Source organism: Vibrio sp. 10N (assembly GCF_036245475.1).
GTDB lineage: Bacteria > Pseudomonadota > Gammaproteobacteria > Enterobacterales > Vibrionaceae > Vibrio.
Genome location: NZ_BTPM01000002.1, coordinates 461,370 through 519,040, shown reverse-complemented (window position 1 = coordinate 519,040; position 57,671 = coordinate 461,370). Strand labels below are relative to the sequence as shown.

Below are 57,671 nucleotides of genomic sequence, written 5' to 3'. Positions count from 1 at the left end.
TGTTGGAGCTACCTGCAGGCACTATGGAGCTAGGAGAGGATCCGACACAATGCGCTCACCGAGAGTTGATTGAAGAAACGGGGTTCGCTGCTAATACTATGATTTCATTGGGACAAGTGACACCACTGGCAGGGTTTTGCGACGAAATCCAGCACTTATTCATCGCCAAACAGTTAACACCGAGCGATCAATACCAGTGTGACGACGATGAAATTATCGAGATTGTGACAATGTCACACAAACAATTACAACAACATATTATCGACGGTAAAATTACCGACGCAAAAACCATAGCCTGCTTAAGTAAAGCGGCGCTATGCGGACACATTTAGGAGATTTTCAATGGACTTTCGCTCAGACACTGTCACTAAACCCACCCAAGCCATGCGCGACGCAATGGCCAGCGCGCCTGTTGGCGATGATGTGTACGGCGATGACCCAACAGTCAATGAGCTTGAATCCTGGGCTGCCGAGCGCCACGGGTTTGAAGCGGCGCTATTTACAACATCGGGCACTCAAGCAAACCTACTGGGACTGATGGCACACTGTCAACGCGGTGATGAATACCTGTGTGGTCAGCAAGCACACAACTACAAGTACGAAGCGGGCGGTGCTGCAGTGCTTGGCTCAATTCAACCACAGCCGATTGAAAACAACCCAGACGGGACACTAGATTTTGATAAGCTTAAAGCTGCAATTAAGCCAGACGATAGCCATTTCGCACGCACGAAACTGCTCAGCCTAGAAAACACCATCAATGGTAAAGTTCTGCCTCTTTCCTACCTTGCTGACGCGAGAAAATTCGTTGATGAGCACGGTCTCAATCTGCACCTTGACGGCGCTCGTGTCTACAACGCTGCCGTAGCATTAGACGTTGATGTAATAAAAATTGCCAAGCATTTTGACTCTATGACTATCTGCTTATCGAAAGGACTTGGCGCACCGATTGGCTCTTTGCTACTTGGTTCTAAAGCATTCATCGAACGCGCACGACGACTGCGTAAAATGGTCGGTGGCGGCATGCGTCAAGCGGGTATTCTGGCGGCAGCGGGTAAGCTGGCACTGACCGAGCAAGTTGCTCAGCTCGCAACCGACCATGCCAATGCCAAAAAACTGGCTGAAGGCTTAAATGCCATCCCAGGATTTGGTGTGAATGCCGAATTTGTTCAAACCAACATCGTGTTTGCCAAGTTAGCTGAATCGGTAGATATTGAAGCTGTTGCCAAAGAACTTGCTCAGCAAGACATCACGATTTCACCAAGTAATCCGGTTCGATTTGTCACCCACAAAGACATCTCCAGCCAAGATATCGATGTGTTATTAGAGAAGTTGTCAGCATTGGTCTAACAAAGATTTGGTAAGTAATAACCTTGGTATACAGCAATAGGCCAGGGTAAAAACTTAGCCAACACACTGATCAACATCGCATTTCTATCTTTGATGCTTGAGCTTAACCTAGGGGTAAGGTTTATCTTATTGCCTAGGTTAAGTTTTTTGTGAGTCCTTATGAACACACTTGTCAAAATGGCCATTACTGGCCTTACTTTATCTCTATCACTGCTGACCGTTCAGGCACACGCTTCCCAAGCAAACACAAACTCATTTGGTGATGCCAAGCTCGGCGAGATGAAAGCACCTAGCTGCGTGTTTTGCCATAACCCAAATGGAGCGCCTAGCCAAGCTAGCTACCCTAATCTGAATGGGCAAGATCCTTTGTATTTGTTTAATGCGATGAATGCCTACTTAAACGATGAACGCTCTGGTGCAATGGCAGCCCTAATGAAGGCGCAGTTGCAGAACTTAACGGAACAAGATTTGCGTGACGTCGCGGCGTTCTACTCTTCAAAATAGCCCCGCAGAGCAGAGCAACGTGTGTCCTACATAAGCGATGAATAAGTTGTTAATTTTATTGGCGAGTAATAAGCTAGAGCGTCATTCAATCATCGATAAATAGCAATAAAAATTCAGATATGTCGCAATTAAAACAAGAAATTACGCTGCTTGGCGGCATAGGACAGATGTCCACTACCCTTTTAGGCACTGGCCTGTTTATGGTGCCCGCTATCGCTGCCAGCATAGCGGGTGAGCAAATACTCTGGGCGTGGTGTGCACTGCTTCTCACTATCTGCCCGATAGCCATTACCTTTGCCTCTCTGGGGAAACGCTACCCTAACGCCGGGGGCGCTTCGTTTTTCGTTCGACAAGCATTTGGATCTAGACTTGAAAAAGCAATCGCGCTGCTGTTTATCAGCGTGATCCCTGTTGGCGTTCCTGCTGCTATCGCGATTGCTGGCGGTTTTGCTCAGCAGTTTTTGCCTAGCTTCTTATCTCATCCTGTTGCTTCACAGCTGTTTGTGGTGGCACTGCTCATGGTGGTTAACTTTTCGGGCAGTAAGTCCTCCAGCCGTCTTCAGACCTTCATTGCCATCGGAATTATTCTATTGGTGGCCGGCTTCGTAACAAGCAGCGATATTGAAAGTTCAGCTTTTCTGCCCTCTACCGCTTTTGCCATCGAAACCCCAGCGATCACTCAAGCTATCGCTGTCATGTTCTGGTGTTTTGTCGGTATCGAAGCCTTTGCTCATATGGGAGAAGAATTTAAACGACCAGAGCGTGACTACCCGATCGCCATATTGGTCGGCAGCTTGTTAGCAGGTGCGGTTTACTACGCGTTCTCTGTTGTGGTTCTTGAGCATCATGCTTTTGGTACACAGGCGCTGAATACCGCCTCGGTGCCTTTTATTGCCGAGCAGCTTTATGGCGCACAGGCGAAATGGCTAATCAGTATGGTGGGCTTTCTCGCCTGTTTTGCGACCATCAATCTTTATACACAAAGCTTATCGCGCATGATCTGGTCATTGGCAAGAGAATATCGCCCTAAGAGCGCAGCCGCGCGTGTCTCGGTTAAGGGCGTGCCGACAGTTGCAACGCTTATCGTTGGTGCGACGCTCACCGTGTCATGTGTATTCGGTTATTGGTCAGGGATTGATATTGATGTCTTCCTTACCCTAGCCAACGGCATCTTTGTTGTTATTTATCTATTTGCGATGTGGAGTGCCGTTCGATTGCTGACAGGGTGGCGTAAAAATCTCGCCGTACTTTCATTGATTTTATGTGTCGTTGTGTTGTTTTCTATCGGGCTAGCAATGTTGTATGCCATTGTGATGCTGGGGTTATTGTGGATATTGGTAGGTAAAGTTAAGTACAGTGAGTAATGGACAAGATGGCGACAAGCTTTAACGCCACCTTTTGCTAATGCTAAACACATCATGCCTGTTAGATTTAGATGCTAGAAAGTACACCCGATGTTAAGAGTAGCTCTAATCATCACTGACTAAAATCATTCAGAGCTGTATTTGCTTTTAACTTCGTATACATCCACTCCGCTGTACGAACACTCTTCGCTAGTTGCTTCGTTAGAAGTAATTACAGTGATTACCTCCCCCGTATGCAATTTGAAGTCTACATGATGTATCTGACGATAAATATCTTCCCCAATTTTTTCCGATGCTAGGAGAGTTACTACAGTCGAATTCGGATTAATTTTTTCCTTCAGATTAATATCGCTATTAGTAAGTTGGACATAAGCCATAGTCGCCGCCCATGATTGTGGTGAGTCGCAATCAGGTAACGTACTAGATGCGTAGGCTAAAGACATAGTCACTAAAAAAGCGCCACTCATTCAAACTTTGCCTTTCTCGCATATCCAACAGCTGATATCTCAGTCAATCTCACGTACTTTTGTCGCTTTGACAATCTTTAGAATCTCCTGTGCTTCAGCTTTATATGGTAAATCACCACTACCAATATAGTTTTCCATTGATTGTTCTAGACTAAGGTGTAAATGGGTTAGCTCTTCATATTGCTCTCCCGAGTAGTCCGTGAACACAACCCCATCGAGATCATCTAACCATCGTGAAAAAGACTTTGGATGCTCTACTAGCATGGGTAGCATTACGTTTGGATGATAGATCAACGCGACAACAATTGGTTGTGAGACCTCCGCAGTTAACCCACCATCTCGCCGCAACCATATTTCCGTTAATGTACTTGCTACGGGAACCAGCTCAAAGCTACTTTTTTGAGAAAGTACATTTTCTATTTGATGATAATTCTCGTGAAACCATTCTAGGCTCATATTTAGTCGTTGTTCTTTGGCTTCGGACAACAGGGAAACCCAAATAAGTCCCAAAAAAGCAATTCGTCTAATCATCATCTACTCACTAAAATCATTTGTTATTACCACACGTATATTCTCCTGACGTTCTAATACCTTAAATACCTCGCCAGTCGCAGTTTTGCTATTTCCCACATAGTAATTATCACCTTTCATGCCCCAAGTTTTTCCGGGCATAAAGCACCCCTCAGTTTCCTCATGGTAATTACCCTTGTGGAATAATATGTAGCTTCTTCCTGGTACAGACATTACTTCGTATGAATTGGGGTACTTCGGTGATGAATAACGTTTTATGGAATACGTGGCTGCAACAATTCTCTTATCCGACCCCTCCTTTGTAGAGTCAGGACCACCAGGTTCTAGAACAAACCAACTTTTAGAAATACCATCAATCGTTAACTGTCCCAAAGTTGCTTCTTTAGATTGCTTTTTCCTTCGAACTCTCAGTGTCAACATGATTTCATTCCCTCAAAGAAATGGGCAAAAAAATAGATAAACACGAAGGATTCTTACAGCTTTTAACCGCTTGTAAATGACTACGTTGAATGGTTGTTAAAATAACTGTAGTGAATCGCACAGGCTATGAAAACTAAGTCTCTTTCGAGCTTAAAAAACATGAACCACTTCTCATCATTAAAGTGATGATGAGAAGTGAAACGTGGTAAATGACTACTGATTCATAAACCCTTGCTTCTCAAGATAACTCAACACGCTTTTTGAAAAGTCCACGTGTGACTCTCGGGTGTATTTAAGTTTTGTGTATATCTGAGCGAGGTTCTCAACGTCGGATTCTTCGATCATCTGCTTGAGGTCTGGATATGACATGTAGCGTGCCCACCCGTCTATTTCACGCTGTTGGTAGATAGCTTCTATCGTGGCATCGTCCTGATCTTGATATACCTCGTGATGCACTAAACCAGCCATTGGAAGTCGGTCGCGGATTTCTGGGTTTTCTGCAGGGTAACCTAATGAATAACCAACGACAGGAACCACGCCCTCTGGCAGGTCTAAAATCTCACCTATTTTGTCACAATTGGCCAGCGTTGAGCCCATATAGCAAAGCCCCAACCCTTTTGCCTCTGCAGCAATGGCGACATTTTGTGAAACTAGAGTGGCATCGATGGCTGCGATCATAAAGCTCATAAAATTATCGAAGTTGAGCGGTGCATCACTTTGCTTTAACCACTTACGCATTCTGCGAAAATCAGCGCAAAATGTGAGAAGCACAGGTGCGTCTACTACCATGTTTTGCTTCATGTGAGGCTCATACAAAGCTTCTCGTCGCGCTTTATCTTGAGTCACAATTATCGAATAAGACTGCATATTGCCGGATGATGAAGCGCGCACGCCGGCTTGGAGAATTTCATCTAGCAGCTCTGGGGCGATAGGATCATCGTGATATTGGCGAATAGAACGGTGCTGGTGAAGAACGTCAAAAACATCCATGCTTTTTCTCCTTTATTATAAGAAACAAAAGCATAAATGATTTTCCATCCTCTGGACATACCCTATAAACAACAAAGACAAACCCTAAGATTTGTCTTTGTTGTTCTCTTTAGCGCTTCTTACCGCGTCCTGCGTGGATTTTCAGCTTGGCTTTCATCTTGCGCTTATCTGCACCTCGGCCGCGTCGACGTGGCGCGCGATCCGGTTCGATTTCAGATTCAGGGCTTGGCTCAAATCCCGCTAGCCATTCTTGAGGCAAACGCGTGTCCAGCAAGCGCTCGATGGCTTCCAGTAGGTACTGCTCATCGTGGCTCATCAGAGATACCGCAAGACCCGCTTGTCCTGCGCGGCCAGTACGGCCAATACGGTGAATGTAGTCTTCTGCCTTATATGGCAACTCGTAGTTCACGACTTGCTCAAGCTGCTGGATATCTAAACCACGAGCAGCGACATCGGTTGCAATCAATGCGCGCACAGCGCCAGATTTAAAGTCGTCCAACGCTTTTTGGCGCGCACCTTGGCTTTTGTCGCCATTAATCGATACCGCTTTAATACCGTCAAGTTTCAGCTCTTTCGCCAGCGCATCACTTCCCTGCTTAGTTTTGGTAAAGACAAGAACTTGCTGCCAATTACGTGAACCTATTAAGTAGGCCAGTAGCTCGTGTTTGCGCTTTTTATCGACTGGGTAGACCATTTGCTTAACAGTATCGGCGGTAGAGTTTGCTGGCGTCACCTGCACTTCTACTGGCTGATCCATAATACGATGTGCGAGAGTTTTAATACGCTGCTCGAACGTTGCCGAGAACATCATGTTTTGACGCTCTTTTGGTAAGCGCTTCAGGATGCGGTTCAAATCCGGCATAAAGCCCATATCCAACATACGGTCTGCTTCATCCAGCACCAAGTACTCACACTCAGCAAGTGTTAGATTGCGTGTATGTTGGTGGTCAAGGAGACGACCAGGTGTTGCCACTAGGATATCCGCACCGCCACGCAGGTTTTTCGTTTGCACACCGATACTGGTTCCGCCATACGCGACAACGACTTTAAGCTCGGTCGATTGTGTGTATTGAACCAAGCTATCAAACACTTGCTGCGCGAGCTCACGCGTTGGAGTGAGAATAAGGGAGCGAATGACTTTGCTGTCCGCCTCTCTTGGCTTTGGATCATCCAGCAGTTTCTGAATCAGAGGCAAACCAAATGCTGCGGTTTTACCTGTACCTGTTTGCGCACCTGCAAGAATGTCTTTGCCGTCCAAGACAAATGGAATGGCTTTTTCCTGAATCGGTGTCGGCGATGTGTAATTAAGATCAGCAAGATTTTGCTTTAGCGTGTCGCTCAATGCAAAGTCATCAAAGGTGGACTGCTCATTAGCAGTATCGAGTAAAGTCTTGTCTGTCATAACGTCGCCAACAGGATGTATTCAAAAGGGTCGCGAGTGTACCAGAAACCGCGCGTTAGGTTAATGCTATTCTTATCGACTCTATTGATTAGCCTGCTGTTTTGCGTTTTCTAACACCTCTGGATACAACTGACTGAAAAACTCTGAAAATTGCTGATAGTTTTCCTGCAGTTGCCCTCCGCATTCTGCTAGCGGTGCCATTCGCATGCTTCGCAGAGACATTCTCTCAAGGGCAAACTTAATGTTATCGAAATCTTGATACGACTCGAGCCAGCGCCCTTGCCACATATGAGTGCTCATACGAACAAATCGCTCTGGTAATGGGGCTGAAGTCTGCTTAATGGTCAGCTCTGCATGATCAACAAACTGCGCAAGGGGTTGACGATGAAAACGAGTCCAATGTTTCGCAAGACAATGATCCCAAAACATATCCATCGCGATAGGCGAAAAGCGCTTTAGCTCGGCATCAAATAAGGTTTTGCACTGCTTCATAATGGGGTGATTGTCTGTATAGGAATCGACGAATCGATGCAACATGATGCCTTCCGCAATTTCCTGGTGATAGGTCTTCGTAGGGTCACCTTTGACAAAGTCCCCTAACAAGTTTCCCAGTAAACTGCTGTCACAATGCTCGGCAATGTGTAAATGAGCTAGAAAGTTCATAGCACTCTATATTTTATGGCTTTGCTTTATTGTGAGTGGCTAATTTAGAGACGTCAAACACAGGGGACAACCAAGCTATAGATTCAACCTTTATATCGAGCAAAAACCTCGAAAAAACTGAAGTCTTCCAAAACAACAAAAATTAAGAAATCACTTTATCTATTGTTTTATAAAGATTTTCCACCTCAACACAAAGCTATCAGCCAAACGAGCCAATCAACGAAAAATCATTTGTATGATGAAGTGTTTCAGCCGTTACATTTTTGAAGTACATCGTCCCAATAAATTCTTATAGGATCCCCGCCATAAATTTAGAGCTCGCTAATGTCGCTGCTTTCACTGACTTCTCTGGTGTAATTAATGGAACACTTTTCGTATCTGATTTCGTTTAATCATTTATTGTTTTCAATGGTGGCAGTGGTCATCATGGTTCTGCTTTCAAGAACCATCGTCGCAAATACTAAGTACTCGGCTGTTCTTGTCATTGTCGTGCTTGGTCTACTTATGGGCACCTTGTTTGTAAAAACTGGGCTTGCTCAACCGGGGCTTAAAGAATTCCCCGCTATCGTCCTATTAAGCCAAACTACGGTTATTGCACTCATCGCCACATTCTTTGTCGGGGGGCAAGAGATCCGTCGATTGCTCTCCAAGCAAACTGGCCACGTTGATGTACTAGCCGTTCCTGCGAAGAATGAAGTGTTTTTTGGCACGACAAGCACTCAGTTCGTGTACATCATTAGAGCATTTGTTTTGCTAATGGGCATTGAAATGATCTCGGCATTGCTAACAGGTCGAAGTGGCGCTAACCCTATGGGTGACTCATATTTGGCTATGGCTTACCTTTGTATCGGTGCTGCGATTATCTTCATCGATAGCAAAAAAGAAGTCGCTAAGATGCGTACATACTTGGCCAAAGGTACTGTAGAAATTCTAACCATTGTCATCATCATGATGCTATCACTAAGGCTTTCTCACCTTGTCGCCAGTGTGATTGGTTTGCCACAAATCTTCTTTGCCATGATCATTTCTTCAGGATTAGGCATGTTACTGCCAAAGTGGAAAGCAGGCCCAACACTGAACTCACTATTGTTCGCAGGCATCCCAGTGCTACTAACCGGTACCTTCTTGGTTGGTGGTTCTCACATGTTGGAAGCGTTCAGTATTCCAGGTCTGCAAAGCGTGATCGTTTATGGCTTTGCGGGACAAATGTTTTGGATGTTCGGAGGTCTGACTATCCTTATTTTCCTAGCCAAAGCGAACCACGTTCGTAACCTTGCTCCGGGGATGGCAGGCGGCTTGTCACACTCAGGCTTAACGGGCGCATGTACTGCAGGTGACTTTGGCTACACGGCGGCAGCGCGTGCGCCAATTATGATCAATATCCCATTCCTTGGTCATATCTTTGTATTTACGATTCTTGCAGCGAGTGCGGAGCGTGGCGCGTTACTTGTCGGTTGGACTCTGCCTCTAGTTCTGGTTGGTTTAGCCTGTGTGTACCTAGCAACCATAAACCTTCGTAAAGCAAATGGTGACCACGCCACCGAAGTGAAGGGGCTCATGCAGTTCTCGTTTGGCTGGCAGATTGTCGCGGTATTCGGCAGCTTCACAATTCTTCACTTCGCAGGCATGCCTATTGAGCACGCATCGATGGCAGCGGCTTCGGGTCTGTCTCACTTTGGCTTGTTCGCAGCAACGCAAGGTGGAATGTTCGGCGATAGTGCAGCAAGCATGATCACTTTCATCTTTGCTACGCCATTCTTGGTGCATCCATTAGTGTTTGGCCTGTTTGGTAAAGCGACAGAGAACAACGGTGAAATGTCTAGCAAGATCGTATTGCTTATCTTCACTCTCGGTACGCTAGGCGTGATCTACTCCGCGCTCTCGATTTAACATTTGATATTTAGAACCCAACTCCTTTAGTTGGGTTCTAAAATTGAGAGATTATGATGGTTTCTAGTTTGCATTTTGTCATTACAACTTTATTGGCCATTACCTGTGCCAAGGCAATTGGCGTGAGCGACGGTGATATCTCCGTTTTGGCGTTAGCCATTCCTGCTCTTTGGGTACTGCCGCGCAAAGGCGCCAGCGGACTTATACTGCTTGCGGGCATGCTGTGTTATGGGCTCACCCTTCCCCATCAATCTATCTCACTTTCTGTGACTCAGTGGATGCTGTTCCCTCTACTCTTTGTGGCATTCTCAAAGCGCAGCAATCGTAATGTCAGAATGATTACCGCGGGGATCGTCAGTGCGTTACAGGCGGGAATCATGGTGAGCCAACTGCTTGGTACATTGGATGGTTCGCCGTTGATCACCCTAGTTCAGATGGTCTCAATTTGTGTCATTTGGTGGGCTGCTAGGCACAAAACCACGTCTCGCAAACAAAACTGGTGGGTATTGGCACTCATTTTGCCACTGTGGTTTGCGGATCAGGCTTACACCATTGTCGTCGCGCTTTCCATTACGGGCATTATTGCTTCACTGGAAAGCTTATCTGAGCTTAAAGGGTTTCGCTGGAGCAAACTCATCTATTGGACAGTGCCAGCGGTAGGCTTTGCGACTCTTGTCGTATGGTCACGAGTCGAAGTCCCTCATCAAGTTGTTGTCGTATGGATGTGTCTGCTCGCCACCGCTTGGATGACGGATTACATTCTCCGAAGTATGGAACTGAAAGCGAGAAGGAGCTAATAGCTCCTTCAACACGGCCCCATTCACACGCATTGCGAGCCATGTGTAAATCTGACTAAACACTCAATAAAAAAGTGAAAACAGTGCCTATTGTCGACATCCCCCTTACTAGAAGGCTAACATCCCGGCAAATAATTCGTTACAACTCGCCATTTCTGGCACAAACTTTTGGATTTTCTTTATGGATAAAGATCATAGCCTACGCGAGAACTTGCTCGCCCTTATGCTTGGGAGCGCTTTGGTGTCTCTTGGCGTTATCTTCTTTAATCAAGTTGGCTTGCTAACTGGTGGTACAGCAGGTCTTGCACTGTTTATAACCAAAGTGACGACTCTGAGCTTTGGGCAAGTGTTTTTTGCACTAAACCTGCCTTTCTATATTCTGTCTGTAACCCGAATGGGCTGGCAGTTCACCATCAACACCTTTGTTGCCGTGAGTATCGTCTCATTCGCAGTGGACCATTTGCATCACGTCATTCAAATTTCGCACATTGAGCCAATCTATGCCGCACTTATTGGTGGTGGACTGATTGGCATGGGCATGTTGGTGATTTTTAGACATAAGATGAGCCTTGGTGGATTCAATATTCTGGCGCTGTTTCTTCAGGAACGATTCGGGATTCGTGCTGGCAAGGTGCAAATGGGCCTAGATTGTTCAATCGTAGTTCTGTCACTCTTTGTCGTCGATATCTACCTAATTGGACTCTCCATACTAGGCGCAATTGCCACCAACCTTATTTTGGCGATGAACCATAAACCTGGACGCTACCAGCCTGTAGTGGCCAATTAATTCGTCTATATTTGCAGTCGAGAGTCACAGCATGCCTGTCACTCTCGACTGTCAATGACTCCACTCACCTCGCTCTCTTATCCTGTTGCATACGCACATGTTTCATAAATGTCAAACCACGATCACACCTTAGCAACAAACCACCCACTACGTAACCCTATTTAGTAATGCGGTTGCACAGTTCTTGTGCAATGTTGTTTTCTCACTTTCTTTTTTAGTGACAAAACAGGACATTACAATGAAAACAACAAACCTTTTACGAGCCCTTAGTTTGGTCTCTCTTGCCGCCTTACCCTCTTTTTCAGCACTGGCCGATAGTAAGCAATTGCGTGTCGGCACATGGTTAAGCCCAAACCATACAATGAACGCTGATGTCATCCCTACTTGGGGTGAATGGATTGAACAAGCAACTGACGGACGAGTCACCGTTAAGATCGAATACAACATGGGACACCCTAAGAGCTTAGTCGACTTGGTCGAAGACGGGGCTGTCGATGCGGCATGGACATTCCATGGCTATATCCCAGGGCGCTTCCAACTTCCACAAATGGTGGAACTTCCAGGGGTTAAAGCAGGTGCGGAAGCCGTATCTGTCGCACACTGGCGCATCAATCAGGAGTATTTTGCCAAGTCGGGTGAAAACGATGGTGTTGAGCTTGCTGCGCTGTTTGTCCATGGCCCTGGGCACATCCATTTGCGTCAGCCTGTAGATTCATTGGAGTCTGTGAAAGGACTCAAAATTCGCATCGGCGGGGGTGTTTCCACTGAGATCGGTAAACGCCTAGGCGTCACGGGCGTCAATGCACCGGCGACTAAAGCATACGAGTTGCTCGCACAAGGTGTGGCAGACGGTATCTTCATGCAAATGGACTACATGCGTGTAGGCCGCTACAAAGAGGTCGCACCTTATACCATCAAGATGCCGCATGGCATGTACCTTGGTTCGTTTGGCATGTTCTTGAGTCCTGACTTCATGTCCAGCCTAAGTGAGGAAGACAGACAAGCGATCCGCCAAGTGTCGGGAGAAAAACTGTCTGCACTGGCAGGTCGCGCGTGGGCAACGGCTGACGACATAGGTGAAGCCGACATCCGCGCGACAGGTAGTACTGTCGTTGAAGCCAGTGACTCAGATATCGCCTACTTCGAAAAAATCACCGAAGGAATGGATGAAGAGTGGATTAAAAAAGCCAATCGTCGAGGTGTGGATGCCAAAACCGCATTACAAGCCTTTCGTCAAGAAGCTGAACAATACCAACCACTCGAATTACCATAGAGCGTAGCGATGATCACCATGCTTAAAACGTTATTTCGATACTGGGAGCACTCAGCCCAGTATCTTTATCATTTATTCGGACTCTTTGCTTGCCTACAGCTTCTCGCGCTTATGTCAGTCACATGTGTCGATGTGGTTGGGCGTTATGTCTTTGGCAGCCCACTTGTCGGAAGCGTAGAACTGACCGAACTATTGCTAGGAAGTCTCATATTTACCTCGTTGCCGTTGGTCACCTGGCGCAAAGAGCACATCAGTGTCGACCTTATGGAGGGTTTAATGAACCACCGGGTGCGTTCGCTTCGCGATGTCCTGTTCAATATCGCCATTGCCATTAGCTTGTTCGCTATCGGTGACAAAGTCTGGCAGCTAGCGACACGTTCCCATCGTTATGAAGAAGTGAGTGAGTATTTGGAGCTCCCCATCTATTACCTGATCTACTTTCTGGCGATCACCTGTTGGTTAACCGCTATTACTTGTGTAGTCCTCATTTTGACTCACCTTTTTGACAAACATTATCCGACGCAAGGACGCCCACAATGATTATTACTCTGTTAGGATTTGCTGCACTGCTGTGCTTGATCTTGCTTCGAATGCCTATCGCTTTTGCCATGGGGGTCGTAGGCTTTTTGGGCTATGCTGCGCTTGGAGACTGGAACTTTAACAGTGCTCTATCAATCAGTGCAAAACGCCTTATCGACACCGCGCAAGATTATGGGCTGTCCGTTATTCCAATGTTTATTTTGATGGGGAACCTCATCACTAAAGCGGGTCTATCACAAGAGCTTTACCGCGCTTGCTACGCATTTTTGGGACACCGAAAAGGTGGTCTTGCGATGGCAACGGTTGCTGCATGTGGTGGCTTTTCTGCGATTTCAGGCTCAAGTTTGGCAACGTCAGCCACTATGGCTCAAGTCGCGATGCCATCGATGCGCAAATACGGTTATTCCGATGGACTTGCGGCGGCATCCATTGCGGCAGGTGGCACACTTGGCATTTTGATCCCCCCTAGCGTAATACTGATCATCTATGCTGTGCTCACCGAGCAAAGCGTCCGTGATCTGTTTGCTGCAGGTTTTATTCCGGGCCTGATGGGCATTCTGCTCTACATCATGGCAACCCGCTTTGTGGTATGGCGAAACCCTAAAGCTGGGCCGTGTGGGGATAAACTGTCACGTCGTGAACGTTGGCAAGCACTGCGCTCCGTGTCCTCCATACTAGGCCTATTTGCCCTAGTCATGGGCGGGATATATGGCGGTGTATTTACCCCTACAGAAGCGGCAGGTGTAGGGGCATTTGGCGCGTTTGTGATTGCCCTTTCGCGCCGAGCACTGAGCTGGCGAATACTCCATGATGTACTTATAGATACCGCTCGAACGAGTACCATGCTATTTGGCGTTGTGATTGGCGCACTCATCTATTCCAACTTTGTTAACAGAGCTGGATTGCCGAGTGAGTTGGTTCATTTCGTCAGCTCTTGGGGAACTGAACCTATCATCATTATGTTGATGATCTTGTGTGTGTATATTTTGATGGGCACCGTTTTTGAAAGCTTATCAATGCTGCTACTCACCATTCCCGTTTTCTACCCACTTGTAGAGAGTCTAGGGTTTGATCTCGTTTGGTTTGGCATTATCGTCGTTGTTGTCACGGAAATTAGTCTGATCACCCCTCCCGTGGGGCTAAACATATTCGTTCTAAAAGGTGTGATCAAGGACATCAAGACCAGCACTATATTTAAAGGGGTGACACCGTTTTGGTGCGTCGATATCGTGCGTTTAGTGCTACTTCTGTTTATCCCAAGCCTATCACTTTGGCTACCTAGCTTGCTTTACTAAGCCAATAGGTAAGAAAGCTATTAACACATAAGGGGCTAGCCGCCCCTTATGTGTTACTTCCTAACCTTCTCTCCACCTCAACACTTCTCACTCCGCACAACCAAATGTGGGTTACACTACAAATAGTCATACTTTTCTGTCATGATGAAGGTTAAATCCAAGTAACCTCATTACACAGATTACTTGGTTATGCACCTGCGTAGTTTTAACAAGGTCTGTCTATTGTGGTATCGACTCTATCTTTATACCTAGACCTATCGCCCAATACATCCCAGTCGAAGGAGTAGATTCAGCGATGAATCAAGAAACAAAAACCATGGAAGTACCCGTTGCAATCGCAGACCGTGTACAGGCCCTAATCGACGGCCACATTGCCAAAGAAAAGTTTAATGCTGAGCGACGCGAGGTCGTGAATAACCTACTCGCTATGGATGGCCTTAGCTGTGAAATGGCTGTATACAGCCTGCCTCAAGATGAACTGATGAATACCTTGCGCTTCGTTTACGAACTATCAGGTACCAACAGTCGATTCGTCAAAAACATCCTGACTCAAACGCGTGAGAATCCGAGTAAGAAACTGTCTGACTCTCAACGCTCATCAGCGAAAAGCTTGCTGTTTAACCTGCTAAACGACCCTTCAGTCGTATCAGCGATGAAAGAGACGTCATAGTCAAAAAAACCGCCTCACCGAATAACACTATCGTGAGGCGGTCACCCTATAGCAATCGTTAGTTATGTGATTGATAAAACCTTATTGTTCAGGTTGCCAGTCCATCATGCTATCGAAGCCACTGCAATTGAGCATGACATCCGATGCTGATTCAATAAACACCTGCTGTGCCGCCGACACGGGATACTCTAAATACTCAGAGCACTTAGCACTTTGCCCATTACCCACCACCACCGTCGAACCAACCTGTAACGTGCATTTCACCAGTTTGTCGAGTGGTGACCACTGATAGCATATTTCATAGTCTTTCCGATAATCCGCCGTTTTACCTGCTGGTTGATTAAACGCCCACCAGTTACCAAATTGGCTACCGGGGTTGGTACTGTTCCAAGCTCGATAGATTGTTACCTCTTCCGTGCTTTGATAAACGGCGCCTTGACACAGCCCTCCAGCCAGAGGCTCACCCATCGCTGTGTCTAATAGTTTTGGGTCATCTACTGATTTGAACTTGCCCGCTAAGGCGCTTGGCAACATCACAGAGCCTTCACAGGCAGGTGCGTTGGCAGAGGTTGTCGCGGGCTGTGTAGCACACCCCTGTACCAACACCACCAGCGCGCTCGTAATTAGCCATTTCATTGATTGCTCCCTATTTATTGCTCCGAACATGGCGCCTCCCTACTTCACTTCTTTGCCAGTCGGTTTTTGGTGAGTAAAGTCATGGCGTGTCTCGGACTTAAATATCACACCTTCTTTGCGAAGCTTCGGATCGCTGGCTTCATCAAACAAGAACACGCCCTGGTCTACCCGTCTGCGTAACACGACTTCGATATATAACGTTTCGTTTGGTTGCAAGAAGGAATCGACCGCTGCATTATCGACTCGATATTCCACCGGATGATAGAAGCTCATCCCCTTGCTTGGTCTCGCAATCACACGGAAGCCACTAAGACGGGTTTTAGTGATGACGTCGTAGTTAACGTAGAACACCAAATGATTGGGGTTTGCAGCATTCTTTTGCCTATCCAAGAAAAACCCCTTTGCAAACCCTTTGGGATCCCGATTCTCACCCGCTAATAGAATGATGTCGCAGTCGGTGACCGCTTGCCCTTGATCGTCTTGCAGGACAAACACTAAATTGATAAAGCGCTTAGCACGCGCCTGTGTTGTTGCGGTCAGAGTCGCCAATGACTGGATTCTCGATTGATAATCTTGAGCGCTGTTAACCTGCAAACATTGTAAAATCTCGCCCACTTGCGGTTTGCTCGATGTCGGGCTGACCACACTGCGCATAATCCCTTTGTCTTTCCCCGAATGACTGGCTCTTGGAACCACACCAAGCGGCACAGGTTGTGGCCGCTGAACCCCTCCATCGAGTGAAAGTAAGTTAACCATTAGATCCTCTTCTCCATGTTTGACCTCATCTTGTTGGTCACTCTCAACAAATTTGACCATGGTGTAATTCATGTTTGCACCCGAGACTCGAACCACTCCATCGGAGCCTGGCTCGGTGAGGTAACTGTTTATGAAGTCATAAAAGGCTTTATCGATGCTTTCACCGGTCAATACAAATGGATAGAAGCCATTGTTTGCGGGTTGATAGTTTAAGTAGGCTTTGGAAAGATCAATTTGCGGTTGGCTACCGAGGGACAGCCAATCAAGAACTTGTTGTCCTGGTTCAATATCATCGAACCACGCTTTGATGCGCCCCACTCGCTGCTTACCCAATGCAGCCAGAGGAGAGCCATGGTTAGCTGGCGCTAACATAATTAGATGATTTAAGGGACTTTGAGCTAAGTGCTCGCTGCCATAGTAACGCTCTAGCCACTCGCGAACGACCGGGCCACCAGTTGAGTGAGTAATGCACGAGAATTCCGCAATCCCGCCGTCTAGCGGAATGGTGTCTCGCAATGCACTGTCGAACGCTCGAGTAATGTCCCCCATATTTACTGTGTCATCAAAGCTGATATATCGTCCCAACCAAACATGTTTGATATCGACGGATAATCCAAAATCAGCCGCTTGTTTGGCAATGGCCTCTGGAAGCAGCCCGTAGGTGTTGGTGTCTGTAACGCTCCATCCGTGTACAAAAATTACGATCATAACGACCTCCCATCATTAACAATGAGCCAGAGCTAAGACCGAATTTTGCTCTCTAATTCCCACCCAGTACCGCTGCAAACACCCTATACCCTGACGACTAGTATTAAAGCTAGACGAGTAAGCGTGATAACTTTTGAACTGAGATCACATAGTCAACTAATTACATAAATATCGATACTCACGAAATTGACACGAAATTTGTGGCAATTTGCTGTAGACTACGGCCTCATTTTTTCTAGGGGTATGGTCGTGACACGAGATCAGTTTGAATTGTTGGCACCGGGTGGTGATGTAGAGTCAATCAAAGCGGCCATCGCGGCAGGGGCAGATGCCGTGTATTGCGGACTGGATCGATTTAATGCCAGAAATCGCGCCGCCAACCTAACGCTAGACAACCTTACCGGGGTATTGGAACTCGCTCACGCGAATCAATGCCAAGTGTTTCTAACGCTCAACGTCCTGATCCTAGAGAGCGAAATAGCGGCGGTCATGCGCCTATTGGCGCAGCTGGTTAACACCGATATTGATGGCGTGATTGTCCAAGATCTTGGCTTGGCGTATCTGGTTAAACGTCATTTCCCTTCTCTCGATGTCCATGCGTCAACGCAGCTTAACACCCACAACACGGGGCAGATTGAGTTTCTCAAACAGATGACAGCCAGCCGCGTAAACCTGTCACGTGAGCTCAATATCAATGAAATCGGCCATCTCGCCAGCTTTGGACATCAGCACGACATGTTGATGGAAGTGTTTGTGCATGGGTCGTACTGCATCGGGTTCTCTGGGCTTTGCTATATCAGCTCTGCACGCAATGGAGCGTCTGGCAACCGTGGTCGTTGCAGCCAACCTTGTCGTGAACAATATCAAACCACCAAACAAGGCTACGACTATCCACTGAACCTCAAAGACAACTCAGCTTTTGGAGATCTGCAAGCGCTTGCCGATGCCGGTGTCTATTCATTGAAAGTCGAAGGGCGCATCAAAAAGCCTCACTATGTTTATACCGTGGTCGATAACTGGCGTAAGCAAATTGATCGTCTGTGTGATGGAAAGACGCTATCAGAAGATACCAGCGAACTTTACACTGTATTCAACCGCGATTTCTCAAACGGTTTTTTGCAGGGTGACTATGGTAAAAACATGTACATCGACAACCCGAGAGACAACGCGGTTACGCATTTCTCTAAGGTTTATCAATGTACCAGTACCGAGCAAGTTCAAGCGGTTAAGCAGCGCCTTTACGACAAGAAGACCGACATCATTCAACATGTCGACGCGCAAATTGCCGCTATGGATATTAACTCAGACCGCCCGTCAGCCAGTCTTAAAGGGGCAATTGACACGCCAGTACTGGAAACATTACCCCAGAACAATGAACTGAGCCGTCAAAAGCCATTGTCAGTGCTGATTTCTGAGCCGGAAGACACTGTGCTATGCAGCGAGCCAGAAGTTGAAGTGTACTTCCAGCTGCCTATGGGTTTGAGCGCTGAACTATCTACATTGATCGCGCTATTTGAACGTAACCCAAACTTAAAGCCCTGGTTCCCCGCTATTTTAATTGGCGATGACTTCGAGGCGGCAAAAACCTTCCTAGAAACCATTAAGCCTTCGCTGCTTATTACCAATAACTCCGGCGTCGGCTACCATGCGCAACAGCTAGGTCTGGCGTGGATCGCTGGGCCACAAATGAACAGCACCAACTCCTATACATTAAAATGCCTGCAGGAAGAATACGATGCTGCTGGCGCATTTTTGTCTAATGAGCTCAGCAAAAAGCAGCTACGCTATGTTCGCAGACCAAACGACATGCGTACCTTCTACAGCATCTATCATCCAAATACATTGCTCACTAGTCGCCAATGTTTGTTCCAGCAGACCGAAGGCTGTAAGAAAATCAAAATCAACAAAGGCTGTTTACGACGTTGCAGCAAGAGAACGTCAATCATCAACCTTAAAGACAACCCTTACGTGGTTCACAAGCAAAAAGGCTCGCACAACAGCCTTTACAGCGAGCACAATATTTTGAACCTGGAGGTTCTGGCTGACCATCGCGATCTCATTACCGATGCATTTATTGATCTAAGAGATATTCAAACGGAAACCAAAGTAGACGGTAGCAAACTTGAAGTAATCAACGCCTTCAAAGCGATACTTTTAGAGGACGACAACAGTATTGTAGACAGCCTGATTCAACACACCAGCAACCGACAATACCATAAAGGCATTTAGTTGGTGGCAGGCCCTCACCTTAGAGCATGATATTCAACAAGACCATTTGTTTGAAAAATGTTAACATTCTGATATGCCTCAACTTTCATTGAGGCTCTCTCGGACGTTCCACGAGCAAGGAGATTTCATGCTTAATTCTGTAACGGCGAAAGCAGTGATTGACCACGCCCTATTCCTAGGGGCAGATTTTGCTGAGCTTTTCGTCGAGCACCATCAGACTAATTCGGTCCAAATTGCTTCTGGCGAAGTGGACAAAGTTAACTCAGGTATCGATTTTGGTATCGGGATCCGCCTATTCTTCGGCCACAAAGTGCTGTACGGCTACACCAACAGCACGGACGAGAGCGAGCTAAAACGCGTCACGTCGCTTCTGACTGCAAAAGACAAGCGTGAGCAAATCGCTACAGCAGGTGCGATTAACCTTAACCGCTACCCTGTTCAGCACGGTTGCCGCCTGCCACTTAGCAAAGACGCCAACCTAGATTCTAAAATCGCCTTTCTACTTAAAACCGACGCAGCTGCACGTGCCGAAAGCGAATACATTACCCAATTCATTGGCAATGTTTTACAGCGCGAACAACAAGTTTCCATCTTCAACTCCGAAGGTCTACATGTTGATGACACGCGCCACTACATTCGTGTATCGGGCAATACCGTAGCGCAAAAAGGTAACGAGCAATCTTCTGGCTCAGAAGGTCCAGGCGCGCTCTCGGGTTGGGACTTTAGTGAGCAGCTTGATGCTCAAGAGCTTGGACAAACCATAGCTAAGCAAGCATTGATCAAACTCGGTGCAGATGCGTGCCCTTCTGGGGAAATGCCTGTGGTGATTGGCAACGGCTTTGGCGGCGTTATCTTCCATGAAGCGTGTGGTCACCTACTTGAAACTACATCAGTAGCCAAGAAGGCCTCTGTCTTCCATGACAAAATGGGCGAGATGATCGCTCATACCGCAGTGAGTGCTGTAGATGATGGCACCATGACCAACGAATGGGGCTCTATCCACGTTGATGACGAAGGCATGGCGACTCAGCGAACGCAACTCATTAAAGACGGCAAACTGACCAGCTTTATGGTCGACAAAATGGGCGGCATGAAGACAGGCTTTGAACCTACAGGCTCTGGTCGTCGCCAAAACTACAAGTTCGCTCCTACTTCACGTATGCGTAATACCTTCATTGAGGCAGGTGAACATTCTCTTGATGATATGTTGGCAGGCGTTGAACGTGGTATTTACGCGAAGAAAATGGGTGGCGGCTCAGTACAGCCAGGTACGGGGGAATTTAACTTTGCCGTTCGTGAAGCTTACTTGATTGAAAACGGCAAAATCACCAAACCTCTCAAAACCGCAACGCTGATTAGTACCGGACCAAAAGTGCTCAAAGAAATCAGCATGGTTGGTAAAGATATGGCACTTGCCCCTGGCATGTGTGGCTCTGTAAGCGGTGCCGTGCCGACAACGGTAGGTCAGCCTTCGCTGAAAGTCGATAACATTCTTGTGGGAGGTGGTAACTAATGAGCCAAGACAAACAACTTCTTGATGCCGTCGATTACGTCCTTTCCGAAGCCAAGCGCCAAGGTGCCGAAGCCGATGTCATCGTCAATCGCAACAACAGCTTTTCCCTGAAGGCAAACCAAGGCCAACTGGATGAGTACAAAGTGAGCTCAAGCCAAGTCCTTGGGGTTCGCGTTGTCAAAGATGCGCGCATTGCCACCAGCTACTCGGAATCGTTAGAGCCTACAAGTCTAGATTTGATGCTCACCAACGCTCTACAAAGCGCACGTTTCTCTAAGCAAGACGAGCATCAAACCATCAGCTGTATCGACAGTAAACTGACGACAGATGTCGCAGAGATTACTCAGCAAGATACCACTTCTGCCGATGAGAAGATTGAGCTATCACTTGCATTAGAGCAAGGGGTTGTTTCCCTTCCCCACGCATCAAGCGCACCCTACAACGGTTATGCCGATGGAGAGAGTCAGCTTATTCTCGCCAACACGCAAGGGACACTTTGTCAGCATTTTGAGCGCTCATTTAGCTGTTACGCGTACACGCTATTTGAGAAAGACGGCAAGCAATCCATGGCGGGTAAAGTCTCGGTGGGTCGCCGCTTTGATGAGCTGAATCCGAACTACTGTATCGAACAAGGCTACAACCTAGCGCGAGATTTGCTCGACGGTGCTCCGGTTGCTACTGGTGAGTACTCGGCGATTTTTGACATCGGTGCGCTTAGCAGCTTGTTCGGTGCATTTGGCTCAGCATTCTCTGGTGTTAGCGCCATGAAAGGCATCACGCCCCTCGGTGACAAAGTCGGCCAATCCATTGCGAGTGAGCTGATTACTCTGACCGATATTGCGTATATGCCAAACGGCATGGCAATCGCCAGCTTCGACAGCGAAGGCTTTGCGACCCAAGACAACGTGCTAATTTTGGGCGGAAAGCTCAATACACTCTTGCACAACAGCCACACCGCTAGCTATTTAGGCGCTGTATCAACCGCCAGTGCAGCACGCGGTGCGAAATCTAGCCTAGACGTTTCCGCCAACCACAAAGTCATTGCCACAGGCCAAAGCAGTGCTGCTGAAGTTAAAGCGGGTGAATATCTTGAGCTGATTGAACTTCAAGGCGTCCATTCCGGAGCGGATCCAGTCAGCGGCGACTTCTCATTTGGTGCCAGCGGCTTCTTGTGTCGTGATGGCGTGAGAGTCCAGCCAGTACGTGGTATTACAGTTGCGGGTAACTTCTACAAAATGCTGCAAGAAGTCGATGCGGTTGGTAACAGCCAACTGATTAACGACAGTCGAACTTTCTTTGCGCCGGATGTGAGGTTTGCTCGGTTGAGTATTGGTGGTAAGTAGGTAGTGATAAAGCCCAGCGAAAACGCTGGGCTTTTTAGTGATATGAAGTTCAAAAACAGCTTGCCGTCATCCCCTTGCAAAAGGGGATCTCATTCAGCGCGTCGCCAAGCTGATTTACGTGACTTAGTCTCAGATTTTTAGTTATCTACACGCGGTAGGAGGTCCTCACTTTCGTGAGGATGACGGCTACTGGGGCATGTTAAAAACGAACGGACGTAGACTATTTTTGTCCAGAGGTATTTTAGCGGGACTTGCGCTAACTCGCCTTTGCCCCATTCGGTGCTTCAAGCCATACCAAAAATCACCGTCATCCCCTTGAAAAAGGGGATCTCATTTAGCGCGTTGAAAAGTTGAATTACGTGACTTAATCGAATATTTTCAGTTGCCTACACGTGGTGGGAGATCCTCACTTTCGTGAGGATGACGGCTACGTGAGGCATGTTAAAAACGAGCGGACGTAGACTATTTATGTCCAGATGTGTGCTAGCGGCGCTGTAACACAAAAGTGCCCCATTTCGCGCTTCAACCCAACCCCCAAATCACTGTCATCCCCTTGAAAAAGGGGATCTCATTCAGCGCGTCGTGAAGCTGATTTACGTGACTTAATCGAATATTTTCAGTTACCTACACGCGGTAAGAGATCCTCACTTTCGTGAGGATGACGGCTACGTGGGGCATGTTAAAAACGAGTGGACGTAGACTACTTTTGTCGAGTAGACGACACTTGTTACCAAGTGCCGTCCCTCTAAGAACCGTACGTGCAACTTTCACTGCATACGGCTCAAGCCTCCGCTAAGGCATCGTTTGATACCCAGCAACTCATAAAGCAGTTGGAACAGGTTCAACCCAAGAGTTTCGTGCTTGTCTCTTTGATTTCCGCTTAGCCAAGTATTCTTGGTAATCGGGGTCATAAGGAGTCGCGGCGCTTCGGATTTTCACATGTCGCTCTATTGGCACTTTTGCGATTTGGAACAAGTTGAAGTGACAGTCCATGTTCATAATTTTCTGCCAACCATGAAATTGCCATTGGCCTTTTCGGTTGAGGAAATATTTGTGAACAACCCAGTCTTTAGACTTGGTTGGATGACGTCTAACTGCCCAGTGCCATAGCGCTTGGAATAGTTTGTGGCCTACATACCCAAATACTTGTTTAGCAACGCAATGGCGATAGTAATTCGCCCATCCTCTAAGTTTTGGATTTATCATCCTGATAAGATCATTAACGGGGATAGTGGCGTGCTTTTTGACAAGTTCACGTAGATTCCTCAAGAATAACAGCGTGTTGGACTTGCTCGGTTTAATGAGCAATTTCCCTTTATACTTCCTATGGTTGAAGCCCAGAAAGTCAAAGCCATCATCAATATGAGTGATCTTCGTTTTCTCTTCGGATAGGGTTAACCCTCTTTCAGCCAAAAAGTCAGCAATCAACGGTTTGATATCATTCACTAGCACTTCCTTTGAAGAGCAAGTGACCACGAAATCGTCAGCGTAACCAATGAAGTTAGCTCTAGCTCCTTTTCTGAGTGCTGTGGATTTTATGCGTTGCTCTAGCCCTGCGAGAGTCATTAGCATCAAGGTTGGGGATATTATCCCTCCTTATGGCGTACCCTCATCGGTGTCGTAGAATAGGCCTTTATCCACAAAACCAGACTTTAGCCATTGCTTTAACATTCGTTTATCTACAGTGATATTGTCCGTAAGCCATTGATGCCCGATTTTATCGAAGCAAGCTTTGATATCACCCTCAAGAACCCATTTTGCTGATTTCTTCAGAGCCAAGCATTTAAAGCATTGACTGATGGCGTCAGCGGTGCTTCGGTTTGGTCTGAATCCATAGCTGTTGAGGTCGGCAAGTGTTTCAGAAACAGGCTCTAGTGCAAGCAGGTGGAGCGCTTGTTGCGCTCTGTCTATCATGCACGGAATACCTAGAGGTCTGAGTTTGCCATTCTTTTTGGGGATGTAGATACGTTTGAGTGGTTGTGCTTTGTAAGTCTTGCGACTCAGTTGATTGACTGCTTTCATACGGCGTGCATCTGTGTTCCAGATGACACCATCTATTCCAGGCGTTTTACTGCCTTTATTTTGAGAGACTCGCTTAACAGCTAGAAGTTTTGCTGAGCGAGAATGAGTCAAGATCCACTGTAAGGACTTTACCTTACCGTAATTCTTTTCTCTTGTTGCTTTTGCGATACGCATTTGAAGCTTTAGTACGTGTGCTTCAGCGGATTTCCAGTCAATGGACTGCCACTGAGTACAGTCAGAAGATGCACTAATCTCTTTTGAGATCATCATTTGCTTTTCTCCTTAAATAAAGTTCTTCAAATTCTCTCGCAATGGGAGACCAGTCGGAAGTGGGCTCACTTTCGTGATCAGGCATTAGCCTGTATCTGCATCATTACAATGCAGTTTTCGCTTTTTCCGACCTCCTATACCTGCATCACTATCGGTCGCAGAGACTTTCCCATAGGGAGTGATACAGGCTTACCGTGTTCCGTATGTCACGCAATATCAGGTTAGATGCCCGCTATGGTGCGGAGAGCTCAATGATCACGAAAGAGTATTGGACAACCTCTTTCCTACTCTCGTTGCCTTTTGGCTACAGCGTATTAACCACTTCCGCTGCTTCATCACATAACGCACCTTAAACGGATTCACATATGTTCATCATACTGACTACCTAGCACTTACCCAATTCGTGGTTATTAGGAGGATCTTCTTCTCACGATTTCGATCCCGAGCAATTGTTGAACTGCTCTTCGTTACATTGTCAGAGCCGCTAATTTTTTTCAGGCTCGTAGGTTCATCTGGTGATACAGATGGTTCACTCTTAAAGCGGTGAACAGCGCTTCATACGACTTCACGTCGCACGCCCAAAAGAAAGTTACAAACCCTTCCGAGCACCAACAATCAAATATCGTGTTGAATGGCGTTCATTTTTAGTTGACTTAGAGCGGTGCCGTATAGCTCCGCTCTCTGTAGAAACTATGACCAACTCATTAAGACGAACAACTATAATGCGTCACTCCACCTACATCGAAAAGCTCCAATGGACGACGCTGGTCATACTTTGTTTCCACCTCTTTGCTTTGCTCACCATAGGGATCAGCAAACACCTGTTGCAGTTCATGAATAAGAGAATACTCTCCCTGCTCCGCTTGCTTATAAGCAGGCACCACTAGCCATTCACGCCAGGTGTACTTTGGGTTAACTTGTTTCATTTGTGACGCGATTTCTTCTGCGGTTGCAGACGGTAGCATTTCACGCCATTTTGTAAGCCACGCTTGCCACTCGGTCATGGTGTCTTCATTGGGTTCAGTGTAAAAACCTGGCGCAAGCTCAGAAGCGTTGTCAGGTAGTTTGGAGAGTTCGCGGAAGAATATTGTGTAGTCAACATGCGTCATCATCATGAGTTTGAATAGTTGCTGCAGTAAGTCACCATCAAATTCTTCTAGACCAAGCTTCTTCGACCACATATCGGTGAGTTTGGTTTGCATGACTGATGAGAACTCATCTTGAATGAGACCAAGTTGTTCTACCGCTGCTGAATCCGAAGCAATAAGCGGCATCAGCGCTGAGCAAAACGACTCAAAGTTTTTCTCGGCCGCTAAAGGCTGATTAAAAAACGAGAAGTGACGACCGCCACCAGTCCATGGCTGGAAATACGGTTCGAAGCGTTCGCAAAAACCAAATGGACCAAAATCGAGGGTAAATCCGCCAACGGCGCAGTTGTCACTGTTAAAGTTGCCTTGGCAGAAGCCGACTCGCATCCAGTGCGTCACTAACGTGGTTAAACGCTCTCTGAAGGCAGTCGCGAGAGTGAGAACTTTCTCTGCCATGGGCAAGTTTGCATCCACGTGCTGCGAATACTCGCGTTCTATAGCGTGTTCAACGATTTGTTCGAGCTCTTGCATTGCTGTTGGGTGAGCTTGACTGCGTGCTCGACGAGCAAACAACTCCAGTTGGCCGACACGCAAAAAAGATGAAGCGACTCGGGTGGATATGGCTACGGGGTTCGAGACCATAATGTCCGGGTTTTCCGCGTGCGATCCTTCCCTATACCAAGGACGATCAACGGTTTCTGATTGAGAGGCAAATAAGCACAGCGAACGTGTAGACGGGATGCCAAGTGCGTGCATAAACTCCTGAGCTAAGAACTCACGAACACTAGAGCGTAATACCGCGCGGCCGTCTGCGCCGCGGCAATATGGCGTCGTGCCGCCACCTTTAAGCTGCATTTCCCAACGCTTGCTGTTGAATACACCTTCAAACACCGATACTGCACGGCCGTCACCATAGCCGTTACCCGTTTTAAATGGGCATTGCTGTGTGTACTCAGTGCCATAGATGGAGAGCGCATAACCGGTTGCCCAGCCAAACGGCATCATAGGTGCTGGAACAGTGGACATATCCCCGGAGAACATAGCTGCAAAGTCCGGGTTGTGCACAAGCTCCGGAGCCAACCCTAATTCTTCAAACAGACTGACACTGTGACTGACATACACTGAGTCAGCAATTGGCGTTGGCTTAACTGGCACGTAATGCCCAGAGAACACTTGTCTTGGCCAAAAATCATCGCCGCTAGCGGTCGCCTCTGGGTCGGGATTAAGCACTTCTAACAAGGAGTAGCTTGCCGCGTTGGCAAGTTCATCCATGTTCGCTATCGATTTGAGATTCTGTGGTGCCGCTCGTTCGCTCATCGTCAATCATACTCCGTGCAATGATGCGTGTATCGTTGTTGTCATGATACGAAGATAAACCCATAAAGCCCAATAACCTTCTGATATAGTTTGATTCATTTAGTTTTACCCTGCCCCAGATAAGGACATTGAGTAACAGTAGCCAAACAGCTCGGTATTGGCGTACTATCGGAGGTTCTTCGCATTTGCCTCTCTCTTATTATGGATTATTAATGGCTCAAGGAATCCGCTACAAAGTCATTCTTCTCGCGTGTCTTATTATCAGCATTGGTCAACTTAGTATGGGGTTGGTGCTGCCATCACTCCCTTGGATAGCCAAAGATTTTGGTATCACACTCGATCAAGCTCAACTGCTGGTCGGTATCTATTTGCTGGGGTTTGGTCCATCACAATTCATTTACGGCCCTATTTCTGACGCGATAGGCAGAAAAAAAGTGCTTCTGGCTGGCCTCATTATTGCGCTACTTGGACTCATTCTCATCATTAGCATGAACCATTCCTTTGAAGGCATGGTACTAGGACGTTTTCTACAAGGTATTGGTACTGGTTGTTGCGCGGTTCTGGCACGAGCCTCGACTAGAGATCAATTTAGTGGGGCCGAGCTGCCTATCGCACTGTCGTATATTGCGATGGCGGCTTCCATTACTCCGGTGATCGCTCCGGTACTCGGTGGCTTTATCAACTTCCACTTTGGATGGAACATGGTGTTTGTGTCGCTATTTAGCTATGTCGCTCTCGCTTGGGTGATCATCACTATGCTGTTTAAGGAGACCATAGCTGAAAAATCGTCGATCCCATCCTTCAAGCACATCATAAAGCAGTATGGGCAATTGCTAAGTTCCAGCTACTTCATCAGTTTCGCGAGTATCAGTTGGCTCAACTTCAGTCTTATGATTACCGCAGTGTCGGTCATGCCATTTATCATGCAAAACCAAATTGGAATGAATTCGGATGAATATGCGCTATGGGTACTGATCCCAGCGCTAGGCATGATTGGCGGTACCACCATTTGCAATCGCATTCGACCAATCATTGGCAACAAGAGGATGCTGTTGTGCTCACCTGCTCTGCATATTGCTTCTGCCATTTGGCTGTTTGTTTGCCCTATGGAGCCTTTGTATATCATGCTTGGACAAATGCTGATGATTCTAGGAAATGGCATTGCCCTGCCCTGTGCTCAAGCTATGGTGATGTTGCCCTACAAGAAACAAGCTGGGGCTGCCGCCGCGCTCTCCGGCGGTGGACAAATGATTGTCTCGTCCCTAGTCAGTATGGGCTTGGTTAAACTTGGCCTAAGTCAGCCTTGGCATTTATCGGTGGTGATCGCGCTATTCGCGTTGGTAACGATAGGTAATATCGTTCGCGGCTTTCGTGTCACTCAGCCTCAATAGAGGCTGAGTTCTAACATCAGTTGAGCCTTTTCACACTATCGCGCACAACCAGTGATGGTTCCAGTTGCACTACATCGGCGGGAAGATTGGTCTTATCTATTTTCGCAAGTAAGGTCTCAACCGCCGCTTTACCCAGACGGTATTTCGGCTGGTGAACGGTAGTGAGTGAAGGCGTCATGTATTTGGCAATATGAATATCATCGTAGCCAATAATGGAAAGATCGTTCGGAACTTGAATGCCCTTTGAGTGCGCAGTGTTCATCGCCCCCATCGCCATCATATCGTTACAAATGAACAGTGAAGTAGGCAAAGTACCTCGGTTAATTAATGCCTCCAGTGATTTAGCACCACCATCACACTCAAAATCCGACTCAATGATCCACTCTGGATTAATCGCAATTTGATGCTCAGCGAGTGCCTTTTTGTATCCCTGATAACGCATTAGCGCCTGATGACGATTGAGTGGTCCCGTGATACAGCCGATCTCGGTATGCCCGCTTTCGATGAGATATTTGGTCGCTAGGTAGCCACCAAGAAACGAGTTATCCTGAATCTTGTCACTCTCAAAATGCATAGGTCCCCAATCCATGACCACCACAGGGATGGATGGGTACTGGTCAAAGATATCCAGCTTCTCACCTTCCAGCGTTGAGCACATTAAAATCAAGCCATCGACTCGCTTTTGTAGCAAGGTATCGATGGATGCCTTCATACGCTCGGTGTCGCCTTCGGTGTTACACAGAATCAAGTTATAGTTTTGATGGTAGCAACTGCGCTCGACCCCTTTTACCACCTCGCCAAAAAATGGGTTGGTAGAGGTGGTCACTAACATTCCAATTGTTCGTGTACGATTCATCTTTAAGCTACGAGCCAATGCTGAAGGCGCGTAATTGAGCTCCTTCGCCGCACTATTGACGCGCTCAGAAATCTCTTCACTGACGAATCGTGTTTTGTTGATGACATGGCTCACGGTCGAGGTAGACACTCCCGCGAGCCTTGCTATGTCCTTCATCGTTGCCATCGGGCAAGGCTCTCCACTGCTTCTTCTTATAATTACGCGAGCGCTTATAGTTCTAGGCTTGCTGCTCTAAAAACTGTTGTACTTCATCTAGCGTAGGAATGGAAGTCTGAGCGCCAAATCGAGTCACAGAAATTGCCGCCGCAGCATGAGCAAACACAATTGCGTCTTCGATAGATTTACCTTCCATTAAACCTGTCACCAAAGCGCCGTTAAACGTATCGCCTGCGGCCGTGGTATCGGTCGCCTCAACTTTAAAGCCAGGGATACGCTCACCACGACCGTTTTGGCTTAACCATACACCTTTAGATCCCAGAGTAATCATGACGATTTCTATGCCCTTGCGATGTAGAGCGTTCGCGGCTTCTTGTGCAGAGTCATCATCATTTATAGTAATTCCTGTTAGCACTTCTGCCTCGGTTTCATTCGGCGTAATCACGTCAACACAGCCCAATAGTGAGTCAGGGATTTCTCTGGCGGGCGCTGGGTTAAGCACTACATTGGTTTTCGCCGCCTTGGCAATTTTCGCTGCGTATTCGATACCTTCAATTGGTGTTTCAAGTTGAGTTAACAAGTAGTTCGCACCTTCAATTAAGCCTTTGTGCGGCTCTACACGTTCGGTCGTGAGCTTGGCGTTGGCTTCGGCTGAAATACAGATGCTGTTTTCACCAATATCTGCCACTTGAATCATAGCAATACCGGTTGGCGTACCTGGCTCTAATCGAACACCCGCAATGTTGATTCCATCCGCTTTGAATGCTTCGCGAATATTAATACCAAATGCATCGTCACCCACACAGGCGATAAAACCGGTATCACCACCTAGCCTCGCGGCTGCAACTGCTTGGTTCGCCCCTTTGCCACCAGGAATGACTTGATAATTACCACCATGCAGCGTTTCTCCAGGACGAGGGAAAGAAGGAACTTGCAGAACGTGGTCTGCATTCACACTACCCAGCACAATGAGTTTATTCATACTTTGTTCCTTTTAACTCTTTTGTTTGTTACTGATTTTTGAGTATCAGCTTGATAAATAACTTGGGATTGCCTTGGAGTGACAAGCCTAAGGTATCTAGTTGTAAGGTTGATGCTCAGCGAGCTTTTAGGTTCTCCCCCTTAACAAGGGGGAGAAATATAAGGCTGCTACTTTTGTCGCGACACCGATTACTCAGCGACAACTTTTAGCGGTACCGGAATGTACTCTTCAACTGTCTCGCCTTTCAGTACTTTATCCGCCGTTTCTACACCAAGCGCACCGATCATATCTGGTTGCTGTGCAATTGTTGCTGCTAGTTTGCCGCGTTTCACCGCTGCCATACCGTCTTCAGTGCCATCGAAGCCAACGATCATGACGTCTTTCCCCGCCGCTTGAACTGCGCGAAGTGCACCAAGTGCCATTTCGTCGTTCTGTGCGAATACGGCTTGTACATCTGGGTTAGCTGCTAGAAGGTTTTCCATAACATTCAGACCTTTAGTACGGTCGAAATCCGCTGGTTGGCTCGCAAGCAGTTCCATGTCAGAACCTTTAACTGAGTTCATGAAACCTTCACCACGCTCACGTGCTGCTGACGTACCCGCAATACCTTCTAGTTGAATCACTTTCGCTTTCTCGCCTACTTTCTCCATGATGTAGTGACCAGCCATTTCGCCACCTACTACGTTGTCCGATGCAATGTGGCTCACTACGTCACCACGGCTAGCACCACGGTCAAGCGTTAGTACAGGGATGTTCGAGCGGTTTGCCATGCGGATAGCGTTTGATACTGCATCTGAATCTGTTGGGTTGATAAGGATTGCTTTCACGCCACGTACTGTTAAATCTTCGATGTTTGATAGCTCTTTGCTTGGGTCATTTTGCGAGTCCAAAACGATTAGGTTGTAACCTAAGTCCTTGGCTTTCGCTTCCGCACCCTCTTTCATCGTTACGAAGAACGGGTTGTTAAGCGTAGAGACAACAATCGCCATCGTGTCTTGTGCTGATGCAGCTGTAGACATAGAAGCAGATAGCACGGCAGCAGAGATTAAAGTGGCTAGTTTTTTCATCGTTTTAGTCCTTTGTGTAGGGGGCGGCTCAACTCATTGTCGAGCCTGTTATTGTAAATAATCTAGTGTTAATCGAAGTTACTTGTTTTTATTGTCTACCAGTACCGCAAGCAAGATAACGACTGCTTTTGCGATCATTTGGTAGTAAGAGGAAACATCCAATAGGTTAAGTGCGTTGTTCAGGAAGCCGATGATCAGAGCACCAATGAGCGTCCCCATAATTCGACCTTTACCGCCCATCAAGCTGGTACCGCCGAGAACCACCGCAGCAATAGCATCTAGCTCATAACCCATACCCGCGGTTGGCTGAGCCGATGACAGACGAGAGGTAACGATAATGCCAGCAAGCGCTGCGAGTAAACCACAGATGGCGTAAACACCAATCTTCACTTTGTCGACGTTAATACCAGACAAACGGGTCGCTGATTCGTTACCGCCCAGCGCATAAACATAACGGCCAAAGCGTGTGTGGTTAAGTAGGTACCAAACCGATGCGAATACGACCACCATGATCCAAACAGGAACTGGGATGCCAAGTGCGTAGCCAGTACCAAACCATGCAAACGCGTCAGCAGTATCGGTAAAGCCAGTAGAAATTGGACGACCGTCGGTGTAAACCATAGTGACACCGCGCAAAAGCGTCATGGTTACCAAGGTAGCAATAAACGCCTGAACCTTGCCTTTAGCAATGATAATGCCGCTGATTGCACCAAGTGCAGCACCGGCCAAAAGTGCTGTTGGCACCGCTATAAGCACTGGCACTTCCATCGCAATCAAGCTGGCAGCGAACGCGCCACAAAGTGCTAAGACCGAACCGACACTTAAGTCGATACCCGCAGTTAAAATAACCAAGGTCATACCAACGGCGATGATCGCGTTCACCGAAGTTTGGCGAAGAATATTCAGAATATTATCGACGGTGAAAAAGTTTGGGTTTAGAAATGACACCACGATAATAAGGAAGATAAGCGCAATCAGTGATTTTTGCTCAATCAACCATTCTTTATTGAAAAGCGGTTTCTTGTTTTCCATCTCAACGCTCATCTCTTTGTTGATGGTTTTATTGTTCATGCTGCTTCCTCACTTACATTTTTACCGACAGCGCATGCGAGTAACTTCTCTTGGTCTGCGTCTTTAGCCATAAACTCACCGCTTATATGCCCTTCATGCATCACCAAAATTCGATCGCTCATGCCAAGTACTTCTGGCATTTCAGAGGACACCAAAATGATGCTCATGCCATCTGCTTTAAATTTATTAATTAGTTGATAGATTTCTTTCTTCGCCCCAACATCGACACCTCGTGTCGGCTCATCCAGAATGAGAACCTTGGGCTTGGTCATTAATCCTTTTGCAATCGCGACTTTTTGCTGGTTGCCGCCAGAAAGGTTGCCAATAATCTGGTCACGGGTAGGCGTTTTGATGTTGAACAACTTAATAAAGTCTTCAACCGCCATAACTTCTTCACCGTGCTGGATTTGCATGCCTTTCGATAACTGTTCGAGGGCGCAAATCGACATGTTTTCTTTCACAGATAAGCCCAGTACAAGCCCATCGCCTTTGCGGTCTTCTGAAATGTAAGCAATGCCATTCGCAAGCCCTTCTTGAGGGCTGTCCGGGTTAATAGTTTTACCATTAAGAATCACATCACCTGAGCCACGTTTAAGTGCGCCATAAATGATTTTCATCAGCTCTGTACGCCCTGCCCCCATTAAGCCCGAGATGCCAAGGATCTCACCTTGATCGAGACTGAAGGTCACGTCTTTCACGCCTGGGCCGGACAGGTTTTTCACTTCAAGGCTGGTTTTGCCATGAACCGCATCGATACGAGGGTATTGTTCATCAAGCTTACGTCCTACCATCATTTCGATAAGCGTATCTTCATCCGTTTCCGCAACAGTGCGTTGCCCGATAAACTTACCATCACGTAACACCGTGATGTCATCGCAGATCTCGAAAATCTCTTTCAAGCGGTGAGAGATGTAGACAATGCCGCAGCCCTGTTCACGCAGTTCTTTAATCACGCTAAACAGTGATTCGGTCTCGGTATCCGTTAGTGCATCAGTTGGCTCATCCATAATGATGACCTTGGATTCAAACGACAGCGCTTTGGCAATTTCGACCATTTGCTGTTCACCCAAACTGAGCTCTCCAAGCGGCGTTTTCGCGCTGTGTTTCACATTCAGTCTCGCCAATAGGCGATCCGCCTCGGCGTACATTTGTGACCAAAGAATGCGACCAAATGCGTTGGTTTTTTCACGGCCTAGGAAAATATTCTCTGCAATGGTTAGCTCAGGAATTAGGTTGAGCTCTTGGTGAATAATACTAATGCCCGCTTGCTGTGAGTCACGAGGGCCTTTAAACGAGACCTCTTGATCTTGATAGCGTAGCTCGCCGGCGTCTTTTGAATAAATGCCCGTCAGCACTTTCATAAGCGTGGATTTACCAGCACCGTTTTCACCAAGTAACGCCATTACTTTACCGGGATAAACATTTAAGCTGGCTTTATCCAAAGCTTTCACACCTGGGAAAGCTTTTTCAATCTCGCTGAGTTGTAATATGGGTTGCAGCATGAGGATGTCCTGTTGTGTTCGCTGAACTTAACTCTGAGTGGTTTCAATCACAATCAAACTAGAACACGACGCCAGCTTGAAAAATGACATTGGCATACGGGGTACACTCGCCCGTTCTAACTACCGCACGGGAGTCTCGTGTTTTGGCCTTAAATTCTTCGTGAGAGAGATAAGACAACGTAATCTCTATCCCTGTTACCATGCGCTCTTGCTCAATTAAAGACAGCAGTGCATCGTGAAGCTTTGGGCTCACCTGCTTAAACTCTTCAGCCAAGATAACGCCTTCTATCTGCGCTTCTGAAAGGTATACTTTCACCGTATCCAAAAACGCTGGGACGCCATGTGTGAGTGCTAAGTCAATGCGCTGCACGTCATCAGCAATCGGTAGACCAGCATCGCAAATAGTGACCTCATCGGTGTGGCCCAATGTCGACACTAAATAGGAAAGTTCTGAATTAATTAGGGCACTTTTTTTCATTTTTATACCTGCTTCAAGCGGCTTAATCGAAACTGTAAGGCTTAGACAAACATCGTTCGTCATTTTTATTGCTATGTTTTGTTTTTATGTTTTGTTGATAAAACAATCATCGAAACGTTTCGATGACAATCCTAGCGCAGCGTGTCGAAAGATCGATAGCAGTAAGATTTAACTGTGATCTGGATCGCCCCATCGAAACGTTTCGATGTGTTTTTCGTGAATGGATTCAAATTCCCATTAAACGAGATATCGCAACGATTAAAATGGTATGACTGTGAAAGAAAAAGTGTGTGTAGGCATCATGTTGAGTAACGGGCAACACCCGTTACCGGTTGGCGGAAATGAAAGGACCAGAGGCGTAGTGACAACCGATAGCCTTGAGTGACTCTAGTTGTCCAGGCGTTTCGACACCTTCGGCGATGGTCTCGATATTGAGTACTTCTGCAAGGCTTACAATCGCTTTTGCCACCTGCTCTACCGAACAATCTTGAGCAATTTCTGCGACCAGTTGAGCACCCACTTTGAGTTTTTGTAGCGGCAACTCACGGAGCTCCGATATCGAAATATGTCCCATACCAAAGTCAGCAACTGTAATTTGACACCCTAGTTCAACGAGCTGGTAAAGCTCATCAACGCAACGTTTTTTAGACAGCATGTCTTCAAACACTTCTAACGCCAAACAGTGTGGTGGTAGACGATACTTGTCGAGTATTTCCATCACTTCTTGAGTAAACAGACCGTGGCCAAAGTTTTTTGACGACACTTTCACCGCAACCGTATTCAGCTCGCCGACAGAAGCATACTTGCACGCCTGTTCAATGGTAAACAAGTTGAGCTTTCTTATCAGTTGCGACTCTTCCGCAATTGGGATGAACTCGAATCGGTCGACATCACCAAACATCGTATCGCTCCACTCTAGTCGGCTCTTATACGCCACAATGCGATTAGTTTTGAGTTCAACAACAGGCAAGAAGCTGACTTCAAGTTTATGGGATTCGATGGCTTGAGATAGGCGCTGCGCCATGGCCGTTTTGCGCCCCCACTGCTCGCCCATCGCCTCGTCATAACTCATCCAAGTAGTTTGACATTGCTTGGCACGATACATAGCGAGATCGGCTTGTTTTAACAACACGCTCGTAGGGATATTGCGGCTCACATTAGTGGTGATCCCCACTGACGCTGAACCTCGTTCCGACTTGTTGCCAACTTCGATAAAGGCAATAGCATCGACTAAGTGCTGGGCATAATGCTCTGCCCGAGTTTGCGAGCAGTTAGGAAGCAGTGCCACAAACTCATCACCGCCAAGTCGGGCAACCAGCCCATTTTCGCCCACCGCAGCATTGAAACGTTTCGCGACATCTTGAAGAAACAAGTCTCCAAAATCATGTCCTTTACTGTCGTTGATTGACTTGAACTCATTGAGGTCGATCAATAGCAATGAAAATGGGAGGTCAGTTTCTTGCTCTTCTACCAAAAATCGCTGTAGGTGCTCAAAGAAAGAAGTTCGGTTTGGAAGACGCGTTAATGGATCAAAATAGGCTAGATCACTTAGCTTGTCGTTCTGGTGTTTTTCAGAAGTCACATCACGTTTCACCGCAATGTAGTAAGACTTACCCAAATAGTTGAACGGGCTGATATGCGCATGCTCGATAAACAGCGTGCCATTTTTCTTTTTATTGACGAGTTCACCATACCAATCTTTACCTTGAAGCAGCTTTGACCACATATCTTCGTAGGTGGCCGTTGTGGTTTTACCCGATTTAAGCAGCTTTGGGTTCTTGCCCAGCACCTCTTCACGGTTGTAACCCGTCAGCTTTACAAACTGTTCATTGACGTAACGGATGTGAGCTTGTTCATCAGTAATTATGACGGCAACAGACGCGCTTTCTAATGCGGACTCCATCAAACCTAATGACAATTCAAATTCCATATAACGCGACGCCATGTTTACAACTAATGTTTTACCAATAAGTACAAAGCGAACATGATAGGGTTTAATGGAACCAACATCAAATAAAACGTCAAAAACCCGATGATTTGACAACGTTTTTTTGACGCACTATAAAATATTGGTCTTAATTTGAGCAGACAAAAAGAGGGGGCACCTAATATGTACCCACATTAGGTGACTGAAAGGTAAAGTGACAAGCGTCACTCGATTGATTTGCGTGACAGATCTAGTCGTTATTGATGTGCTTAACTACGCGGCATGGGTTGCCGACCGCAAGTGTGTTCGCAGGAATATCTTTGGTCACGACACTACCTGCACCAATCACAGCGTTATCACCTATCGTAACGCCCGGGCAAACAATCGCCCCGCCACCGATCCAAACGTTATGGCCAATTTTAATCGGCAAACCAAATTCGACTTCGTCTTCAACTCGCCCTTTAACATCGAGCGGATGGCCCGCTGTATATATCTGTACATTTGGGGCAAACAGCACGTTGTCACCAATCTCCACCACGTTCACATCTAAAATGACGCAGTTGAAGTTAGCGTAAAAGTTATTACCCACATGGATATTTTCACCATAATCGCAGCGAAATGGTGGCTCGAGATATAAGTTGCCTTTGCGGTTTGGGATCAACGATTCTTGCGCTTCCTTCCACTCAGGAGTATTTGGAATACTGTCGTTCAGTTTCTTCAACGTATGGCGACATTTCACTCGCGCGGATAGAAGTTCCTCATCCCACGCCATATAAGGCTCACCGGCCAGCATTTTTTCTCGTTCTGTTCTAGTTGACATCTTTGTTTCCAACAATGTTACGGACTGATCGTATTCAAAAACCTAATGGTTAGCACAATGTCAGAATCGTGTCAGAGCGACATCACATTTTCATTGAATCGTTGCAGGCGTCACAGTTGGTGTCATCAAAGTGAGAGGTGAATTTACTCAAGCGTCATTAACTTGATTAAGGCTTTCGCTGTCGCCTCTGAACTGGCGGGGTTTTGTCCCGTCACTAGCCGTCCATCCACCACCACGAACTCTTGCCAGTCTGGCCCTTTCAAATAGGTCGCCCCTCGTTTTTTGAGTTCATCTTCTAACGAAAATGGCACCACATCACTCAATCCAACGGCGTCCTCTTCAGCATTACTAAACCCGGTCAGTTGCTTGCCTTGCACCATGGGCGATTCATCTTCGTTAGCAGCATTGATAAGCGCACCGGTAGCATGGCAAACGGCGCCAATCGGTTTGTCTGCACTGTAAAAATCATCAATTAATGTTACCGAGTCAGGATCACAGGCGAGATCCCAGAGTGGACCGTGGCCTCCGGGATAAAACACCGCATCGTAATCATTCGCTTGTACTTCAACGAGACGCAATGTGTTGGTCAGATGTGTTTTCGCCACTTCATCCGCGTCAAAGCGTTGAGTTGTCGACGTTTGATGGTCATCTAGTTGACTAGTGGGATCTATAGGAGGATGGCCACCAGCAGGAGAACATAAGGTGATATGGAAGCCGGCATCTTTAAACGCATAATAAGGCGCGGCAAATTCCTCGAGCCAAAAACCTGTCGTATGTTCGGTATCTCCCATCCGGCTATGTGATGTTAGAACCATTAGGATTTTTTTCTGACTCACTCTATGCTCTCCACTAAGCGCTCTTTATAACCCTAGTGAAATGCAGAGATTTTTCAAATACAAAGGGAGATATTGTTCAACCCCCCTTGTTTAAAGTGCTCGGTTAACTTTGTATAGCCGGACGCGCCGATACTTCGTCAAACCAACGTTTAATATGTGTGTAAGACGGAAATACATCGAGTTTAAGGGCATTCACTGCCACAACGACGAAAATATAGGCGCTAATATCTGCAATCGTGTATCGGTCAGTAGCAACGTATGACGATTGGCTCAATTGTTTGTTGAGTTTAGGCAAAAACAGCTCTACACGATGCTTTGCCTCTTCACCCCATGCCTCAATGCAGTTTTCACGGTCGCTATAAATACCCGACAGGTTTCGAAATGCTTGGAACGCGTTCTGAATGCCCTCTATCTCGACAATACGGTTCCACATTTCAACTTTCGCTCGCTCTAGCGTCGTGTCCCCGAACAAAGCAAGGTCATTTAGGGTGATTTCATCAAAATAACGACTGATTGCTACGGTCTCACTGATATAAGTCCCATCGTCTAGTTCAAGCAACGGTACTTTTCCGTTAACACTTTTGTCTTGATAAGTTGAGTCAAGGTTTTCCCCTTCTCGGACATTCACTTCTACCCGCTCGATATCAGTCACGCCAATTTCTTTAAGAAACAGATTTAAGCGCTTTGAGCTGACCGTTACTGAGTGATCATACAATTTCATGTGTTCATTCCTTTTTCTGCATATGGCTGAGAGCTAGCTTTGTTGTTGATCGACTTTTATTTCTAACCGATCGTTTAGATATACTCTATGCAATTGCTAAACGATCGGTCAAGAATTAAATAGTGATTCGTCGATACTACTTGTACAATGACCAACAAGGGCATTTTGATATGATTTGTTATCTCTGAGGTTGATATGGCAAGAAAAGCCAACTTTTGTAAGCAAGAAAAGCTAGAGCAAGCAATGACGCTGTTTTGGAGTAAAGGCTATGCGAATACCTCTATCAGCGATCTCACTGAAACCCTCGCCATTAATCGCTTCAGTCTTTACAACAGCTTTGGTGATAAGGAGGCTTTGTATTATCAAGCACTGGATAATTACTTAACTTCCATTTCGTTTCCAAAGCTAGAACCATTGCGTGCTCCAGATTCCGGACTCGACACCCTTTGTCAGTTTCTCATCACCTTCGCTGACAGACAGAAACAGGACTGCTGTGGTTGCTTGATTCAAAATGCAGTCGTTGAGCATGCAGGTGAGAATGAAGAAGTACTCAAGCGCAGTAACTTGCTGTTCGACTCTTTAGAAACGGCCATCGTTGAGTCACTACACCATGCTCAGCAGCGCCAAGAAATCAGTACTCAGCAAAACGCAAACGAACTCGGGCAGTTTGTCATCTGTCAGATGCAGGGGATGCGAGTGCTCGGTAAAGCTAAGCGCTACAATGAAATCGACGCAGCGACTAAGATGCTGTGCCGCTATTTAAAAAGCCTTAAGGAATAACGCAGCACCGGCTTTGTTGCGTTATTCGATGGAACTAAATTAGGAAGTTACGATCTGATCGGCTAGAGCAGTTAATCATCGTAGCCTTATGCCGAAACCTCGTCGATACAGCGACCTAGCCATTACTACCGCACTGATGGTAAGCGTAGAGTCTGGAGAAAGCTGCATTTAGCAGTCGACACCAGTACTCACGAGATAGTAGTAGCAGCAGAGTTGAGTTTATCGAATGTCACTGATGCAGAAGTTTTTCCTAATTTGCTTAAGCAAACACGTCGACGAATCATCGAGATATCTGAATATGGTGCTTACAATACAAGGAAATGACAAAGCCTGCGCTATCACCGCTCTGTCCTGAGCTGACATCAACTTGACCTTGCTGGCTTGCAATATTATTGGTGAGGTCGTTAAGAGTTTCTGACAGTGCTTTTTCAATGGCGGCCGTCTGTTCTGGGGAAAGCGAACCTTCCTCTCCAAGCGCCACTATAGGCTGATTAACGAGCTGAACGCCCTCTAGCAGTGGCTCTCCCGGAGCCAAACGCTCCCATGTACCATCGGGAAACACCTTCCAAACCACATCACCCATCTGAACGTAAAGCACTGGCACCATCTTTGGTCTCCGCTCGATACTAAGTCTTTCATATAAAGATAGTATTTACACAACGGAGCGTGGTGAAAAATGCCGCTAAAATCGTAGGAAAAGCCAAATATTCGCATTAAAGAAAAAGCACTCTAGCCACGAATCCCAATATTGCAGGGTTCAATGTGCTTGAGTGCTATCTAAAACTATTTTCTATCCGGCATATAACCGCACCTATGGGCAGTAGTTAACGCCCTCACCCTCTGAGCCGCCTCTCCAACTGCGAGCAACCGAGTTGTCGTAACACACCCCCGAGCTTACTGAAGTGGTCTCATATCGACCTTATAATTTCCCCTTCTCGATTCACTGGGGAATTGCTGTTTTATCAATAAAAAAAGGTAGCGTCATTGCTACCTCAGTTTTGTGGTATTAAGAAAAGTACTTTGAAGCGTTTATTGTCGCTATTCTATTGGGTTGAAGGCTTGCCATTGGTTAAAAACACCCAAGCGAAGAACAGCATAAACACGAAGTCATTTAATCCGTAAATGCTGTAAAAGATACCTGCAAATAGGTCTTGTTCATATACAGCACTAAGGCTATTGCCAAGAAACCACTGTAACCAAACGCACACATACACAAGCTTTTCGATAGCGAATGCGCCAGCTAACCATTTGACGCCAGACGAAATTGAAGCAGCTCCAAGGTAAGCCAGACCCCATACAACAATCATCAATAAGCCGAAGTTTGACATAACTACAGGGTCAAACTCATTAATCACGGGATTATTAAATCCACGAGAGAAAACGAGTACCCCCCCGATATTCATCGCAGCAGCAGCTATAAAGCCCAATTTAACCGTATCGTATTTCATTTTTTATCCATAACTTGAATACACAATGACTCTCAGAGTCATTGTTAATGTGTAATTTTATCATAGCGGGTGGATACGCTAAGTTAGGTTATAACGCTTATAACTTTTAGTTAGGCAAATGAATACTGGTAGATAAAATCGAATCTATAGCTTGGACTGATGACCACTCTTCTTTGCAAACTTTTGCATCGCTTCAGCAAACGTTGTTGTTCCGCCTTTCGCCTGAACCTGCACTACCTTATATCCCATCTTTTCTAACGCTTGGCGCTCTGCCAAGACCGCCTTGTCATCTTGCTGGCTACCTTTGGCGGGTTGATGAATATAACACCCCTCGAGTTGACCATCTTCAACGAGCTGGTGATGTTTCAATGCATTGATATCAAAATTCATAGTAAGTTTTTTCGTAAATCGTGGAGAGTTGTTATTACAGGCTACATTCGCTTTAAAGGCTTGACGACACTATCAAGCCCTTCAATCTTTAACGCAAGGCAAAGCTTCAACAGGTCACCAAGCTCGCCATTCGGGAAACCTTTCTTATCGAACCAAAGCAAATACTCTTCTGGTAAGTCGATAAGCACACGTCCAGCGTACTTACCAAAAGGCATTTGCATTCGTGCGAGTTTAATTAAGTTTTCTTTTTGCAGCATGTTCCTATCCGTAAAAAATGGCCAGCCAAATCGTAACAACATCGGCTGAAGTAGATTTAACGCGGTGTTTAACGTGTGCTGGTATGTTGACATAGTCGCCGACATCAAGTGTTAGTGTGGTGCCATCTTGATATTCAAGAATACCTTGCCCTTGCATCACCATTACCCACTCGTGTTGTGATTGATCATACCAATCCCCTTTTGGCGTAAAGTGCCCATCGGAGAGAATACGCTCGATACGCATCGTGTCAGTAGCGATAATGTCTTCGAAGATCTCTTCAGGTAACTGAGAAGGAATGTGGCTAAACAAATTCCCTGACTGCATAACATTACTCCTATTACACCTTTGAGTTCGGTGACGCCATGAAATTAGATGTGGAATCGCCCCCAGTATACTTGAAGCGAAACAGAATCTCATTGAGCAATGCTCGCGTGCTAACCACCGTTTTCTCTCGTAACCATCACTCAATCTTGACGTGTAACTCCCAATAATTTGTAACAAGGATAAAAGTTGGAACGCTTAATGCAAGATACATCACAGTTTTAGTTTGATAAGCGTCAGTTAAGGACGCTATATACATTTCAAGGAGAGAAATATGATGTTGGAAACCTTTGTAGAGTCTATCGAAGCTCATACCACACTGGACGACATTAGCATTCGTTCTGTTTTTGGAGGAAAAGGGGTACTTTCCGGTGGGATCATGTTTGCACTAATAAAGGGCAACGATATCTACCTTAGGGCAAGCAGTCCAAGTTTAAAGCAAGAGTTTATTGCGTCTGGTTGCAAAGCCTATGAATTTAACTGGCGCGCCGACTCACGGAACTACCCAAGCTTATCAAACTACTATTCACTGCCAGATAGCGTTGCACACAGTCAAAAGCAAGTTGCGTCATTGTGCGAAGAGGTCTGGAACGCTGGGCTAAAGGAAAAGATTCGCAAAGAGACACCAACGCGCATCAAAGATCTACCTAACATGCAATACAAAACCGAGCGCATGCTCCGCAAAGCCGGTATTCATTCCATAGACGAGCTTCGAGAGCAGGGGCCTGTAAATGCCTTTAAAGCAGTTTGTGTCAGTCAGGAGAAACATCCTGGCGTCAATTTACTGTTTTGTCTGGCCGGTGCGTTAGAGGGGATTCACTGGACCATTCTTCCCGAGCCACGACGCCAAAGGCTCACGCACCAAGTCGGTGGTGATTATCTCACGCATTGATAAGATAAAAAAACGCCCTGCTGTTTTCACAGCAGGGCAAACATCAATACAATGTTGGATGTGTGTGTGGTTAATTGAAGTGGACATAACAACTAAGCACGTGAGTTATTAAACCACTCTCGTTCACATCTTAATAGCGAAGATGTTTATCAAACCGTTTCCAGCTAATGTGAAATCGTGAAGCATTGTTTCCAAATGTGGCGAAGTGAGCAAAACCGACTTTTTTGGCGTCACTTTCTGCCCTCCTCCAATTTTAGCCAGACTCATGAGTTCACTCATACGCCGCATTTACGTACAAAAATTAGCTATTTTGCTCTAATAGACAAGCAAAATCCCTCCTTTGCAGTACATTGACTCCAGCTATAGGCACTGTTGTAATTTTGCACACCAATTCATATATTTATCAATAGCAAGCGCATCCTGCCAATATTCACAATGGTTGCCATTTCCCACCTAGTGACCAGACGCACAACTCACTATAGACTCCGCGCCCAAACTTCTTACATACACCCTATGAGAATTAACCATGAATCAAGTATTCAATGCAGCGCACATGACTAAAACGCTAATGCTAACGATCTGGATCGTAGCTGGCACTGTTATCCTTCAGAAACTAGGTATCCACGACAAGTGGCCTGCTTTCCTAGCGCTTATTTTCTTCTTTGAAGCGAAATTCGACCTATCTAAGCTAAAAAATATCTTTGCAGCAGGTATCGTAGGTATCGCAATGGGTATGTTGATCCCAGCAACACTTGGCGCGCTAGCTCCAGTCGTTGGTGGTGAGAACGCATTCTACATTTACGTTGCAGGTGTGGTACTTGTCACGATCGGCATGGGCCCTATCGCTCACTTCGCATTCAGCTACATTACATTCGCTTACGTTGTAATGTGTATCCTTCACAAAGATCACGTTGTTGAGCACGGTTTCTCTTGGATGGCCGTTGCACTGCTAGGTGGTGCTATGTACATCGCTGGTGTTACGGCTATCGCTAAGTTCCTTGAAAAGCGTGCACTAACTGCGCAGCAAGCTTAAGCAAACTACGCTAGCAAGAAACATTAAAAAACCCCGCAACGCTTAATGCAACTGCGGGGTTTTAATGTTTGTTCGTGGATAATCTAAGACTAGAGTACACGCTCAACTTGCGCGGTTGCTAGCTCAAAGCCTTCCTCTTCTTCGACCCAACATTCTACCATTTCACCCTCTAACTCAAGCTTGTCACAGTCTTCGAGAACACCAAAACGTCCGTTGGTTAGCATTACGACTACATCCATGTCTATCTCCTGATTTTCCACTTTATTAAGTAATAACTTAGCTAGTCAGAGACTCACAATCAACCCTTTACGACTAAAGTATAATGACCATTATCAAGTTTGAGACAGCCCAATGCTCCAAAAGTAACTCGCTGATTTAACATATGATATCGACTGGTATCCGCCGCCTGCCAAACGGTTTATGCTGCGCCGAAAAACGACCTGCAATCCGAAATCCGCAATGGCTGCAATGTCCTGTATCCGTGAGTGCACAAGCCCCGAGTTCAAACCAATTTCGACTTAACACTTTACGCTTGCAGTTTGGGCAATACGTGCTGCTACACTGCTCATTGTGTACATTGCCCACATAAACGTAGTTAAGACCATTGCGCTGAGCAATATGCCTTGCCTTCACCAAACTGTTCGCTGGAGTGCGCGGAATCTCCATCATTTTGAAATCTGGATGAAACGCACTGAAATGCAACGGGACATCGCAGCCAAGATGATCAGCGATCCATTGCGTCATTTGGTCAATTTCGCGCTCACTGTCGTTTTCTCCTGGGATCAACAATGTCGTGAGCTCAAACCAAACGGAGGTTTCGTGACGCAAATACTGAAGCGTCTCGAGCACAGGGGCGAGCGCACCGCCGCACACTTTGTTGTAAAAGCGCTCTGTAAAAGCTTTCAAATCTATATTGGCGGCGTCCATCACAGAAAAAAACGTCTCTCTTGGTTTTTCATTCATATAACCGGCAGAGACCGCTATGGTTTGAATATTGGCATCATGACACGCAATGGCAGTATCGACTGCGTATTCTAAAAAGATCACCGGATCGTTATAGGTAAAAGCAATACTGTTACAGTGGTATTTGGCAGCCGTGTCAGCAATCGCCTGTGGCGTGGCTTGTTGACCCAGTGTATCCATTTGCCGAGATTTACTGATATTCCAATTTTGACAAAACTTACAACCAAGGTTGCATCCAGCGGTACCAAACGACAATACCGAGCTTCCAGGATAGAAATGATTGAGCGGTTTTTTTTCAATCGGATCGATACAAAAGCCGCTAGAGCGCCCATACGTCGTCAACACAATTTCACCCTGTTGAGCTTGACGTACAAAACATGCCCCACGCTTACCTTCCCTAAGCGTGCAGTAACGCGGGCATAAGGTGCAGCGAACCCGGCCATCGGGTTGCAACTGCCAAAACTGTGTTGGATGCGATATTTCCATAAACTTCATCTCACACCAATGCCGTCCAATTTCTATACTCAATAAAGTATAGCCACGATGATGATTTGGGAGGCGACATGGATGTACGACCAACTGCCGTTGCGGGACGATTCTACGACGCCAATACGGAGCAATTACAACGGCACGTTAGCCAGTTGATGTCGCCTTTTCTCGGTAAAGAAAGATTCACCCCAAATGAGCAATTGGTGGGCTTAATTGTCCCTCATGCTGGCTACCTTTTTTCAGGCGCGACAGCCGCGTCGGGCTATGCCATTCTCAAAGCCAGAACCCCACCATTTAAACGTGTGCTTCTAGTCGGGCCCAATCATCGTGTTGCTTTTCAAGGTTGTGCCTTGCCAAGTCATCACTACTTCGCAACACCGCTTGGTACTGTCCCACTTGATACCGATGCCATAGAGCAACTTGCAAGTGATCCCCATTGCCACTATCTCGACCATGCTCATGCACAAGAGCACAGCCTAGAGGTACAAATCCCTTTCTTACAAGCTTGTTTAAAGGACTTTAAGCTGATCCCTTTACTGACGGGAAGCATCGATCCCACCAGCGTGGCCAAGCTCATCGCCCCCTTGTGGGATAAATCGACGCTGCTCGTCATCAGCTCTGATCTTAGTCACTTCCATGACTACGAGACCTGCCAGCGCATCGACAACAACAGTTGCAATAAAATTGAGATGGGTCAGCCGCTGATAAGCCAAGAAGCTTGTGGCTACATAGGCATCAATGCAGCAAACGAGATCATTAAACAACAACAGTGCCATCTGCAGCGACTCTCCCTATGTAACTCGGGTGACACTCCTCATGGCGACAAAAACAGGGTGGTCGGCTATGTCAGCTACGCAATATCAAGATAAAACGTTAACCAACGAAGAGCTGTCTAGACTGCTCGATATGGCCGAGATAACGGTTGGCTGCTATTTGGCTGAACAACCACTACCGAAGGTTAGGCTTGACGACTACCCCAAGGCCATCGCTGATAAAGGAGCGTGTTTTGTTAGTCTTCATGTTGATGGTGAACTGCAAGGATGCATCGGTACCACTGTCCCTAAAGTTCCACTGGTACTCGAAGTGATGCGCAAAGCTTGGGCAAGCTGCTGTCAAGATAAGCGCTTTCTGCCACTACAAAAATCGCAAGTCGAAGGGTTGGAAATTGAAGTCTCGGTGTTAACAGAGCCCAAACCCCTAGACGTTGCCTCAGAAAAGGCACTGCTCGATTACCTCGCCAACAATCCATGCGGACTCACGCTGTCGGATGGCAAAAAAGCAGCATTGTTTCTCCCACAGGTTTGGGAGCAGTTACCCAGTCCTATTCACTTTCTTCAGCACCTGAAACAAAAAGCAGGTTGGCACCCCACCTATTGGCCAGAAGATATGACGGTAAAAGTGTTTGAGGTTCAAAAGTTGAGTCGTAAGTACCGGAGAATGTAGAAGATCTTACTGATTTGCTCGCTGGGTGTTCAATGTGTGTGCTATTTAAATCTTTGGTGGTATGATTCGCGCTCACAACAGGAATTGAGTGAGCTAATTAAACTGGTTGAGCGAACAGAGGATGTCGCAATCACCACACCTTGAGAGTACCTATGCTTGAAGATCTCGTTGTTGTTGTAGATAAATTTGGAAACCCAATCGGGACCGAAGACAAATTAGACGCGCACAGAATGGGGTTTCGCCACCTGGCCTTTTCGGTCATGCTTTATCGTTATAACGATGGCGAGCTTGAATTCCTAATGCAAAAACGCGCATCGAATAAATATCACAGCGGCGGACTTTGGAGCAACACCTGCTGCTCTCACCCAAGGCCAGACGAAGACATCATCCATGCTTCTCAACGTCGACTGGACGAAGAGCTTAATATCAGTGATTCTCTATCGTTGACCGATATTGGCACTATTAGTTACTTAGCCAAGTTCGACAATGGCCTCACTGAAAATGAATTGGATCACATCGTTATCGCCGAAGGCAGCAATGTAACTTGGGACATCAACCCTCGCGAAGCTGAAGCGTGTGAATGGCAAGCCCTTAGCTCTATTGAACAAGCAATGGCTGCTCAACCTCAAAACTACACGGCTTGGTTCAAATTAGTATTAGACAAAGTGAAAGCCCACCTTGAAGCCTAGCAAATAACCGCGATATATAAGTTTAATCGACACTAAACCAAGTGTGTAAGTGTCGATTTACTAATTCAATTTACAATGTAAAACAAGCTCCCTACTGCGTTTCGAGCACGCAACCGTACAGCTTTAAGCTTCAGTACTCCCAATTCGCTGCCCGTCAGGTAATAGCCCTACATCATGTACTTGTTTGCACCAAGTTGAAACATGGCTGGATCTTAAGCACAACAAACGTGCGTGCACTCAAACTCCGTCCCTATTTTGGTGCAAACACCCAGTGAAATACTATGCTCTTCATTGATATTCAACGAGTTAGCCTCTGGCGTGTTTCTTGAAAGGTAAAAGACTAAACCTACTCTAATTGCACAGTTTCAGGGAGAAATAAGATGCAAGACGTTCTTACCATCGTCCTAGCGGGCGGCATGGGCTCACGGTTAAGCCCCCTAACCGATGACAGAGCCAAGCCAGCAGTACCTTTTGGCGGAAAATATCGGATCATCGATTTTACGCTGACCAACTGCCTACACTCCGGTCTCCGGAAAATATTAGTACTGACACAGTACAAGTCCCACTCACTGCATAAACACATTCGTGATGGCTGGTCTATCTTCAACCCCGAGTTGAAAGAGTACATCACTGTGGTTCCGCCACAGATGAGAAAAGGCGGCGCTTGGTATGAAGGCACTGCGGATGCTATCTATCACAACATGTGGTTACTATCGAGAAGCTCAGCAAAGCATGTAGTTGTGTTGTCCGGTGACCATATCTATCGCATGGACTACGAGGCCATGGTTCAAGAGCACAAAGAAAGCGGCGCTAAACTGACCGTGGCATGTATGGATGTGCCACGTGAAGAAGCCACCGCTTTTGGGGTTATGGCAACAAATGAAGCCAAACAAGTGACTAATTTCCATGAAAAACCCAGTGACCCAGCCTCAATGCCCGGCGATCCTAATCGCTCTTTGGTCTCAATGGGTATTTATGTATTTGAAATGGAAGCTCTGCAACAAGCACTTGAGCAAGATGCAGAACTGGACACTTCAAGTCACGACTTTGGTAAAGACATCATTCCCAAACTCATCGATTCACAAGGTGTTTACGCCTACAACTTTGGTGATGATAAAGGACGTGTTGCCCGAGACTGTTATTGGCGTGATGTTGGTACCATTGATTCCTTCTATGAAGCGAACATGGATTTACTTGAGCCTGTACCACCAATGAATTTGTATCAGGAGAACTGGGGCATTCGTACCTATGAGCCTCAGCTTCCCCCAGCGAGAACCGTACCGTCTGCCACGGGTAATGAAGGGATTTTTATCAACTCAATTATCGCCAATGGTGTTGTCAACTCAGGCGGCTCAGTGCACCACTCCATTTTGTCGTCCAATGTTCGTATCAACGATGGCGCGACCATTGCCGATAGCATCTTATTTGGCGATGTAACGGTTGGCCAAGGTTGTCAGCTAATGAACTGCATCATCGATAAGCACGTTAACATTCCAGATGGCACCATCATTGGCGTCAACCCAACTGACGATGCTAAACGCTTTCATATTTCTGAAAAAGGCATCGTGGTGATCCCTGAAGGTTACGTCTTTGAGTAATTGAGCCTACTGCTTCTCCTTGAAAACAGCACGCATTGCAAATGAAAAATAGCCGCTCTCCCCCGAGCGGCTATTGTTTTTCTTCGATCAATGGTTGTCACTAATGCAAGCTAGATAACACACACTTTTTCCCAGCTACCATCACTGCCTGGTACCGAATTCGTCCACCACTTGGCTTTATAAACAACGCCTTGGTAACTCATTTTGTCGCCACCATTGGCGTGACTTGGTTTGCCTTCCCAGTCAAGGTTAGGGAAATTCGGGTATTCGTTGACGCCCGTCAGGCTACACGTATCACTGCCACCACCGCCGGTTCCGCCACCGTTACCCCCACCCGCATTCAAATCGGCAAGCGGTAGATTCGGCTGCTCAAATGCAAAGGCATAGTCAACGCCATTGACGTTTACGGTGTAATTTGCAGGGCCAGAAATTGGTAAGTAGTACACCATATCAAGCTGATAGCTTGCGCCAGCCGCTAGATTCTTCCAGCTTGGTAAACTGAATGCCACTCGATGCATTGGCCCATCAAGGCCACCAATATTGTTGGCTCTCGTGTGACCCGAAGCAATCACCTTCAAACCACCACCCGATTGGTCTTTCGCGTTATCGGGCGCTGAAACAGGGATATCAAACTGGAACTCTGTACCACCAGGAAGATCGCTGCCCGTGTTGTTGGTAAACGTCACTTTTGGATTTATCGGATAGTTTTGGTCACCGACTTTAAAGCCACTGATTGAAACCGTGATATCCACCGCTTTTTCAGGTACCACTCCTGTTGTCACTTTGTTGCCATAAGGCGTCGCACTCAAGAACTTATCGTACATGGCCTTGGTCATGCTGTTACCCATGTGGTACTCACCATTACCCGTCGCACACGCACTCTCCGTTAAATCAACCGCACCACGTTTACCATCAGCATCAAGAACGTAACAGTTATAGTCACCCGCTAACTCCCAAAACATGATGCCACCAATTTCCTTGTCGATGACGTACTGCGCTTTGGTATTAATGGAATCGACATCTTCAGTGGAAAGGAAAACGTTTTTTTCTGCATTCCATAACCAAGGAGCCACAGCAACGCTATCGTAGTGACGCGTATAGGTACCAATAAACTTATCGGTCGGGTCATTGACAGGGTCTAAGCCATAAGCCGCAGCGTAAGAACCCCAAATGCCTTTTTCCAGGTTTTTAGCATGCCACATCGGGTTTGAGCCTGCGCCCATCTCATTGCCATTAGCATCTTTGTCGTGCCACATGTTATCGATACCCAGTGCGCCATAGCCACAATTGTTCTTCTCACCTTCACCCGTGCCTGCTGGACACTCTGATTGATTTGGTAACGGCGCTCTGCCCCACAGACCATTGGTACCACCGGTGACATTCTTCCAACCGCGCGTATAGTAAGGAACACCAATATTAATTCGACCCGCTGGCATCGAACCTCGGAAATAATGGTACGCCCAATCCGTGTTCAGATAACCAATCCCACCGTACGCGGCTGTACCATAAACATTCCACATCGCAAGTTCAGAATCTTTACCCGTATCATAGAGCGCTGCGTTGTGACCCACGTGATCATTCCAAGCACCGTGCAAGTCATAGGTCATGATATTCACGTAATCGAGATACTGGTTAACGGACATGGTTTCCATACCACGTAGCAAATAGCCCGATGAAGGCGCTGCGATAGTCAGCATGTAATGCACGCCATCTTGCGCACTGGCCGCATCAAGCTTTTCACGCAGCACCTTCATTAGGACTTCGTAAGACTTCCACAAATGGGGGCGTCTGGATTCGGCAAACGCTTTATCATCTGGGTTACCCGCTCCTGACATCGAAGTTGGGTATTCGTAATCAATGTCTAAACCATCAAATTGATAGTTTCGCATCATTTCAACGGCAGAGTTGGCAAACGTCTCGATACCTTGGGTGTTCACAGAGCCATCGGCGTTGGTCGTCATTGTATAAAAACCGCCGTCGGCGATTCGTTTGCCATCTGGACCAAAGTGCCCGCCGGTTTCAGCCCAGCCACCAATGGAGATAAGCGTTTTTACATCGTGTTTCTTTTTGGCCGTTGCCAATGCGCCAAAATGTCCTTTAAAGCCAAGAGCGGGGTCGATTTCCACGCCAGGCCATTCTTTATTGACGGCTACGTTGGTCGGATCATTGACATCACCCACATTAACCTTGCCATCAGAGCCTATACTGACAAATGCATAGTTAATATGAGTGAGCTGCTCCCAAGGTATGTCATTGACAAGATAGGCAGCCTGAGGGTCATCACCAGAACGCCAACTAGTGAAATAACCAATCACTCGTCTTGGGTGATCGGCCCCCATGATCTCGCGCCCTTCTGCATCGTAAATCGTGCAGTAGGGAACTTGAACTCCTGGGGTTTGATAGAGACCATCAGGTCGACAGTCTGGCTGCGTAGCAGTGGCAGCTGACGTTGGTGAGTAGATCGTAGCAGCGCAAATAGCAGCCAGTAAACTCAGTTTACTGCCAGTATTCACCAGCTCCTTGTGAATAGAATTTTCCATTAAGCAGTATTTAGCACTAGACATCCGCACCCACCAAACCCATTCACCTGAAGAATGCATAACTAGCGACCGATTGATAAATCACAGATGCTTTAGTTACCAAGAAAATAAAGTGGGTAAAATTTCCGCTTATTGAGATTTTTAATAGGCTTTATTAAGAAATGCCTCGCAATAATTTGCCACTTAGATGTAAATGACTAGAACTTAATTTGCAGCAATAACCCAATTTTACGACCGTGCAGAATGTTACAAAACATTTCATTTCCAGCGTTTCTTTCTAGACAGAAAGACTGTTTTTGAGCAGGCAAAAAATCAAATCAGATTTTGTCGATCTATTTTCAACAAAATAGTCCTATAATGCTTTTATTACAGTCGGTTACATAGGATGGAAACCATGAAGTTAAAATCGCTTTTGGCGAGTGCTATCGCTGCTAGTTTGTTAGTCGGGTGTGGCGCCAACACCACCCAAGGAGCCGCAGAGGGTGCGGCTGTAGGCGCGGTATCAGCAGGTATGCTGGGAGCGCTAACCGACCTCATTGTTGATGGTGAAGTCAATACTTACCGTTTAAGCCGCAACGTGACAGCAGGCGCGCTTGCTGGGGGCGCCGCTGGCGCTGTAGATGGCTATGCCAAAGACCAACAAGCAGAAGCAAAGCAAGCTGCGCAAAGTGCCCCACCTCCTCCTGCCAAACCGACGCTTGAGTTTGGCCCAGATGTAGAAAGCTCAGTAACAGCCTTGATAGCTTGTCAGCATGATGATGCTTACCGAGCTGCACTAAGAGCCGAGCAAGCGTCACAGCAGTCTTACCAAGAGGCCGGCGTGGCCATGCAAGCACTAATCGACTACGACCGTGACAACACAGAAGGTGTTGATAGAGCGGTAAGCAAATACGTGAAACTCAGCTCGAGTATGAGCGATGTAAACCAAGCGAAAGTTCAACTCGAAGCTCTCCACAAAGAACTTCAACAAGAGCGCCAAATCGCAGGCACTGCACCAAATTGTAGCTAGCTTGATGACAGTACACACTTCGAAATAGACTCACCTGGATCAGGTTTCCCCTTGAAGCCTGATCTATTTGCCCCAAGTATAAGTAACAGCATTCAAATAACTGAACATCAGTTAACTAAGCTATACATATCAAGCTTTCCATACCAAGCTATCCATACTAGGAATAAGGCAAAGTCATGAAATTCAGCTACGTGAACCCTACTGTGATTCACTTTGGCCAAGGCCAGATTGAACAAATCACCAACAGCATCCCTAAAGATTCAAAAGTCCTCGTTATCTACGGCGGCGGCTCTATCAAAAAAAATGGCGTTTATGACCAAGTCACTGCTGCACTAAGCGGCCATGAGTGGCTCGAGTTTTCAGGCGTCGAGGCTAATCCAACGAAAGAAACTCTAGATAAAGCCATCGACATAGTGAAAGCAGAGAACGTCACTTATCTTCTTGCCGTGGGCGGCGGTAGTGTCATTGATGGCACCAAATACGTGGCTGCCGCGTCTTTGCATAATGGCGACAGTTGGGATCTCATCACCGGTGCCTACAAACCAGAAACTGCGATTCCACTTGGTGTTGTCCTCACACTTCCAGCAACTGGTTCTGAGTCCAACATGGGCGCCGTGGTAACCAAAAAAGCGACCCAAGAAAAGCTCGGTTTCCTATCGCCTACGGTCAGACCTGCATTCGCCGTGCTAGACCCAGATGCTATGAAAACTCTGCCTGAACGCCAACTGATCAATGGCTTGGTTGACGCTTGGGTGCACGTCTGCGAGCAGTACATCACCTCGCCAACAGGCCACATGGTCCAGGAAGGTTACGCTGAAGTACTGCTTCGCAATCTGCTTGTACTTGGAGACTCATTTGAGCAACGTGATGATGCATGGCGAGCCAATCTTATGTGGACAGCGAACCAAGCACTCAACGGCCTCATTGGCACGGGTATGCCACAAGATTGGGCGACACATATGATAGGCCACCAGCTCACCGCCCTTTGGCACGTGGATCACGCGCGCTCGCTCGCCATTATTCAGCCTTCACTACTTCGCAGCCAAATGGAGTTTAAGAAAGGAAAAATCGAGCAGATGGGTCGAAACGTATTCGGTCTCTCGTCGAGTGATGATTTGGCCGAACGCACCATCGATGCCATCGAAGCTTTCTATACCAAATTAAACGTGGATACGCGCCTTTCAGAAGTTGAAGGCGACAAATCTGAGGCTGTAGAAGCGGTGATCAAAAAGCTTGAAGACTACGGCTATACCAAACTTGGTGAAAACCAAGCCATCACAATCGATGTATCGCGTCAGATTTTAGCAAATGCGCTGTAAATAGCCCCGTAAAAAAGCTCGGTCATTATTGCCCGAGCTTTTTGTATATTAAGTCTAGTTTGTCTAGCATCTCGATTTCCGATGCTTAGGGTGAGTAATAGGTATAGCGGATAGCAAAGTTTTGGTGTAATCATGCTTGGGCGTATGATACACCTCGTCACTCGATCCATACTCCACAACCCTACCTGCTTTCATCACTGCCACGTTATCGGAAACGTGTCTCACTACCGACAGATCGTGAGATATGAAAATAATGGCTAAATTTAGCTCACGCTGTAAATCAAGCAACAAGTTGAGTATTTGTGCCTGTACCGAGACATCCAGCGCTGACACTGATTCATCACATATCAGTAGCTTTGGTTTCACCGCGATTGCACGCGCAATGCCAATCCGCTGACGCTGTCCACCGGAAAATTCATGCGGATACCGATCAATGGCATCCTCCGGTAGCCCTACTTTCTCTAGCAGCTCTTTAACCCATAGTTGACGCTCAGCAGGGCTGCCTAATTTATGAATAACAAACGGCTCTTCTAAGATCATGCCCACGGTATGTCTTGGGTTCAGTGACTCCATCGGGTCTTGAAAAACAATCTGCATTTGCTTGCGAAGTGGACGCATATCGCGAGGAGACAACTTAGTGATATCTGTCCCTTCAAACACAATTTTTCCGTCACATGGCTCAAGCAGCTTTAAAATTGTCCTTCCTAACGTACTTTTGCCACACCCAGACTCGCCAACCAAGCCTAAAGTTTCGCCCCGTTTTATCGACAGTGACACCCCGTCCACCGCCTTCATGACATAGCCGCGTCGAAAAATGCCACCACCGGATCGAAAGTACTGCTTTAAGTCCGTTATTTTCAGTAATTCACTCATCTTGTAACCTTAAGAATTTCTACCTTAACGGAACATGTCTTCGGTAATCGGTTTAATATCTATTTTATGTTTGGGTGGATTATCTAAACTTGGTATCAAGCCTAATAATCGTTCTGTATAGGGATGCTTAGGATGATCAAACAGTTCAAATACGTCGGCTTGCTCTACTATCTTACCTGCGAACATCACGGCGACATCATCACAAATTTCTGCAACCACGCCCAAGTCATGAGTGATAAAAATCATCGACATGCCCGTTTCCTGCTGCAAATCTTGCATTAGCTCTAAAATCGACGCTTGTACCGTCACATCAAGGGCTGTGGTCGGCTCGTCGCATATCAAAATGTCGGGTTTACAAGCCAGCGCCATAGCGATCATCACTCGCTGACGCATACCGCCAGACAAGTTATGTGGATACTCATCTAGGCGTTTTTCCGGCATTGGGATCCGAACCTTGGTGAGCATTTCTAGTGAGGTGACACGGCGCTGCGCTTTGTTGAGTTCAGGACGATGCAACTCTAAGACTTCGTTGAGCTGCTTGCCTACACTTTGTACAGGGTTCAACGCTGTCATCGGATCTTGAAAGATAATCGAAATCCGGTCGCCACGCATGGCGTACATCTGTTCCGGCGCGAGTTGAAGTAAATCAGTATCACGATAGAAGATCTGCCCCGCAGTGACCTCGCCATAGGGCTTTGGCAAAAGCCCCATGATGGACATCGCAGTGACACTCTTACCACTCCCAGACTCGCCGACGATGCCCAATGTGCGCCCTGCTTTGACTTCAAAGCTAACCCCATGCAGTACTTCTCGGCTGCCTTCATCATTATGAAAACTGACGGCGAGATCTCGTACACTCAAAATCACATCTTCTTGCATTATTGCCTCTCGCTGCTCACTACTCATCACAGTTTGAAGGTGTCGTCGACTATGGTGACGGGCTCAAAGCTCTCACCTTTCTTCAGGGCTGACTTGGTCTGCTTTTTCAGATCACTATCAATCCAGAAGTTCGCTACATCCGTTACCGAGAACATGGTTTCAGTCAATTTGGTCATGCCGTTTTCTGGTACGCGCAACCAGCGCCAATGCGCTTCACGAGTGTATGGCACCATATAACCAGGAACGATTAAAAACTCATCCGACACTTTTTGTTGGATTTGATGGGACAATTGCTGCTTTTTCTCAACATCAAACTCAACCACATACTGGTCAATCAGCTTATCCATATCAGGGTTTTGATAGAAGGTGTGATTATTGGTTTGCGGTTTAGCATTGTCTGAGTGCAAATACTCCCAGTATGCGGGGATTTCACCGCCGCCCATGTGCAAGAAAGCGAGTTGATGTTTTTTCTCTAAGATGTACTTAAACGCCGACGAGCCATCAACAAGGTTAAGGTTAAATTCCAAGCCAGCTTGTTTGGCTTGCTCTTTAAGATACGCCACTCTTGGTGTGTGTGGAGGGTAGCCATAAGTGATATCGAAGCTTAGACGCTGCCCTTTGTCATTAACGCGAATGCCGTCCGGGCCGACCTTGTCAAAACCCGCAGCTTCAAAGTAACGAATAGCCTTTTTAGGATCGAATGCTGGCGCTTGATTATTTGGTCGGTCGTATCCTCCGTGGCCGGCTCCCATGCCATGAGGCATACGAAGGTAATCACCGCGGAGAACGTTTTTTAACATGCCGTCGTAATCAGAGGCATAGACGATCCCCGCTCTTACATCACGACTTTCTAGCATGGGCATAGAGGTATTCATCCAAAGACCACCCGCCCCTTGCGCGGTTTGATTGAAGCCCCAAAACTTTTGGATATAACCTTGCTGATACGGTTTACTGTCAGCCTTCTCATGCCACAGACTCGGTAACACTAAGCCAAACACATCAAGGTCACCTTTCTCAAAATGCTTTCTGGCAATGTCGGAATCGCGAATGACGGTTAAGCGTACTTTTTCTACGTTGTAGCGATTTTTGTAGTAACGGTTACTGTAGCCCCACCAATCTTCACCAACGTGCTTAAATGTGACACTTTTGCCTTTTTTAACATTGGACATGTAATAGGCCCATGTCGTTGGCTCAGCTTTGAAATTGAACTTACGCACAAAGTTATCTTCTATCCCGTCACCATTTTCATCTTTTTTCGGGTTAGCGAAAAAATGCTCTGGTCTTGGCTGAACACCATTGCTTGGTAAGTTAATTTGTATCATCAACTCTTCTTGGCTCATTTTAGTCGCCGATTTAATGGCGATGGTGTAATCATCAATTTTGACCACATCAGCGATTTTGTTGGTGAAGAAGTCGTTGTACCAAGGAGCAACAATATCTTTTGAGCGGTTATAAGTGAGCATGAACAAGTAGTCGTCGGCATCCACCTTTTCGCCATCGGACCATTTTGCTTTTGGATTAAGCTTAAAATACACCGTTTGGTTATCATCGCCATACGCCCAAGCATCGGCGAGTTGAGGGATCCAGTTACCGGTGTTTGGGTGCCTAGCCGCGAGTTTTGGGGTGCCGTCCATGAAATAGTGTCGCAGGCCCGAGTTGGAATCTGGGCCGACGCTTCTTAGCGTTTGCGGAAAACTGGACATGTGAGTGCGCAATGTACCGCCAAACTTTGCTTCCTCAGAGGCAAACAACGGCTCATTCATATTATCAATCCAAGTTAGCCCGGACGGGAGTTCATTGGCACTAGTTCCAGCGGAGAATGCAGCCAGTAACGCGGCTGTGATTAATGTCTTTTTATGCATGAGATATCCTTATTCTTACTTCTTAACGCTAGACGTCTCAAACGCCTCTATCCAATCGGTTAATACGGTTTTTAGCTCACAATGGGCAAGCCAGTCATTTAAACATAGCGGGTAAACTTCTTAGGGTCGAAAGCCGCTCTCACAGCTTCGCCAATAAATGTCACCATCACCAACACCGCTACAATGGCAGTAACAACGGATGTCACTATCCATGGTGAGTCTAGGTTAGACTTTCCTTGTTGCAGTAACTCTCCCC

At 46.7% G+C, this 57,671-nt stretch carries 54 protein-coding genes and 2 pseudogenes (2 of these 56 cut by a window edge); 25 read left to right on the top strand and 31 right to left on the bottom strand.

Going from position 1 to position 57,671, the window contains the following annotated elements; genetic code table 11:
- The 4 genes from AAA946_RS18515 to yjeH form a co-directional block, all read left to right on the top strand.
- Positions 1–332, top strand: the 3' portion of a protein-coding gene (locus AAA946_RS18515) for an NUDIX hydrolase (protein ID WP_338166254.1). It extends 187 nt beyond the left edge of the window; 332 of the gene's 519 nt are visible here — the last part of the coding sequence; the start codon falls outside the window, past its left edge; it ends in the stop codon at positions 330–332.
- Positions 333–342: 10 nt separating this feature from the next.
- A complete protein-coding gene (gene ltaE, locus AAA946_RS18510) occupies positions 343–1,347 on the top strand; it encodes a low-specificity L-threonine aldolase (protein WP_338166253.1) in 1,005 nt (334 codons plus the stop codon).
- 159 nt (positions 1,348–1,506) lie between these two features.
- Positions 1,507–1,851, top strand: coding sequence for a c-type cytochrome (locus AAA946_RS18505; protein WP_338166252.1), 345 nt, complete (start codon positions 1,507–1,509; stop codon positions 1,849–1,851).
- A 119-nt stretch (positions 1,852–1,970) separates the two neighbouring features.
- Positions 1,971–3,215, top strand: coding sequence for an L-methionine/branched-chain amino acid transporter (yjeH, locus tag AAA946_RS18500; protein WP_338166251.1), 1,245 nt, complete (start codon positions 1,971–1,973; stop codon positions 3,213–3,215).
- 506 nt (positions 3,216–3,721) lie between these two features.
- Here the strand turns inward: yjeH and AAA946_RS18495 are convergent.
- From AAA946_RS18495 to AAA946_RS18475, 5 genes are all read right to left on the bottom strand, one after another.
- Positions 3,722–4,216: a hypothetical protein gene (locus tag AAA946_RS18495; RefSeq protein WP_338166250.1), complete on the bottom strand. Its 495-nt coding sequence runs from the start codon at positions 4,214–4,216 to the stop codon at positions 3,722–3,724.
- Positions 4,217–4,633 carry a DUF5675 family protein gene (locus tag AAA946_RS18490; RefSeq protein ID WP_338166249.1) on the bottom strand — a complete coding sequence of 139 codons (417 nt, stop codon included), beginning with the start codon at positions 4,631–4,633 and terminating at the stop codon, positions 4,217–4,219.
- A gap of 213 nt (positions 4,634–4,846) precedes the next feature.
- A complete protein-coding gene (locus AAA946_RS18485) occupies positions 4,847–5,623 on the bottom strand; it encodes a nitroreductase family protein (RefSeq protein WP_338166248.1) in 777 nt (258 codons plus the stop codon).
- 109 nt (positions 5,624–5,732) lie between these two features.
- Positions 5,733–7,025: a DEAD/DEAH box helicase gene (locus tag AAA946_RS18480; RefSeq protein ID WP_338166247.1), complete on the bottom strand. Its 1,293-nt coding sequence runs from the start codon at positions 7,023–7,025 to the stop codon at positions 5,733–5,735.
- 81 nt (positions 7,026–7,106) lie between these two features.
- A complete protein-coding gene (locus tag AAA946_RS18475; protein ID WP_338166246.1) occupies positions 7,107–7,688 on the bottom strand; it encodes an acyl carrier protein phosphodiesterase in 582 nt (193 codons plus the stop codon).
- Between the two features lie 360 nt (positions 7,689–8,048).
- Between AAA946_RS18475 and AAA946_RS18470 the strand changes: the two genes are divergently transcribed.
- The 7 genes from AAA946_RS18470 (at position 8,049) to AAA946_RS18440 (ending at position 14,940) form a co-directional block, all read left to right on the top strand.
- On the top strand, positions 8,049–9,578 hold the full coding sequence (locus AAA946_RS18470) for a hypothetical protein (RefSeq protein ID WP_338166245.1): 1,530 nt from the start codon (positions 8,049–8,051) through the stop codon (positions 9,576–9,578).
- A gap of 53 nt (positions 9,579–9,631) precedes the next feature.
- A complete protein-coding gene (locus AAA946_RS18465; protein WP_338166244.1) occupies positions 9,632–10,375 on the top strand; it encodes a hypothetical protein in 744 nt (247 codons plus the stop codon).
- 181 nt (positions 10,376–10,556) lie between these two features.
- Positions 10,557–11,162: a YitT family protein gene (locus AAA946_RS18460; RefSeq protein WP_338166243.1), complete on the top strand. Its 606-nt coding sequence runs from the start codon at positions 10,557–10,559 to the stop codon at positions 11,160–11,162.
- Positions 11,163–11,400: 238 nt separating this feature from the next.
- Positions 11,401–12,435: a TRAP transporter substrate-binding protein gene (locus AAA946_RS18455; protein ID WP_338166242.1), complete on the top strand. Its 1,035-nt coding sequence runs from the start codon at positions 11,401–11,403 to the stop codon at positions 12,433–12,435.
- A 9-nt stretch (positions 12,436–12,444) separates the two neighbouring features.
- Complete coding sequence (locus AAA946_RS18450) at positions 12,445–12,975, top strand: TRAP transporter small permease (RefSeq protein ID WP_338166241.1); 531 nt, start codon at positions 12,445–12,447, stop codon at positions 12,973–12,975.
- Positions 12,972–14,270, top strand: coding sequence for a TRAP transporter large permease (locus tag AAA946_RS18445; RefSeq protein ID WP_338166240.1), 1,299 nt, complete (start codon positions 12,972–12,974; stop codon positions 14,268–14,270). The genes AAA946_RS18450 and AAA946_RS18445 overlap by 4 nt, the downstream gene beginning before the upstream one ends.
- 295 nt (positions 14,271–14,565) lie before the next feature.
- Positions 14,566–14,940 carry a hypothetical protein gene (locus AAA946_RS18440; protein WP_338166239.1) on the top strand — a complete coding sequence of 125 codons (375 nt, stop codon included), beginning with the start codon at positions 14,566–14,568 and terminating at the stop codon, positions 14,938–14,940.
- A gap of 81 nt (positions 14,941–15,021) precedes the next feature.
- Here the strand turns inward: AAA946_RS18440 and AAA946_RS18435 are convergent, their stop codons facing one another.
- Together AAA946_RS18435 and AAA946_RS18430 are read right to left on the bottom strand one after the other, a co-directional pair.
- A complete protein-coding gene (locus AAA946_RS18435) occupies positions 15,022–15,576 on the bottom strand; it encodes a hypothetical protein (protein ID WP_338166238.1) in 555 nt (184 codons plus the stop codon).
- Positions 15,577–15,615: 39 nt separating this feature from the next.
- Positions 15,616–17,040, bottom strand: a complete 1,425-nt coding sequence (locus tag AAA946_RS18430) for an esterase/lipase family protein (RefSeq protein ID WP_338166237.1) — start codon at positions 17,038–17,040, stop codon at positions 15,616–15,618.
- 249 nt (positions 17,041–17,289) lie between these two features.
- On the opposite strand from AAA946_RS18430, the gene AAA946_RS18425 reads away from it, so the two are divergent.
- The 3 genes from AAA946_RS18425 (at position 17,290) to AAA946_RS18415 (ending at position 22,125) form a co-directional block, all read left to right on the top strand.
- Positions 17,290–19,269: a peptidase U32 family protein gene (locus tag AAA946_RS18425; protein ID WP_338166236.1), complete on the top strand. Its 1,980-nt coding sequence runs from the start codon at positions 17,290–17,292 to the stop codon at positions 19,267–19,269.
- 127 nt (positions 19,270–19,396) lie between these two features.
- Entirely contained in the window at positions 19,397–20,782 is a 1,386-nt protein-coding gene (locus AAA946_RS18420; RefSeq protein WP_338166235.1) for a TldD/PmbA family protein, read from the top strand.
- The gene (locus AAA946_RS18415) at positions 20,782–22,125 is read left to right on the top strand and encodes a TldD/PmbA family protein (protein WP_338166234.1); all 1,344 of its coding nucleotides are present in this window, start codon (positions 20,782–20,784) and stop codon (positions 22,123–22,125) included. Before AAA946_RS18420 ends, AAA946_RS18415 begins: the two co-directional genes overlap by 1 nt.
- 819 nt (positions 22,126–22,944) lie before the next feature.
- Here the strand turns inward: AAA946_RS18415 and ltrA are convergent.
- Positions 22,945–24,417, bottom strand: a pseudogene (gene ltrA / locus AAA946_RS18410) (group II intron reverse transcriptase/maturase).
- Positions 24,418–25,121: 704 nt separating this feature from the next.
- On the bottom strand, positions 25,122–26,822 hold the full coding sequence (locus AAA946_RS18405; RefSeq protein WP_338166233.1) for a protein adenylyltransferase SelO: 1,701 nt from the start codon (positions 26,820–26,822) through the stop codon (positions 25,122–25,124).
- A gap of 212 nt (positions 26,823–27,034) precedes the next feature.
- Between AAA946_RS18405 and AAA946_RS18400 the strand changes: the two genes are divergently transcribed.
- Positions 27,035–28,213, top strand: coding sequence for an MFS transporter (locus AAA946_RS18400; RefSeq protein WP_338166232.1), 1,179 nt, complete (start codon positions 27,035–27,037; stop codon positions 28,211–28,213).
- Positions 28,214–28,229: 16 nt separating this feature from the next.
- Here AAA946_RS18400 and AAA946_RS18395 read toward each other — a convergent pair whose 3' ends face one another.
- From AAA946_RS18395 to AAA946_RS18350, 10 genes are all read right to left on the bottom strand, one after another.
- The gene (locus tag AAA946_RS18395) at positions 28,230–29,234 is read right to left on the bottom strand and encodes a substrate-binding domain-containing protein (RefSeq protein WP_338166231.1); all 1,005 of its coding nucleotides are present in this window, start codon (positions 29,232–29,234) and stop codon (positions 28,230–28,232) included.
- Between the two features lie 52 nt (positions 29,235–29,286).
- On the bottom strand, positions 29,287–30,207 hold the full coding sequence (gene rbsK / locus AAA946_RS18390; protein ID WP_338166230.1) for a ribokinase: 921 nt from the start codon (positions 30,205–30,207) through the stop codon (positions 29,287–29,289).
- Between the two features lie 188 nt (positions 30,208–30,395).
- A complete protein-coding gene (gene rbsB / locus AAA946_RS18385; protein ID WP_338166229.1) occupies positions 30,396–31,274 on the bottom strand; it encodes a ribose ABC transporter substrate-binding protein RbsB in 879 nt (292 codons plus the stop codon).
- A 78-nt stretch (positions 31,275–31,352) separates the two neighbouring features.
- A complete protein-coding gene (gene rbsC, locus AAA946_RS18380) occupies positions 31,353–32,345 on the bottom strand; it encodes a ribose ABC transporter permease (protein WP_042470263.1) in 993 nt (330 codons plus the stop codon).
- Positions 32,342–33,847 (bottom strand): ribose ABC transporter ATP-binding protein RbsA, encoded by a 1,506-nt coding sequence (gene rbsA, locus AAA946_RS18375; RefSeq protein WP_338166228.1) that lies wholly within the window; start codon positions 33,845–33,847, stop codon positions 32,342–32,344. The genes rbsC and rbsA overlap by 4 nt, the downstream gene beginning before the upstream one ends.
- 58 nt (positions 33,848–33,905) lie before the next feature.
- A complete protein-coding gene (rbsD, locus tag AAA946_RS18370) occupies positions 33,906–34,325 on the bottom strand; it encodes a D-ribose pyranase (RefSeq protein WP_338166227.1) in 420 nt (139 codons plus the stop codon).
- Between the two features lie 325 nt (positions 34,326–34,650).
- Complete coding sequence (locus AAA946_RS18365) at positions 34,651–36,255, bottom strand: sensor domain-containing protein (RefSeq protein WP_338166226.1); 1,605 nt, start codon at positions 36,253–36,255, stop codon at positions 34,651–34,653.
- Between the two features lie 247 nt (positions 36,256–36,502).
- Complete coding sequence (locus AAA946_RS18360) at positions 36,503–37,072, bottom strand: sugar O-acetyltransferase (RefSeq protein WP_338166225.1); 570 nt, start codon at positions 37,070–37,072, stop codon at positions 36,503–36,505.
- A gap of 143 nt (positions 37,073–37,215) precedes the next feature.
- Complete coding sequence (locus AAA946_RS18355) at positions 37,216–37,908, bottom strand: type 1 glutamine amidotransferase domain-containing protein (RefSeq protein WP_445206111.1); 693 nt, start codon at positions 37,906–37,908, stop codon at positions 37,216–37,218.
- A 103-nt stretch (positions 37,909–38,011) separates the two neighbouring features.
- Positions 38,012–38,629: a glutathione binding-like protein gene (locus AAA946_RS18350; protein WP_338166224.1), complete on the bottom strand. Its 618-nt coding sequence runs from the start codon at positions 38,627–38,629 to the stop codon at positions 38,012–38,014.
- 195 nt (positions 38,630–38,824) lie between these two features.
- Between AAA946_RS18350 and AAA946_RS18345 the strand changes: the two genes are divergently transcribed.
- Complete coding sequence (locus tag AAA946_RS18345; protein WP_338166223.1) at positions 38,825–39,409, top strand: TetR/AcrR family transcriptional regulator; 585 nt, start codon at positions 38,825–38,827, stop codon at positions 39,407–39,409.
- Positions 39,410–39,541: 132 nt separating this feature from the next.
- Positions 39,542–39,727, top strand: a pseudogene (locus AAA946_RS18340) (transposase); the annotation flags it as partial.
- Here the strand turns inward: AAA946_RS18340 and AAA946_RS18335 are convergent.
- The 5 genes from AAA946_RS18335 to AAA946_RS18315 all read right to left on the bottom strand — a co-directional run bounded on the left by AAA946_RS18335 (position 39,690) and on the right by AAA946_RS18315 (position 41,829).
- Positions 39,690–40,016, bottom strand: a complete 327-nt coding sequence (locus AAA946_RS18335; RefSeq protein WP_338166222.1) for a hypothetical protein — start codon at positions 40,014–40,016, stop codon at positions 39,690–39,692. The pseudogene AAA946_RS18340 and the gene AAA946_RS18335 sit on opposite strands and share 38 nt — an antisense overlap.
- 436 nt (positions 40,017–40,452) lie before the next feature.
- On the bottom strand, positions 40,453–40,857 hold the full coding sequence (locus tag AAA946_RS18330; RefSeq protein ID WP_338166221.1) for a hypothetical protein: 405 nt from the start codon (positions 40,855–40,857) through the stop codon (positions 40,453–40,455).
- 144 nt (positions 40,858–41,001) lie between these two features.
- Positions 41,002–41,247 carry a hypothetical protein gene (locus AAA946_RS18325; RefSeq protein WP_338166220.1) on the bottom strand — a complete coding sequence of 82 codons (246 nt, stop codon included), beginning with the start codon at positions 41,245–41,247 and terminating at the stop codon, positions 41,002–41,004.
- A 41-nt stretch (positions 41,248–41,288) separates the two neighbouring features.
- The gene (locus AAA946_RS18320) at positions 41,289–41,504 is read right to left on the bottom strand and encodes a DUF3820 family protein (RefSeq protein ID WP_112462835.1); all 216 of its coding nucleotides are present in this window, start codon (positions 41,502–41,504) and stop codon (positions 41,289–41,291) included.
- Between the two features lie 4 nt (positions 41,505–41,508).
- On the bottom strand, positions 41,509–41,829 hold the full coding sequence (locus AAA946_RS18315) for a cupin domain-containing protein (protein WP_338166219.1): 321 nt from the start codon (positions 41,827–41,829) through the stop codon (positions 41,509–41,511).
- A gap of 271 nt (positions 41,830–42,100) precedes the next feature.
- Here AAA946_RS18315 and AAA946_RS18310 point away from each other — a divergent pair, with 271 nt between their 5' ends.
- The gene (locus AAA946_RS18310; RefSeq protein ID WP_338166218.1) at positions 42,101–42,718 is read left to right on the top strand and encodes a TfoX/Sxy family DNA transformation protein; all 618 of its coding nucleotides are present in this window, start codon (positions 42,101–42,103) and stop codon (positions 42,716–42,718) included.
- 526 nt (positions 42,719–43,244) lie between these two features.
- Entirely contained in the window at positions 43,245–43,751 is a 507-nt protein-coding gene (locus AAA946_RS18305; protein WP_338166217.1) for a hypothetical protein, read from the top strand.
- Positions 43,752–43,840: 89 nt separating this feature from the next.
- Here AAA946_RS18305 and AAA946_RS18300 read toward each other — a convergent pair whose 3' ends face one another.
- Both AAA946_RS18300 and amrS read right to left on the bottom strand, forming a co-directional pair.
- Positions 43,841–43,990, bottom strand: coding sequence for a hypothetical protein (locus AAA946_RS18300; RefSeq protein WP_338166216.1), 150 nt, complete (start codon positions 43,988–43,990; stop codon positions 43,841–43,843).
- Positions 43,991–44,126: 136 nt separating this feature from the next.
- Positions 44,127–45,200: an AmmeMemoRadiSam system radical SAM enzyme gene (gene amrS / locus AAA946_RS18295; protein WP_338166215.1), complete on the bottom strand. Its 1,074-nt coding sequence runs from the start codon at positions 45,198–45,200 to the stop codon at positions 44,127–44,129.
- 77 nt (positions 45,201–45,277) lie between these two features.
- Between amrS and amrB the strand changes: the two genes are divergently transcribed.
- The 4 genes from amrB (at position 45,278) to glgC (ending at position 48,933) form a co-directional block, all read left to right on the top strand.
- Positions 45,278–46,072, top strand: coding sequence for an AmmeMemoRadiSam system protein B (gene amrB, locus AAA946_RS18290; protein WP_338166214.1), 795 nt, complete (start codon positions 45,278–45,280; stop codon positions 46,070–46,072).
- A complete protein-coding gene (amrA, locus tag AAA946_RS18285; RefSeq protein WP_338166213.1) occupies positions 46,047–46,646 on the top strand; it encodes an AmmeMemoRadiSam system protein A in 600 nt (199 codons plus the stop codon). Before amrB ends, amrA begins: the two co-directional genes overlap by 26 nt.
- Before the next feature lie 152 nt (positions 46,647–46,798).
- Complete coding sequence (gene idi, locus AAA946_RS18280) at positions 46,799–47,335, top strand: isopentenyl-diphosphate Delta-isomerase (protein WP_338166212.1); 537 nt, start codon at positions 46,799–46,801, stop codon at positions 47,333–47,335.
- Between the two features lie 380 nt (positions 47,336–47,715).
- Positions 47,716–48,933, top strand: a complete 1,218-nt coding sequence (gene glgC / locus AAA946_RS18275; protein WP_338166211.1) for a glucose-1-phosphate adenylyltransferase — start codon at positions 47,716–47,718, stop codon at positions 48,931–48,933.
- Between the two features lie 110 nt (positions 48,934–49,043).
- Here the strand turns inward: glgC and AAA946_RS18270 are convergent, their stop codons facing one another.
- The gene (locus AAA946_RS18270; protein ID WP_338166210.1) at positions 49,044–51,497 is read right to left on the bottom strand and encodes a chitinase C-terminal domain-containing protein; all 2,454 of its coding nucleotides are present in this window, start codon (positions 51,495–51,497) and stop codon (positions 49,044–49,046) included.
- A gap of 370 nt (positions 51,498–51,867) precedes the next feature.
- Between AAA946_RS18270 and AAA946_RS18265 the strand changes: the two genes are divergently transcribed.
- Together AAA946_RS18265 and AAA946_RS18260 are read left to right on the top strand one after the other, a co-directional pair.
- Positions 51,868–52,482, top strand: coding sequence for a hypothetical protein (locus AAA946_RS18265; protein WP_338166209.1), 615 nt, complete (start codon positions 51,868–51,870; stop codon positions 52,480–52,482).
- 176 nt (positions 52,483–52,658) lie between these two features.
- Complete coding sequence (locus AAA946_RS18260) at positions 52,659–53,801, top strand: iron-containing alcohol dehydrogenase (RefSeq protein WP_338166208.1); 1,143 nt, start codon at positions 52,659–52,661, stop codon at positions 53,799–53,801.
- Between the two features lie 63 nt (positions 53,802–53,864).
- Here AAA946_RS18260 and AAA946_RS18255 read toward each other — a convergent pair whose 3' ends face one another.
- The 4 genes from AAA946_RS18255 to AAA946_RS18240 all read right to left on the bottom strand — a co-directional run.
- Positions 53,865–54,674, bottom strand: coding sequence for an ABC transporter ATP-binding protein (locus AAA946_RS18255; RefSeq protein WP_338166207.1), 810 nt, complete (start codon positions 54,672–54,674; stop codon positions 53,865–53,867).
- Between the two features lie 24 nt (positions 54,675–54,698).
- Entirely contained in the window at positions 54,699–55,553 is an 855-nt protein-coding gene (locus AAA946_RS18250) for an ATP-binding cassette domain-containing protein (RefSeq protein WP_162631517.1), read from the bottom strand.
- Between the two features lie 26 nt (positions 55,554–55,579).
- On the bottom strand, positions 55,580–57,415 hold the full coding sequence (locus AAA946_RS18245) for an extracellular solute-binding protein (protein ID WP_338166206.1): 1,836 nt from the start codon (positions 57,413–57,415) through the stop codon (positions 55,580–55,582).
- 98 nt (positions 57,416–57,513) lie between these two features.
- Positions 57,514–57,671 carry the 3' end of an ABC transporter permease gene (locus AAA946_RS18240; protein ID WP_338166205.1) on the bottom strand. 883 nt of this gene lie beyond the right edge of the window, so 158 of the gene's 1,041 nt are visible here — the last part of the coding sequence; its start codon lies beyond the right edge, outside the window — the gene reads right to left on this strand; the stop codon is at positions 57,514–57,516.

Bases quoted from the DNA above. Each gene is read 5' to 3' on its own strand.
- ltaE (WP_338166253.1), top strand. From the start codon at position 343: ATGGACTTTCGCTCAGACACTGTCACTAAACCCACCCAAGCCATGCGC.
- AAA946_RS18505 (WP_338166252.1), top strand. From the start codon at position 1,507: ATGAACACACTTGTCAAAATGGCCATTACTGGCCTTACTTTATCTCTA.
- yjeH (WP_338166251.1), top strand. From the start codon at position 1,971: ATGTCGCAATTAAAACAAGAAATTACGCTGCTTGGCGGCATAGGACAG.
- AAA946_RS18495 (WP_338166250.1), bottom strand. From the start codon at position 4,216: ATGATGATTAGACGAATTGCTTTTTTGGGACTTATTTGGGTTTCCCTG.
- AAA946_RS18490 (WP_338166249.1), bottom strand. From the start codon at position 4,633: ATGTTGACACTGAGAGTTCGAAGGAAAAAGCAATCTAAAGAAGCAACT.
- AAA946_RS18485 (WP_338166248.1), bottom strand. From the start codon at position 5,623: ATGGATGTTTTTGACGTTCTTCACCAGCACCGTTCTATTCGCCAATAT.
- AAA946_RS18480 (WP_338166247.1), bottom strand. From the start codon at position 7,025: ATGACAGACAAGACTTTACTCGATACTGCTAATGAGCAGTCCACCTTT.
- AAA946_RS18475 (WP_338166246.1), bottom strand. From the start codon at position 7,688: ATGAACTTTCTAGCTCATTTACACATTGCCGAGCATTGTGACAGCAGT.
- AAA946_RS18470 (WP_338166245.1), top strand. From the start codon at position 8,049: ATGGAACACTTTTCGTATCTGATTTCGTTTAATCATTTATTGTTTTCA.
- AAA946_RS18465 (WP_338166244.1), top strand. From the start codon at position 9,632: ATGATGGTTTCTAGTTTGCATTTTGTCATTACAACTTTATTGGCCATT.
- AAA946_RS18460 (WP_338166243.1), top strand. From the start codon at position 10,557: ATGGATAAAGATCATAGCCTACGCGAGAACTTGCTCGCCCTTATGCTT.
- AAA946_RS18455 (WP_338166242.1), top strand. From the start codon at position 11,401: ATGAAAACAACAAACCTTTTACGAGCCCTTAGTTTGGTCTCTCTTGCC.
- AAA946_RS18450 (WP_338166241.1), top strand. From the start codon at position 12,445: ATGATCACCATGCTTAAAACGTTATTTCGATACTGGGAGCACTCAGCC.
- AAA946_RS18445 (WP_338166240.1), top strand. From the start codon at position 12,972: ATGATTATTACTCTGTTAGGATTTGCTGCACTGCTGTGCTTGATCTTG.
- AAA946_RS18440 (WP_338166239.1), top strand. From the start codon at position 14,566: ATGAATCAAGAAACAAAAACCATGGAAGTACCCGTTGCAATCGCAGAC.
- AAA946_RS18435 (WP_338166238.1), bottom strand. From the start codon at position 15,576: ATGAAATGGCTAATTACGAGCGCGCTGGTGGTGTTGGTACAGGGGTGT.
- AAA946_RS18430 (WP_338166237.1), bottom strand. From the start codon at position 17,040: ATGATCGTAATTTTTGTACACGGATGGAGCGTTACAGACACCAACACC.
- AAA946_RS18420 (WP_338166235.1), top strand. From the start codon at position 19,397: ATGCTTAATTCTGTAACGGCGAAAGCAGTGATTGACCACGCCCTATTC.
- AAA946_RS18415 (WP_338166234.1), top strand. From the start codon at position 20,782: ATGAGCCAAGACAAACAACTTCTTGATGCCGTCGATTACGTCCTTTCC.
- AAA946_RS18405 (WP_338166233.1), bottom strand. From the start codon at position 26,822: ATGAGCGAACGAGCGGCACCACAGAATCTCAAATCGATAGCGAACATG.
- AAA946_RS18400 (WP_338166232.1), top strand. From the start codon at position 27,035: ATGGCTCAAGGAATCCGCTACAAAGTCATTCTTCTCGCGTGTCTTATT.
- AAA946_RS18395 (WP_338166231.1), bottom strand. From the start codon at position 29,234: ATGGCAACGATGAAGGACATAGCAAGGCTCGCGGGAGTGTCTACCTCG.
- rbsK (WP_338166230.1), bottom strand. From the start codon at position 30,207: ATGAATAAACTCATTGTGCTGGGTAGTGTGAATGCAGACCACGTTCTG.
- rbsB (WP_338166229.1), bottom strand. From the start codon at position 31,274: ATGAAAAAACTAGCCACTTTAATCTCTGCTGCCGTGCTATCTGCTTCT.
- rbsC (WP_042470263.1), bottom strand. From the start codon at position 32,345: ATGAACAATAAAACCATCAACAAAGAGATGAGCGTTGAGATGGAAAAC.
- rbsA (WP_338166228.1), bottom strand. From the start codon at position 33,847: ATGCTGCAACCCATATTACAACTCAGCGAGATTGAAAAAGCTTTCCCA.
- rbsD (WP_338166227.1), bottom strand. From the start codon at position 34,325: ATGAAAAAAAGTGCCCTAATTAATTCAGAACTTTCCTATTTAGTGTCG.
- AAA946_RS18365 (WP_338166226.1), bottom strand. From the start codon at position 36,255: ATGGAATTTGAATTGTCATTAGGTTTGATGGAGTCCGCATTAGAAAGC.
- AAA946_RS18360 (WP_338166225.1), bottom strand. From the start codon at position 37,072: ATGTCAACTAGAACAGAACGAGAAAAAATGCTGGCCGGTGAGCCTTAT.
- AAA946_RS18350 (WP_338166224.1), bottom strand. From the start codon at position 38,629: ATGAAATTGTATGATCACTCAGTAACGGTCAGCTCAAAGCGCTTAAAT.
- AAA946_RS18345 (WP_338166223.1), top strand. From the start codon at position 38,825: ATGGCAAGAAAAGCCAACTTTTGTAAGCAAGAAAAGCTAGAGCAAGCA.
- AAA946_RS18335 (WP_338166222.1), bottom strand. From the start codon at position 40,016: ATGGTGCCAGTGCTTTACGTTCAGATGGGTGATGTGGTTTGGAAGGTG.
- AAA946_RS18330 (WP_338166221.1), bottom strand. From the start codon at position 40,857: ATGAAATACGATACGGTTAAATTGGGCTTTATAGCTGCTGCTGCGATG.
- AAA946_RS18325 (WP_338166220.1), bottom strand. From the start codon at position 41,247: ATGAATTTTGATATCAATGCATTGAAACATCACCAGCTCGTTGAAGAT.
- AAA946_RS18320 (WP_112462835.1), bottom strand. From the start codon at position 41,504: ATGCTGCAAAAAGAAAACTTAATTAAACTCGCACGAATGCAAATGCCT.
- AAA946_RS18315 (WP_338166219.1), bottom strand. From the start codon at position 41,829: ATGCAGTCAGGGAATTTGTTTAGCCACATTCCTTCTCAGTTACCTGAA.
- AAA946_RS18310 (WP_338166218.1), top strand. From the start codon at position 42,101: ATGATGTTGGAAACCTTTGTAGAGTCTATCGAAGCTCATACCACACTG.
- AAA946_RS18305 (WP_338166217.1), top strand. From the start codon at position 43,245: ATGAATCAAGTATTCAATGCAGCGCACATGACTAAAACGCTAATGCTA.
- AAA946_RS18300 (WP_338166216.1), bottom strand. From the start codon at position 43,990: ATGGATGTAGTCGTAATGCTAACCAACGGACGTTTTGGTGTTCTCGAA.
- amrS (WP_338166215.1), bottom strand. From the start codon at position 45,200: ATGGAAATATCGCATCCAACACAGTTTTGGCAGTTGCAACCCGATGGC.
- amrB (WP_338166214.1), top strand. From the start codon at position 45,278: ATGGATGTACGACCAACTGCCGTTGCGGGACGATTCTACGACGCCAAT.
- amrA (WP_338166213.1), top strand. From the start codon at position 46,047: ATGTCAGCTACGCAATATCAAGATAAAACGTTAACCAACGAAGAGCTG.
- idi (WP_338166212.1), top strand. From the start codon at position 46,799: ATGCTTGAAGATCTCGTTGTTGTTGTAGATAAATTTGGAAACCCAATC.
- glgC (WP_338166211.1), top strand. From the start codon at position 47,716: ATGCAAGACGTTCTTACCATCGTCCTAGCGGGCGGCATGGGCTCACGG.
- AAA946_RS18270 (WP_338166210.1), bottom strand. From the start codon at position 51,497: ATGTCTAGTGCTAAATACTGCTTAATGGAAAATTCTATTCACAAGGAG.
- AAA946_RS18265 (WP_338166209.1), top strand. From the start codon at position 51,868: ATGAAGTTAAAATCGCTTTTGGCGAGTGCTATCGCTGCTAGTTTGTTA.
- AAA946_RS18260 (WP_338166208.1), top strand. From the start codon at position 52,659: ATGAAATTCAGCTACGTGAACCCTACTGTGATTCACTTTGGCCAAGGC.
- AAA946_RS18255 (WP_338166207.1), bottom strand. From the start codon at position 54,674: ATGAGTGAATTACTGAAAATAACGGACTTAAAGCAGTACTTTCGATCC.
- AAA946_RS18250 (WP_162631517.1), bottom strand. From the start codon at position 55,553: ATGCAAGAAGATGTGATTTTGAGTGTACGAGATCTCGCCGTCAGTTTT.
- AAA946_RS18245 (WP_338166206.1), bottom strand. From the start codon at position 57,415: ATGCATAAAAAGACATTAATCACAGCCGCGTTACTGGCTGCATTCTCC.